The sequence below is a fragment of the Streptomyces sp. CA-179760 genome, assembly GCF_050937045.1.
Taxonomy (GTDB): Bacteria; Actinomycetota; Actinomycetes; order Streptomycetales; family Streptomycetaceae; genus Streptomyces.
In genome coordinates this window covers 2728999-2786669 of the sequence record NZ_JBNJLZ010000001.1, presented here as the reverse complement: position 1 = coordinate 2786669, position 57671 = coordinate 2728999, and the positions used below count along the sequence as shown (strand labels likewise).

The 57671-nt window shown below is 70.7% G+C and carries 41 protein-coding genes and 7 pseudogenes (1 of these 48 running past the window's edge); 20 read left to right on the top strand and 28 right to left on the bottom strand.

The features are described 5' to 3' along the window. Nucleotides 1–2569, top strand: the 3' portion of a protein-coding gene (locus ACQEV8_RS12460; RefSeq protein ID WP_432959707.1) for a BTAD domain-containing putative transcriptional regulator. 707 nt of this gene lie to the left of the window's left edge; 2569 of the gene's 3276 nt are visible here — the last part of the coding sequence; its start codon lies beyond the left edge, outside the window; its stop codon occupies nt 2567–2569. A 20-nt stretch (nt 2570–2589) separates the two neighbouring features. On the opposite strand, the gene ACQEV8_RS12455 is transcribed toward ACQEV8_RS12460, so the two are convergent. The 3 genes from ACQEV8_RS12455 to panB all read right to left on the bottom strand — a co-directional run bounded on the left by ACQEV8_RS12455 (nt 2590) and on the right by panB (nt 5433). Beyond that, the gene (locus tag ACQEV8_RS12455) at nt 2590–3411 is read right to left on the bottom strand and encodes an ABC transporter permease (protein WP_432959706.1); all 822 of its coding nucleotides are present in this window, start codon (nt 3409–3411) and stop codon (nt 2590–2592) included. Continuing rightward, nucleotides 3408–4427, bottom strand: a complete 1020-nt coding sequence (locus tag ACQEV8_RS12450) for an ATP-binding cassette domain-containing protein (RefSeq protein WP_432959705.1) — start codon at nt 4425–4427, stop codon at nt 3408–3410. Before ACQEV8_RS12450 ends, ACQEV8_RS12455 begins: the two co-directional genes overlap by 4 nt. 154 nt (nt 4428–4581) lie before the next feature. After that, complete coding sequence (gene panB, locus ACQEV8_RS12445; RefSeq protein ID WP_432959704.1) at nt 4582–5433, bottom strand: 3-methyl-2-oxobutanoate hydroxymethyltransferase; 852 nt, start codon at nt 5431–5433, stop codon at nt 4582–4584. Between the two features lie 203 nt (nt 5434–5636). On the opposite strand from panB, the gene ACQEV8_RS12440 reads away from it, so the two are divergent. The 4 genes from ACQEV8_RS12440 to ACQEV8_RS12425 all read left to right on the top strand — a co-directional run bounded on the left by ACQEV8_RS12440 (nt 5637) and on the right by ACQEV8_RS12425 (nt 10493). Next, a complete protein-coding gene (locus ACQEV8_RS12440) occupies nt 5637–7238 on the top strand; it encodes an MFS transporter (protein WP_432959703.1) in 1602 nt (533 codons plus the stop codon). Between the two features lie 46 nt (nt 7239–7284). Further along, entirely contained in the window at nt 7285–7947 is a 663-nt protein-coding gene (locus ACQEV8_RS12435) for a TetR/AcrR family transcriptional regulator (RefSeq protein ID WP_432959702.1), read from the top strand. A gap of 269 nt (nt 7948–8216) precedes the next feature. Continuing rightward, on the top strand, nt 8217–9176 hold the full coding sequence (locus ACQEV8_RS12430; RefSeq protein ID WP_432972636.1) for an endonuclease/exonuclease/phosphatase family protein: 960 nt from the start codon (nt 8217–8219) through the stop codon (nt 9174–9176). A gap of 96 nt (nt 9177–9272) precedes the next feature. Then, nucleotides 9273–10493 (top strand): MFS transporter, encoded by a 1221-nt coding sequence (locus ACQEV8_RS12425; protein WP_432959701.1) that lies wholly within the window; start codon nt 9273–9275, stop codon nt 10491–10493. A gap of 71 nt (nt 10494–10564) precedes the next feature. On the opposite strand, the pseudogene ACQEV8_RS12420 reads toward ACQEV8_RS12425, so the two are convergent. Beyond that, nucleotides 10565–10903: pseudogene (locus tag ACQEV8_RS12420) on the bottom strand (transferase); the annotation flags it as partial. Between the two features lie 74 nt (nt 10904–10977). Between ACQEV8_RS12420 and ACQEV8_RS12415 the strand changes: the two are divergent. Continuing rightward, nucleotides 10978–11145 (top strand): CGNR zinc finger domain-containing protein, encoded by a 168-nt coding sequence (locus tag ACQEV8_RS12415; protein ID WP_432959700.1) that lies wholly within the window; start codon nt 10978–10980, stop codon nt 11143–11145. An 86-nt stretch (nt 11146–11231) separates the two neighbouring features. Here ACQEV8_RS12415 and ACQEV8_RS12410 read toward each other — a convergent pair whose 3' ends face one another. From ACQEV8_RS12410 to ACQEV8_RS12395, 4 genes are all read right to left on the bottom strand, one after another. After that, nucleotides 11232–12986 (bottom strand): NAD+ synthase, encoded by a 1755-nt coding sequence (locus ACQEV8_RS12410; protein WP_432959699.1) that lies wholly within the window; start codon nt 12984–12986, stop codon nt 11232–11234. A 78-nt stretch (nt 12987–13064) separates the two neighbouring features. Further along, entirely contained in the window at nt 13065–15008 is a 1944-nt protein-coding gene (locus ACQEV8_RS12405; protein WP_432959698.1) for a S53 family peptidase, read from the bottom strand. Nucleotides 15009–15195: 187 nt separating this feature from the next. Next, nucleotides 15196–15813, bottom strand: a complete 618-nt coding sequence (locus ACQEV8_RS12400) for a DUF305 domain-containing protein (RefSeq protein WP_432959697.1) — start codon at nt 15811–15813, stop codon at nt 15196–15198. After that, nucleotides 15810–16481, bottom strand: a complete 672-nt coding sequence (locus ACQEV8_RS12395; RefSeq protein WP_432959696.1) for a DUF3105 domain-containing protein — start codon at nt 16479–16481, stop codon at nt 15810–15812. The genes ACQEV8_RS12400 and ACQEV8_RS12395 overlap by 4 nt, the downstream gene beginning before the upstream one ends. Nucleotides 16482–16685: 204 nt before the next feature. Between ACQEV8_RS12395 and ACQEV8_RS12390 the strand changes: the two genes are divergently transcribed. Beyond that, nucleotides 16686–17132, top strand: coding sequence for an RrF2 family transcriptional regulator (locus ACQEV8_RS12390; protein WP_432959695.1), 447 nt, complete (start codon nt 16686–16688; stop codon nt 17130–17132). A gap of 63 nt (nt 17133–17195) precedes the next feature. On the opposite strand, the gene ACQEV8_RS12385 is transcribed toward ACQEV8_RS12390, so the two are convergent. Together ACQEV8_RS12385 and ACQEV8_RS12380 are read right to left on the bottom strand one after the other, a co-directional pair. Further along, nucleotides 17196–18536, bottom strand: coding sequence for an RNA-guided endonuclease InsQ/TnpB family protein (locus tag ACQEV8_RS12385; RefSeq protein WP_432959694.1), 1341 nt, complete (start codon nt 18534–18536; stop codon nt 17196–17198). Nucleotides 18537–18760: 224 nt separating this feature from the next. After that, nucleotides 18761–18913 (bottom strand): annotated as a pseudogene (locus tag ACQEV8_RS12380) (hemin transporter); the annotation flags it as partial. Nucleotides 18914–19208: 295 nt separating this feature from the next. Between ACQEV8_RS12380 and glnA the strand changes: the two are divergent. Continuing rightward, on the top strand, nt 19209–20570 hold the full coding sequence (gene glnA, locus ACQEV8_RS12375; RefSeq protein WP_184596240.1) for a type I glutamate--ammonia ligase: 1362 nt from the start codon (nt 19209–19211) through the stop codon (nt 20568–20570). An 88-nt stretch (nt 20571–20658) separates the two neighbouring features. Here the strand turns inward: glnA and ACQEV8_RS12370 are convergent, their stop codons facing one another. After that, nucleotides 20659–21105, bottom strand: a complete 447-nt coding sequence (locus tag ACQEV8_RS12370; protein WP_432959693.1) for a VOC family protein — start codon at nt 21103–21105, stop codon at nt 20659–20661. A gap of 61 nt (nt 21106–21166) precedes the next feature. Next, nucleotides 21167–21678: pseudogene (locus ACQEV8_RS12365) on the bottom strand (pyridoxamine 5'-phosphate oxidase family protein). 169 nt (nt 21679–21847) lie between these two features. On the opposite strand from ACQEV8_RS12365, the pseudogene ACQEV8_RS12360 reads away from it, so the two are divergent. Further along, nucleotides 21848–24855, top strand: a pseudogene (locus ACQEV8_RS12360) (bifunctional [glutamine synthetase] adenylyltransferase/[glutamine synthetase]-adenylyl-L-tyrosine phosphorylase). A 27-nt stretch (nt 24856–24882) separates the two neighbouring features. Here ACQEV8_RS12360 and ACQEV8_RS12355 read toward each other — a convergent pair. Together ACQEV8_RS12355 and ACQEV8_RS12350 are read right to left on the bottom strand one after the other, a co-directional pair. After that, a complete protein-coding gene (locus ACQEV8_RS12355; protein WP_432959692.1) occupies nt 24883–25713 on the bottom strand; it encodes a phosphatase PAP2 family protein in 831 nt (276 codons plus the stop codon). Between the two features lie 96 nt (nt 25714–25809). Continuing rightward, nucleotides 25810–26843 (bottom strand): annotated as a pseudogene (locus ACQEV8_RS12350) (LacI family DNA-binding transcriptional regulator). A 403-nt stretch (nt 26844–27246) separates the two neighbouring features. On the opposite strand from ACQEV8_RS12350, the gene ACQEV8_RS12345 reads away from it, so the two are divergent. The 6 genes from ACQEV8_RS12345 to ACQEV8_RS12320 all read left to right on the top strand — a co-directional run bounded on the left by ACQEV8_RS12345 (nt 27247) and on the right by ACQEV8_RS12320 (nt 35519). After that, nucleotides 27247–28515, top strand: a complete 1269-nt coding sequence (locus tag ACQEV8_RS12345) for an extracellular solute-binding protein (protein ID WP_432959691.1) — start codon at nt 27247–27249, stop codon at nt 28513–28515. 127 nt (nt 28516–28642) lie between these two features. After that, entirely contained in the window at nt 28643–29647 is a 1005-nt protein-coding gene (locus ACQEV8_RS12340; protein ID WP_432959690.1) for a carbohydrate ABC transporter permease, read from the top strand. A 14-nt stretch (nt 29648–29661) separates the two neighbouring features. Next, complete coding sequence (locus tag ACQEV8_RS12335; RefSeq protein WP_432959689.1) at nt 29662–30525, top strand: sugar ABC transporter permease; 864 nt, start codon at nt 29662–29664, stop codon at nt 30523–30525. 218 nt (nt 30526–30743) lie between these two features. Then, the gene (locus ACQEV8_RS12330) at nt 30744–32441 is read left to right on the top strand and encodes a glycoside hydrolase family 13 protein (RefSeq protein ID WP_432959688.1); all 1698 of its coding nucleotides are present in this window, start codon (nt 30744–30746) and stop codon (nt 32439–32441) included. 119 nt (nt 32442–32560) lie between these two features. Continuing rightward, nucleotides 32561–33946 (top strand): alpha-amylase, encoded by a 1386-nt coding sequence (locus tag ACQEV8_RS12325; RefSeq protein WP_432959687.1) that lies wholly within the window; start codon nt 32561–32563, stop codon nt 33944–33946. Nucleotides 33947–34103: 157 nt separating this feature from the next. Then, entirely contained in the window at nt 34104–35519 is a 1416-nt protein-coding gene (locus tag ACQEV8_RS12320) for a glycoside hydrolase family 30 protein (RefSeq protein ID WP_432959686.1), read from the top strand. On the opposite strand, the pseudogene ACQEV8_RS12315 reads toward ACQEV8_RS12320, so the two are convergent. Continuing rightward, a pseudogene (locus ACQEV8_RS12315) lies at nt 35494–36003 on the bottom strand (IS200/IS605 family accessory protein TnpB-related protein); the annotation flags it as partial. The gene ACQEV8_RS12320 and the pseudogene ACQEV8_RS12315 overlap by 26 nt on opposite strands. Between ACQEV8_RS12315 and ACQEV8_RS12310 the strand changes: the two are divergent. The 4 genes and pseudogenes from ACQEV8_RS12310 to ACQEV8_RS12295 all read left to right on the top strand — a co-directional run. Further along, nucleotides 35987–36520, top strand: a pseudogene (locus tag ACQEV8_RS12310) (non-reducing end alpha-L-arabinofuranosidase family hydrolase); the annotation flags it as partial. The pseudogenes ACQEV8_RS12315 and ACQEV8_RS12310 sit on opposite strands and share 17 nt — an antisense overlap. Nucleotides 36521–36626: 106 nt before the next feature. Continuing rightward, nucleotides 36627–42038, top strand: a complete 5412-nt coding sequence (pulA, locus tag ACQEV8_RS12305; RefSeq protein WP_432959685.1) for a pullulanase-type alpha-1,6-glucosidase — start codon at nt 36627–36629, stop codon at nt 42036–42038. 74 nt (nt 42039–42112) lie between these two features. After that, complete coding sequence (locus tag ACQEV8_RS12300; RefSeq protein WP_432959684.1) at nt 42113–43732, top strand: SpoIIE family protein phosphatase; 1620 nt, start codon at nt 42113–42115, stop codon at nt 43730–43732. Between the two features lie 28 nt (nt 43733–43760). After that, nucleotides 43761–44117, top strand: coding sequence for a 5-carboxymethyl-2-hydroxymuconate Delta-isomerase (locus ACQEV8_RS12295; protein ID WP_432959683.1), 357 nt, complete (start codon nt 43761–43763; stop codon nt 44115–44117). 12 nt (nt 44118–44129) lie between these two features. Here ACQEV8_RS12295 and ACQEV8_RS12290 read toward each other — a convergent pair whose 3' ends face one another. From ACQEV8_RS12290 to ACQEV8_RS12280, 3 genes are all read right to left on the bottom strand, one after another. Next, nucleotides 44130–44846, bottom strand: coding sequence for a TetR/AcrR family transcriptional regulator (locus ACQEV8_RS12290; protein ID WP_432959682.1), 717 nt, complete (start codon nt 44844–44846; stop codon nt 44130–44132). Between the two features lie 94 nt (nt 44847–44940). Beyond that, nucleotides 44941–46863: a hypothetical protein gene (locus tag ACQEV8_RS12285; protein ID WP_432959681.1), complete on the bottom strand. Its 1923-nt coding sequence runs from the start codon at nt 46861–46863 to the stop codon at nt 44941–44943. A gap of 48 nt (nt 46864–46911) precedes the next feature. Further along, on the bottom strand, nt 46912–47454 hold the full coding sequence (locus ACQEV8_RS12280; RefSeq protein ID WP_432972633.1) for a tetratricopeptide repeat protein: 543 nt from the start codon (nt 47452–47454) through the stop codon (nt 46912–46914). A 126-nt stretch (nt 47455–47580) separates the two neighbouring features. On the opposite strand from ACQEV8_RS12280, the gene ACQEV8_RS12275 reads away from it, so the two are divergent. Next, the gene (locus ACQEV8_RS12275) at nt 47581–48030 is read left to right on the top strand and encodes a hypothetical protein (protein ID WP_432959680.1); all 450 of its coding nucleotides are present in this window, start codon (nt 47581–47583) and stop codon (nt 48028–48030) included. Nucleotides 48031–48124: 94 nt separating this feature from the next. Here ACQEV8_RS12275 and ACQEV8_RS12270 read toward each other — a convergent pair whose 3' ends face one another. The 10 genes from ACQEV8_RS12270 to ACQEV8_RS12225 form a co-directional block, all read right to left on the bottom strand. After that, entirely contained in the window at nt 48125–49708 is a 1584-nt protein-coding gene (locus ACQEV8_RS12270) for a DUF1996 domain-containing protein (protein WP_432959679.1), read from the bottom strand. A 203-nt stretch (nt 49709–49911) separates the two neighbouring features. Beyond that, a complete protein-coding gene (locus tag ACQEV8_RS12265; protein ID WP_432959678.1) occupies nt 49912–50565 on the bottom strand; it encodes a LuxR C-terminal-related transcriptional regulator in 654 nt (217 codons plus the stop codon). Next, the gene (locus ACQEV8_RS12260) at nt 50550–51815 is read right to left on the bottom strand and encodes a sensor histidine kinase (protein ID WP_432959677.1); all 1266 of its coding nucleotides are present in this window, start codon (nt 51813–51815) and stop codon (nt 50550–50552) included. Before ACQEV8_RS12260 ends, ACQEV8_RS12265 begins: the two co-directional genes overlap by 16 nt. Nucleotides 51816–51912: 97 nt before the next feature. Continuing rightward, a complete protein-coding gene (locus ACQEV8_RS12255) occupies nt 51913–52923 on the bottom strand; it encodes an NAD-dependent epimerase/dehydratase family protein (protein ID WP_432959676.1) in 1011 nt (336 codons plus the stop codon). A gap of 75 nt (nt 52924–52998) precedes the next feature. Further along, nucleotides 52999–53586, bottom strand: coding sequence for a winged helix-turn-helix domain-containing protein (locus ACQEV8_RS12250; protein ID WP_432959675.1), 588 nt, complete (start codon nt 53584–53586; stop codon nt 52999–53001). A 119-nt stretch (nt 53587–53705) separates the two neighbouring features. Next, a complete protein-coding gene (locus ACQEV8_RS12245; RefSeq protein ID WP_432959674.1) occupies nt 53706–53828 on the bottom strand; it encodes a hypothetical protein in 123 nt (40 codons plus the stop codon). An 89-nt stretch (nt 53829–53917) separates the two neighbouring features. Beyond that, nucleotides 53918–54853: a DUF6891 domain-containing protein gene (locus tag ACQEV8_RS12240; RefSeq protein ID WP_432959673.1), complete on the bottom strand. Its 936-nt coding sequence runs from the start codon at nt 54851–54853 to the stop codon at nt 53918–53920. 87 nt (nt 54854–54940) lie between these two features. Beyond that, a complete protein-coding gene (gene glnII / locus ACQEV8_RS12235) occupies nt 54941–55972 on the bottom strand; it encodes a glutamine synthetase (RefSeq protein ID WP_432959672.1) in 1032 nt (343 codons plus the stop codon). A 355-nt stretch (nt 55973–56327) separates the two neighbouring features. Then, on the bottom strand, nt 56328–57056 hold the full coding sequence (locus tag ACQEV8_RS12230) for a hypothetical protein (RefSeq protein WP_432959671.1): 729 nt from the start codon (nt 57054–57056) through the stop codon (nt 56328–56330). Nucleotides 57057–57166: 110 nt separating this feature from the next. Beyond that, the gene (locus ACQEV8_RS12225) at nt 57167–57526 is read right to left on the bottom strand and encodes an arsenate reductase family protein (protein ID WP_432959670.1); all 360 of its coding nucleotides are present in this window, start codon (nt 57524–57526) and stop codon (nt 57167–57169) included. Nucleotides 57527–57671: the final 145 nt, after the last annotated feature.

Below are 57671 nucleotides of genomic sequence, written 5' to 3'. Positions count from 1 at the left end.
CGCCGAGTTGCTGAGCCTCGGGGACAGCCCAGCGTCCGCCGCCGAGCCACGGCCCGTCGGTAATCTGCGGGCCCGCCTCACCTCCTTCATCGGCCGTGAGAGCGACATCGAGACCATCCGCGGCGATCTCACCACCGCCCGGCTGGTCACGCTGCTCGGGCCCGGCGGGGCCGGGAAGACGCGGCTGTCGCAGGAGGCCGCCGAGACCGTACGGCCCGCCATGTCCGGCGGTGTCTGGCTGGCCGAACTCGCCCCGGTCGACGACCCGGCCGCCGTTCCGGAAGCCGTGCTCACCGCCGTAGGAGCTCGGGAGACCGTGCTGTACGGCGCCGGCGCCGAGGGCATGCGGGCCGCCGTCGCCGAGCGGCTCGACGACCCCGTCGAGCGGCTCGCCGAGCACTGCTCCCGCCCCGGCATGCTGCTGATCCTCGACAACTGCGAGCACGTCGCCGACGCCGCCGCCCGGCTCGCCGAGGAACTGCTGGAGCGCTGCCCGGGCCTCACCGTCCTCGCCACCAGTCGTGAGCCCCTGGGCGTGCCGGGGGAGTTGCTGCGGACCGTGGAGCCGCTGCCCGAGCCGGTCGCGCTTCGGCTGCTGGCCGACCGGGGCGCGGTGGCCCGGCCCGGCTTCCGCGTCCAGGACGACCCCGGGGCGTGTGCCGAGATCTGCCGGCGCCTCGACGGCCTGCCCCTGGCCATCGAACTCGCCGCCGCCCGGCTCCGGATGCTCACGCCCCGCCAGATCGCCGACCGGCTCGACGACCGCTTCCGTCTGCTCACCTCCGGCAGCCGCACCGTCCTGCCCCGCCAGCAGACCCTCAGAGCCGTCGTCGACTGGTCCTGGGACCTGCTCGACGAGGACGAACGGGACGTGCTGCGGCGGCTGTCGGTGTTCGCGGGCGGCTGCGACCTGCCCGCCGCCGAGGCGGTGTGCGGGCCGGCCGCCCTGGAGGCGCTCGGCTCGCTCGTCGACCGGTCCCTGGTCGTGGCCGCCCCGCCCGCTGAGTCGGCCGACGGCGAGATGCGCTACCGGCTGCTGGAGACCGTCGCCGAGTACGCCGCCGAGCGGCTGGACGAGGCCGGACAGCGCGCCCAGGCCGAGCGCGCCCATCTGACGTACTTCCGCGAACTCGCCCGCGCCACCGACCCGTTGCTGCACGGCCCCGGCCAGCTCGCCGCCATCCACCGGCTGGAGCGGGAGTACGAGAATCTGCGCACCGCCCTGCGCCATGCCGTCGCCCTGCGCGACGAGCAGGAGGCGCTCTGCCTGGCGCTGTCCCTCGTCTGGTACTGGCAGATGCGCGACCTGCGCATCGAGGCCCGGACCTGGTGCCGCGAGGTCATGGCCCTCGGCCCCGACCCCTTCACCGAGCCCGTCCGCCGCGCCGCCCCGGTCTGGCGGCGCTGCACCGACGCCCCGCCCCCGATGACCGGCGAGGTCCTCCAGGAGGCCCGGCGCGGGATCCACCTGGCCCATCTCGCCTGCATGGACACCGAACTGGACGCCTGGCAGACCCCGCGGGCCCAGCGGAAGCTGCAGATCATCGCCGAGACCTACGAGCCCGGCCTCCCGCAGACCTGCCGGCTGCCCGGCCTGCTCTGGCTCTTCGCCGTGATGCTGACCGGCGACATGGACCGGCTGGGCGTCGTCATGGAAGCGTCCATCCGCACCTGCCGGGAGACCCCCGGCTTCGAGTGGGAGCTGGCCTCCGGTCTCCAGATGCGGGCCAACTTCCTCGCCAACCACATCGACTGGGCGGGCGACGCCGCCCGGGACGCCGACGAGTCGCTGGAGATCTACCGGCGCCTCGGCGACGCCTGGGGCACCGCGGAGGCCCTCTCCGCCCGCGCCGAGACCCACGAACGCAGGGGCGCCTACGCCCTGGCCGCCGCCGACTACGAGGCAGCCATCGCGCACGCGGAACACCTCGGCGCCCACGGACAGACGGCGGTGCTCACCGCCCGGCTCGGCAACGCGCTGATCGAGGACGGCGAGGAGGAGCGAGGCGAGCGGCTGCTGCGCGAGGTGATCGCCGAGCGCGGGGACTCGGCCAGCGAGGCCATGCCCGCCGCACGCCTCTACCTGGCCATCCGGCTGGGCTTGACGAACCGTGTCCCCGAGGCTCGCGAGCAACTGCGGCGGCTGCGGCAGGACTTCCGTATCGCCCACTTCATCGTCTTCGACGCGTTCATCCTCGGCGCCGAGGCCTGGCTGGACGCCCTGGAGGGGCGGCACGCGGAGTGCCTGGAGCTCATCCGCAAGGCGCTGGAGCGCGCCGCCGACCCGCGCTCGCAGGTCATCGCCCCCCATATGCGGGCGGTGTATCTGACCATCGGGGCCGGAGCCCTGGCCGCCCGCGACGGTGGGCACCGCGCCCGCGACGCGGCCCGCTGCCTCGGCGCCGCCGACGGCCTCCGGCCACCCGGCCATGTCGCCCCGCGGCAGGAGCGCGAGATCCGCGAGCGGGCGGAACGGCGGGCCCGGGCCGTGCTCGGCGACCGGGCGTACGAGAGCGCGTACGCGGAAGGCGGCGGCCTCTCCGCCGAGGAGGCCACCGCCCTGGTCTGAGGCGAAGGCGCCCCTTCCCGTCAGCTCTTGGTGCGGAACTTGTGGATCGCGATGGGCGCCATCACCGCCGTGATCGCCACCGACCAGCCGAGCGTCACCCACAGATCGTGCGCGACCGGCCCGCCGACCATGAGACCGCGCGCGGCGTCCGCCAGCGTGGACAGCGGGTTGTAGTCGGTGAAGGCCTGCAGCCAGCCCGGCATCGAGGTCGTCGGCGCGAAGATCGACGAGCCGAACTGGAGCGGGAACAGCACCAGGAAGCCCATCGCCTGCACGGACTGCGCGTTCTTCAGGATCACGCCCAGGGTGAGGAACACCCACATGATCGACGAGGCGAACGCGGTGGACAGGGCCACGGTCGCGAGAAGACCGAGCCAGTTGGTGATCTCGAACCCGACCGCGACGGCGACGATCATCAGCACGGCGGTCGCGAACAGCATCCGCAGCAGCTCCACGGAGATCTTCGCGAAGAGTACCGAGCCGCGGCCGATCGGCAGGGACCGGAAGCGGTCCATGACACCGGAGTTGAAGTCCTGGCTGAAGCCGGTGCCGACGCCCTGGGACAGCGTCATGCTCATCATCGCGATCATGCCGGGGATCACGTACTGCACGTACTGGTCCTGCCCGCCGCCCAGCGCCTGCCCGATCGAGCCGCCGAACACGAACACGAACAGCAGCGTGAAGATGACCGGCATCAGCAGCGCGTCGGCCATCGACTCCGGGTCCTTGCGGATCCACAGCAGATTGCGGCGTATCAGCGCCCCGGTGTGGCGCAGATGGGCGCGCGGCGAGATACGGGCGTCCGCCTCGCCCTCGTGGATGGCTGCGGTGGCGGCGCTCATACGGCGACCTCCTGACGGTCGTCGGCGGGCACGGTGTCCTGCGGGGCACTGGCGCGGTGTCCGGTGAGGGACAGGAACACCTCGTCCAGGCTGGGCAGTTCGGTGGTGATGGAGGAGAGCGTGATGCCGCGCGCGGTGACCGCGCCGACCACGGCGGTCAGCTGCTCGTCGCTGAGGATCGGCACGAGGACGTCACCCCGGTCGGCGTCCACGGTCGTGGTGGCGAGCCCGGTGATCCCCAGCTCGTCCAGCGCGGCGGCGAGGGGCCGCAGTCGCACCGGGTCGGCCGGGCGTATCCGCAGCGCACGGCCGCCGACCTTGGCCTTCAGCTCCTCGATGGCACCGCCCGCGATGACCTGCCCGCGGTCGACGACCGTCAGCTCGGTGGCGAGCTGCTCGGCCTCCTCCATGTACTGGGTGGTGAGCAGCACGGTGACGCCGTCGCCGACCATGCGCTTGACCTCGTCCCACACCTCGTTGCGGGTGCGCGGGTCGAGCCCGGTGGTCGGCTCGTCCAGGAAGAGCACGGCCGGCCGGCCGATCATCGACGCGGCCAGGTCCAGCCGCCGCCGCATGCCTCCGGAGTACGTCGCCGCGGGCCGCTTGGCGGCCTCGGTGAGCGAGAAACGCTCCAGCAGTTCGTCGGCCCGGCCCCGGGCGCTCTTGCGGGGCAGATCGAGCAGCCGCCCGATCATGTACAGGTTCTCCCAGCCCGAGAGCTTCTCGTCCACGGAGGCGTACTGCCCGGTGAGCCCGATCACCCGGCGCAGCTGCCGGGGCTGCCGTACGACGTCGTAGCCCACGACGGTCGCCCGGCCCGAGTCGGGGGCGAGCAGCGTGGACAGGATGCGCACCAGGGTCGTCTTCCCGGCCCCGTTCGGCCCGAGCACCCCCATGACGGTGCCCTCCCGCACGTCCAGGTCGACCCCGTCCAGTGCCTTGGTCTCGCCGTAGTGCTTCACCAGCCCCCGCACGGTGACCGCGGCGCCGCCGGCGTGTGTGTCGATTCGCGTCATGAGACAGACGGTCTCAGGGCCCACCGACAAACCACCGACAAGCGACCGACAAGCGTCCGACAAGCCACCGGCAGCTCCGTGTCGGGGCCCCGGCACGGGGACGGCCCGCCGACTGGGGGAGGGCCGGCGGGCCGTCGGTGGTACCGCTGTGGCTCTAGTGGACGGAGTGCTCCTCCTGCGGGAACGTTCCGCCGACGACGTCCTCGGCGAACGCCTTCGCCGCACCGCTCATGACCTCACGCAGGTCGGCGTACTGCTTCACGAACTTGGGGACGCGCCCACCGGTCAGACCCAGCATGTCGGTCCACACCAGCACCTGCGCGTCGGTCTCGGGGCCCGCCCCGATGCCCACCGTCGGAATCTGCAGCACCCGCGTCACCTCGGCCGCGAGCTCCGCCGGGACCAGCTCCAGCACCACGGCGAACGCGCCCGCGTCCTGCACGGCCTTCGCGTCCCGCAGCAGCTGCTGGGCCGCCTCCTCGCCCCGCCCCTGCACGCGGTAGCCCATCGCGTTGACGGACTGCGGGGTCAGGCCGATGTGCGCCATGACGGGGATGCCGGAGTCGACGAGCAGCCGGATCTGCTCGTGCGACCGCTCGCCCCCTTCCAGCTTCACGGCCTGCACGCCCGCCTCCTTGACCAGCCGGGTCGCCGAGCGCAGCGCCTGCACGGGGCCCTCCTGGTAGGAGCCGAAGGGCAGGTCGCCGACGATCAGGGCGCGCGAGGTGCCCCGTACGACGGCCGCCGACAGCATGGTCATCTCGTCGAGGGTGACGGGCACGGTCGATTCGTACCCCAGGTGGCAGTTGCCCGCCGAGTCGCCGACGAGCATGACCGGGATGCCGGCCTCGTCGAAGACGGACGCGGTCATCGCGTCGTAGGCGGTGAGCATGGGCCACTTCTCGCCCCGCTCCTTGGCGGCGGCGATGTCGCGCACGGTGATACGGCGGGTGCCCTTGCCCCCGTACAGCGTCTTGGCGCTCTGGGCAGCCGAAAGCTGCGTCATTGCACGGCTCCTCACACGTCATCTCGAGGCGCCCTGACGGCGTCCCCGGACCACGTCCATGGTGGCACCTCGTGCCAAGCAGGGCTAGGGGAGGCCCTGTGAGTTCCACCCCGGTGCCCCGAAGCGGCCCCGCGAGTAAGAGCTCGGTAAGGGTATTCCAATACGAGACGGTCTCGTATCGAAATGGTTCTAGGCTCGACGGCATGACTACTCCTGCCGACCGCGCCGCCCCCACCGGCCCCCGGATACCGGAAGCGGTGCACCGGCGCCGCTGGGCGATCCTCGGTGCGCTGATGCTGAGCCTGCTGATCGTCGTCCTCGACAACTCGATCCTGAACGTCGCCATCAAGACGATCTCCACCCCGGCCCCGACCGGCCTGGGTGCCACGCAGAGCGAGCTGGAGTGGGCGATCAACGCCTACACCCTCGTCTTCGCGGGCCTGCTGTTCACCGCCGGGCTGCTCGGCGACCGGCTGGGCCGCAAGAAGGTGCTGCTCGGCGGCCTCGCCGTCTTCGGCATCGGCTCCGCGCTCGCCGCCTTCTCCGGCTCGCCGGGGGAGCTGATCACCTTCCGGGCCGTGATGGGCCTGGGTGCCGCGTTCGTCATGCCCGCCACCCTCGCCGTCCTCATGAATGTCTTCGAGCGCGAGGAGCAGCCGAAGGCCATCGGTATCTGGGCGGGCGGCGTCGGCCTGGCCATCGCCATCGGCCCGATCACCGGCGGTGTCCTGCTGGACCACTTCTGGTGGGGCTCGGTCTTCCTCATCAACGTGCCGATCGTGCTGCTCGCCCTCGCGTTGATGCTGTGGCTGGTGCCCGACTCCCGCGACCCGAGCCCGGGCCGCATCGACCCCGTCGGCGTCGTACTCTCCGTCGTCGGCCTTGTCCTGCTCGTCTACGGCATCATCAAGGGCGGCCAGCTCGCCGACTTCACCGACACCACCGTGCTGTGCACGATCGGCGCCGGTCTCGCCGTCCTCGTCGCCTTCGTGGTGTTCGAGAAGCGCAGCGACCATCCGTCCATCGACGTCACGTACTTCAAGAACAGTGTCTTCTCGGCCGCCATCGCCGCCATCGCGCTGGTGTTCTTCGCGTTGATGGGTGTGACCTTCTTCTCGGTCTTCTACACGCAGAGCGTGCGCGGCTACTCGCCGCTGCAGACCGGCCTGCTGATGCTGCCGCTGGCCGCCGCCCAGCTGATCTTCGCGCCGCGGGCCCGGCTGCTGGTCGACCGCTTCGGCAACAAGGCCACCACGACCGCCGGAATGCTGCTCATCGCCGCGATGCTGGCCGCCTTCGCCACCCTGGACGCCGACACGCCCATCTGGATCCTGGAAGTCATCTTCTTCTTCATGGGCACCGGCATGGCGCACATCATGACCCCGGTCAGCGTCGTCATCATGCAGGCCCTGCCCCGCGAGAAGGCCGGCTCGGCCTCCGCGCTCAGCAACACCTTCCGGCAGGTCGGCGGCGCCCTCGGCATCGCCGTCCTCGGCTCGGTGCTGTCCACGGCGTACCGCACGGGCATCGAGGACAAGCTCGGCGCGCTGCCTCCGGCCCTGCGCCACACCGCGGGCGAGTCCATCGAGGCCACGCTCGGCGTCGCGGCGAAGCTCGGCCCCGAGGGCAAGGCGCTCGTCACCCCCGCCTACGACGCGTTCCTGCACGCGATGCACATCACCGCCCTGTGGGGCGCGGGCGTCGCCCTCATCGGCACGGTCGTCGTGGCGCTGTTCCTGCCCGGCAAGCCCCCGGCGCCCCAGCAGGGCGAGGAGGAGAAGGAGTTGTCGGACACGCGGTCGTGACCCTGCGCGACAATGCATCTGACCAGCCAGCAAAGGACGGAGCGACGTGAGCCTCGCCGAACGGCACCCCACGAACGACGGCCCCCCGAGGGGCCGCCCCAGAAGCGAGGCCGTCGAACGCGCCATCATCGAGGGCGTGATGAGGCTCCTGGAGGAGGGCGTGCCCCTCGCCGAGCTGTCCATCGAGCGCGTCGCCCGCACCGCCGGCGTCGGCAAGGCCACCATCTACCGCCGCTGGAGCGGCAAGGAGGAACTCTTCGTCGACGTCGTGCGCGCCGCCGAACCCCCCGACCCGCCGCTCCCCGGTACGTCCATGCGCGACGACCTCGTGGTCCTGCTGGAGCAGGTGCGGCGGCGCGGCCTGGCCAACCGCTCGTCGGCGCTCCTGCACAGCGTGCACGCCCAGATGAAGAGCAGCCCGAAGATCTGGGCGGCGTACCACGCCACCGTCATCGAGCCCCGCCGCCGGCTCGGCCTGGAGGTGATGCGCCGCGGCCAGGAGAACGGCGAACTGCGCGCGGATGTCGACCTCGACCTGCTCAACGACCTGTTCGTCGGCCCCCTGCTGCTGCGCGCCGTCCTGCACCCGGACGCCGACCTGCCGGAGGGCCTCGCCGAACAGGTCGTCGACACGCTGCTCGAAGGGCTGCGTCCCGGCGTGCGTCCCGACGGGTCACCCTCCGTCAGTTCGGTCCCGCGACCGTCCTAGTGTGCGCGTTTCGTCACAGAGCGCGCTTTCACGGGCGGTGACCGGAACTCCCCGTGCGGACTCGTTCGTCCTCGCCCCCGTACGGCCGTCGGCGGACGGCGGGAACGGAACGGATCATCCCCTAGGGTCGTAAGGACACGGGGGGCGATGGTGTGCACGGCAGGCAGTGAGGCGACGGTATGGCGCAGCAGGCGTACATGACGGAGACGGACAACGGCGGCTCGGGGCCCGAGCGCCGGGGGAACCGGCTTCGGCGCCTGTTCGACCGGATGGCGGGCGGCCGACGGGGCGACCCGAGGATGTGGCGGCGCGGTCTGTTCGTCGCCGGCTGCGCGGTGCTGCTGGCGGTGGTCATGCTGGTGCACTCGCACATCCCCAACACCATCGGCAACCTGGGCAGCCTCATCGAGACGTTCCTGCCCTGGCTGGGGCTCCTCGTCCCGGTGCTGCTCGTGCTCGCCGTGGTCCGCAAGTCGGCGACGGCGCTGATCGCGCTCCTGCTGCCGTCGCTGGTCTGGCTGAACCTCTTCGGCGGCCAGCTCAGCGACAAGACCGCCACCGGCGGCGACCTCACCGTGGCCACGCACAACGTCAACGCCGAGAACCCGGACCCGTCCGGAACCGCCCGTGACGTGGCCGCCTCCGGTGCGGACGTGCTGGCCCTGGAGGAACTCACGGCGTCCGCGGTCCCGACGTACGAGAAGGCGCTGGCGTCGACCTACCGCTACCACGCGGTGCAGGGCACGGTCGGGGTGTGGAGCAAGTACCCGCTGACCGGTGTACGGGACGTCGACATCGACCTGGGCTGGACGCGGGCGATGCGTGCGACGGTGACCGCCCCGTCCGGGCAGGTCGCGGTCTACGTCGCCCACCTGCCGTCGGTACGCGTGAAGATGGAGGCCGGCTTCACGGCCCGGCAGCGTGACCGGAGCGCGGAGTTCCTGGGCGAGGCCATCGCCCACGAGCCACTGAAGAACGTCGTGCTGCTCGGCGACCTGAACGGCACCATGAACGACCGGGCGCTCAACGCCGTCACCTCCCAGATGCGCTCCACGCAGGGCGCGGCCGGCAACGGCTTCGGGTTCAGCTGGCCGGCGTCGTTCCCCATGGCGCGCATCGACCAGATCATGGTCAGGGGCCTGAAGCCGGAGAGCTCCTGGACCCTCCCGGAGACGGGCAGTGACCATCTGCCGATCGCCGCCCGTGTGAAGGTCGCCACAGACGGCTGAGTGCGGCATTAGGCGGAATAGCAGGCCTGAGAGACTTTGTTCCGTACTTGAACATACGAAAGTACGGATCCCCAGCAAGACTCGAAAGGCTTCCTCATGCCCCTGGCCCTGCTCGCCCTCGCCGTGGGCGCCTTCGGCATCGGTACCACCGAGTTCGTGATGATGGGGCTGCTGCCCGATGTCGCGGACGACCTGCACATCTCGATACCCAGCGCCGGCCACCTGGTGTCGGCGTACGCGCTGGGCGTCGTCATCGGCGCTCCCCTGCTGGCCGCGGTCACGGCCCGGATGTCCCGCCGCACGGTCCTCATCAGCCTGATGGGACTGTTCGTCGCGGGCAACGCCCTGTCGGCCCTCGCGCCCGACAACGGCTGGCTGCTGGCGGCCCGCTTCCTGAGCGGCCTGCCGCACGGCGCCTTCTTCGGCGTGGGCGCCGTCGTTGCGACCAACATGGTCGCCCCCGAGCGCAAGGCGCGCTCGGTCTCCCTGATGTTCCTCGGCCTGACGGTCGCGAACGTCGCGGGCGTGCCCGTGGCGACCCTCATGGGCCAGAACCTCGGCTGGAGGGCGACCTTCCTCGGCGTCAGCGCCATCGGCCTGGCGGCGATCGCCGCGCTCGCCTTCCTGATCCCGCACGACCACGAGCACACCACCGCACAGGGCCTGCGCGGCGAACTCGCCGCCCTGCGCTCCCTCCCGGTCTGGCTGTCGCTCGGCACCACGGTCGCCGGCTTCGGCGCCCTCTTCTCGGCGTACAGCTACATCACGCCGATGCTCACGGACGCCGCCGGCTACGCCGGTGCCAGCGTGACCCTGCTGCTGGCGCTGTTCGGCGTCGGCGCGACCGCGGGCAACCTGCTGGGCGGCCGGCTGGCCGACCACTCCCTGCGGGGCACGCTCTTCGGCGGCCTGACCTCCCTCGTGGTCGTCCTGGCGCTCTTCCCGCTGCTGATGCGCACCGAGCTGACCGCGGCCGTCGGCGTGATCCTGCTCGGCATGGCCGCCTTCGCCACCGGCTCCCCGCTCCAGCTGATGGTCATGGAGAAGGCCTCCTCGGCCCCGTCCCTGGCCTCCTCCGCCAACCAGGCCGCCTTCAACCTGGCCAACGCCGGCGGTGCCTGGATCGGCGGCCTCGCCCTGGCCGCGGGCTTCGGCGTCACGTCCCCGGCCCTGGCCGGCGCGGCCCTGGCCGTCCTCGGCCTGGCGGTGGCGTCCCTGGCGTACACGGTGGACCGGCGCCGGGCACCGGTCGCCGGTGGTCGCGAGCGGATCGTGGCGAGCCATGTTCCGCAGGAGACGGAAGCGGTGCACCACTGACAGGTGCCGGTACGCCGGCGCGATGACTCGGGCGGCGGTCCGTGGGCAGGTCCCACGGGCTGCCGCTCTGTTCACCGGGGGGTCTGGCGCCGCGCCGCGACGACCGCCGAACTGGTGGGCGTGGTGAGGACTTCGGTGGCGTCGAGGTCCGGATGCGTGAGGTAGAACAGCCGCAGCTCGTCCACCTGACCCTCGAACCTGGGTGGCCAGTCGGCGGACGGGGTGAAGTCGTCCAGGACGAGCATTCCACCGGGAGCGAGCAACTCGACGACCCGCCCGGGATCGTCCCGCTTGCCCCCGCCGTCGCAGAAGAAGACGTCGAACGGCGCGTGCTCCTCGAGCAGCCGCCAGTCCCCGGTCAGCACCCTCACACGGCCGTCGTCCGCGAAGACACCGGCCGCTCGCCGGGCTCAGCGACGCGGGCCTGCACACCTCGGGGGACCTCCCTGCGGCACTGTCCCAACTGGCCCGGAGCGGTATCACCTTGCTGGCCGACCCCCATGCCCGCCTCAAGGAGTGCGGCCGCCCCGGCTGCACCCGCGTCTACCTGGACCGCTCACGGGGAGGGCGGCGCGCTTGGTGCGGGATGGAGGAGTGCGGCAATCGCGTCAAGGCGGCGGCCTATCGGGCGCGGAGACGGGGCGCTGCCTGACCGGCGGCAGGCGATTTCAGTGCTGAACCACGGGAGCCCGCGCCATGCGACCGGACTCCCACAGGGTGTTCAGCGCGGCGGACGCCTCAGACCGACTCCCGCCACCCGTTCGTGATCGGTAGCCGCCGGTCCTTCCCGAAGCCCTTCGCCGAGATCTTCGTGCCCGGCGGGTACTGCCGCCGCTTGTACTCCGCCGTGTCGACCATGCGCAGCGTCTTCGTGACCAGCTCCCGGTCGAAGCCGGCCGCCACGATCTCGTCCGCGCCCTTGTCGTGGTCGACGTACAGGTCGAGGATCGCGTCCAGCACCGGGTAGTCGGGCAGCGAGTCCGTGTCGACCTGGCCCGGGCGGAGTTCCGCGCTCGGGGGCTTGGTGATGGAGTTCTCGGGGATCGGCGGGGTCTGGCCGCGCTCCCGGGCGGCCCTGTTGCGCCACTCGGCCAGACGGAAGACCGACGTCTTGTACACGTCCTTGATGGGGCCGTACGCCCCGACGGAGTCGCCGTAGAGCGTCGAGTAGCCGACCGCCAGTTCCGACTTGTTGCCGGGGGCCAGGACGATGTGGCCCTCCTGGTTGGAGAGGGCCATGAGGAGCGTGCCGCGCAGGCGCGACTGGAGGTTCTCCTCCGCGAGGCCCGTCAGGCCCAGCGAACCCATGTACGCGTCGAACATCGGCTCGATGGCCACGGTCCGGAAGTTCAGGCCCGTGCGGTGGGCCATCTCCGCCGCGTCGTCCTTGGAGTGGTCCGAGGAGTACTTCGACGGCATCGACACGCCGTACACGTTCTGCGCGCCCACCGCGTCGCACGCGATCGCCGCGACCAGCGCCGAGTCGATGCCGCCCGACATGCCGATCAGGACCGACTTGAAGCCGTTCTTCGCGACGTACGCACGCAGGCCCACGACCAGCGCCGAGTAGACCTCCTCGTCGTCGTCCAGGCGGTCCGCGTAACCGCCGGAGAGCTCTCGCTCGTACGGGGCGAGCGGCTTCTCCGAGACGACCACGCGGTCGATGCGCAGGCCGTCGTCCACCACGCCGGTGGGCGCGTCCGCCGACGCCTCCGGCAGGTCCAGGTCCAGGACCACACAGCCCTCGGAGAACTGCGGCGCCCGCGCCACGACCTCGCCGTCCTTGTCCACGACGATCGAGTCACCGTCGAACACCAGCTCGTCCTGGCCGCCGATCATGGCCAGGTACGCGGTCGTGCAGCCGGCCTCCTGGGCCCGCTTGCGGACCAGGTCCAGGCGCGTGTCGTCCTTGTTGCGCTCGTAGGGGGAGGCGTTGATCGAGACCAGCAGGCCGGCCCGCGCCGAGCGCGCCGCAGGGACCCGGCCGCCGTCCTGCCAGAGGTCCTCGCAGATGGCCAGGGCCACATCCACGCCGTGCACGCGCAGCACCGGCATGCTGTCGCCGGGCACGAAGTAGCGGAACTCGTCGAAGACGCCGTAGTTCGGCAGGTGGTGCTTGGCGTAGTTCAGGACCACCTCGCCGCCGTACAGCACCGCCCCCGCGTTCTGCGGCGCTCCGGCCGGCTGGCCGTACTTCGGCTGGGCGGTCGCACTGCGGTCGAGATAGCCGACGATCACCGGCAGCTCCCCGAAGCCCTCGTCGGCCAGCCGGCCGGCGAGGGCGCGCAGCGCCGCCCGGGAGGCCTCCACGAAGGACGACCTGAGGGCCAGGTCCTCGACGGGATACCCGGTCAGCACCATCTCGGGGAACGCCACGAGATGCGCTCCCTGCTCGGCGGAGTGCCGGGTCCAGCGGACGATCGACTCGGTGTTCCCGGCGAGGTCGCCGACGCTCGAATCGATCTGGTTCAGGGCGAGACGTAGTTGAGGCACGCCGACCAGTGTAATCGTCAGTGCGACACAATGGGGTGGTGTGGGTCACCCCACACCACCCCGGTCCACTCTCGGAGATCAGCGACGCCGGTACGACTCCACGTAGCCGCTCGCGGGCGAGCCCACGCCGGTGACGTCGTCGTAGCCCTTCACGGCCGCGAGCGAGCTGTCCTTGCCCAGGCTGCGCACGGACGTGGCCAGACCGTCCGTGGCGTCGTAGCCGTTCACGAAGTCGACGCGGGCCAGGGCGAGGCCGGAGCCCGTCGGGTTGTCGGTGACGTCGCGGTAGGCCTTCGAGCCGGCCTTCGCGTAGATCGCCGGGTTGGCGAAGCCGATCGCCTTCCCGCCGCGGGCCTCCTGAGCCAGGGCCTGGATGGCCGCGATCGTCGGCGCGGCGAGCGAGGTGCCGCCGATGCGGTACTCGCTGTACGCCTGCGTCTTCCCGTCCGGCTGGGTCTGCGTCTGCCCGACCAGGAACCCGGTGTTCGGGTCGGCGATCGCCGCGATGTCGGGGACGACCCGGTTGCCGGCCGCGTTGTTGGCCTTGGCCAGCGCGTCCGGCACGACACCCTGCTGGTAGGTCGGCTCCGCCACCGTCTTGCTGGTGCCGCCGCCCGCGCCGGAGGTGAAGGCGCCGGGGAAGCCCGTCCAGCTCTTGCCGTCGGCCGACAGGTCGGCCTTCTCGGTGCCCCAGCCGGTCTCCCAGAGGTACTTGTCGTCCTTGCCGACGGCCAGCGAGGTGCCGCCGACGGCGGTGACCCACGCCGAGTTGGCCGGGGAGTCGACCTGCTTCGTCCCGGAGCTCGCGACCTCGTCGCCGTCGTCGCCGGAGGAGAAGTAGAAGCCGATTCCCTCGACCGCGCCCAGCTGGAAGACCTGGTCGTAGGCCGCCGCGAGGTCGGGCGTCTGCGCGGCCTCCACCTCGCCCCAGGAGTTGGACACGATGTCGGCCAGGTGCTTGTCGACGACCTTGCCGAGCGCGTCGAGCAGGTCGGCGTCGGTGCAGGACGCGGCGCCCACATAGGTGACGTCCGAGGCCGGCGCGACCGCGTGCACGGCCTCGACGTCCAGGGTCTCCTCGCCGTACCAGCCGGAGGCCGAGCAGTCCTTGGTGTTCGTGTACTTCTTGGGCAGCACCTGGTGCAGCCGGCCGGTCTTCCACGCCGCGTCGCCGTTGCGCTTGGCGTAGGTGGCGGCGTCATAGGCGATGGTCGGCGAGGCGTACGCGTCCGTGATGGCGACCCGGACGCCCTTGCCGGTGCGCGTGCCCGCGCCGTAGGCGGCCCGCAGCTGCTTGCCCGTGTAACCCTTGATCGCGTACGGGATCTTCGTGCCGTAGGCGTCCGGCAGCGTGCTCGCCGTCTTCGAGCCGTAGTACGAGGAGAACGGCCCGGCGTTGCGGAACACGGTGTCCGGCGGCGGCAGCTGGTCGTCGTGCGTGACCATGTGGGGCGCGTCGTCCAGGCCGGTGACGGTCAGCACGGCGCCGGACAGGCTCTCCGGGACGGAGGCGGTGCTCGCCGGAGCCCGGTACGTCTTCGCGTCCTTGGCGAAGTTGTGCAGCTGGGCGCCGAAGGCCTTCTCTGCGGCGGCCACGTCACCGGTCACGGAGACGTAGTGCCGCGTGACCCCGGTGACCTTCAGGCCCGCGGCCGTCAGCCAGGACGTCACCGCCGTCACCTGGGCCTTGGTCGCGCCGAAGCGGGCCTGCGCCTTCTCGGCGGTCAGATACTTGCCGTACGAGGCGGACGCCGGGTCGGACACGGCCTTCGCGTAGGCGGCGAGACCGGCGGCGTCGCGGCCTCGGAGATACACCCGGGCCGACATCCGGGCGCCGTCCGAGGCGGCGCCCTTGTCTGCCTTGGCCGTGGCCCACGCTGGCCGGGTCCCGGCCAGCAGGTCGCGGAGCGGGTGGTCGGCGGCGTGCGCCGCGGGTATGCCGAGCGCCAGCGCACCGGCGAGCATCGGCAGTGTCGCCGCGATGCTCACTCCAGTGCGCGCCTTGGCGCGGTTGGATCTCATGGAACCCCCTGTGCGGTTCGTCGCGAGTGGATCACTCGACCGTCGCCACTCTCGCGACGAACCGTTCATGTCAGGGGAATGCGAAACCCAAGAAGCACCCTGCGCAGGCCAAGAAGTGCCCAAGACGCCGTAAGGCGGGGCGATTTGAGGCTTACGCCCCCTGGAGGTGGCGCCGGCGAGTCCCGCGCTAGGAGCGCGGCGCGGCGCCCCGCTCCTTCAGCAGGTCCGCCATGAGGCCGATCTCCGACTGCTGCGCCTCCACCATGCCCTGGGCGAGCCGCTTCTCGACGCCGACCGTGCACCTCTCCACACAGCCCTCGGCCATGTGGACGCCGCCCTTGTGATGGTCCGTCATCAGCTGGAGGTAGAAGACCTCCGCCTGCTTGCCGTTCAGCGTGCCGAGCTTCCTCAGCTCGGTATTGGTGGCCATGCCCGGCATCAGCGCGCCGTCCTTGCCGGAGGCCATGCCGCCCATGTCCATCCAGGCCATCGGCTCGGAGGACACCTTGGGCAGCCCCCACAGGTCGAGCCAGCCGATCATCATGCCGCGCTGGTTGGCCTGCGTCTGCGCGATGTCGTACGCGAGGCGCCGCACGTCCTCGTCCTTCGTGCGGTCGCGCACGATGTACGACATCTCCACGGCCTGCTGGTGGTGCACCGCCATGTCCCGCGCGAACCCGGCGTCCGCGGACTCGGCGGAGGGGGTCCGGCTGCTGCCCTCGTCCCCGGCGACGGCGTAGGTGATCGCACCGGCCGCGACGAGCGCCGTCGCCGCCGCCCCGGCGATCAGACCGGCATGCCTCACTGCGACAGCCCGTTCGTGCAGGCGGCACCCGGCTCGGGCGTCTGCTCGCCCTGCACGAACTTCTCGAAGAACTTGTCGACGTCCGGGTCGCTCGCGCCCTTCACCGTGCGCTGGTGACCCCACGCCGAGAGCATGATCGGGTCCTTCTGGTCGTCCATCGGGCTCATCAGCGTGTACGGCGTCTTCTTCACCTTCGCCGCGAGCGCGTCGATGTCGGCCTTCTTCGCGTCGGCGTTGTACGTCACCCACACCGCGCCGTGCTCCAGCGAGTGCACGGCGTTGGTGTTGTCGAGCGCCTTGGTGTAGACGTCCCCGTTGCAGTTCATCCAGACCTGGTTGTGGTCGCCACCGACCGGCGGCTCGGAGGCGTACTTCACGGCCTTGGCGACGTGGTTGCGGGCCAGCTTTCCTTCCCAGGTCTTCACGCCGTCCTCGCCCGTGACGAACTTCCCCTTGCCCGAGGTGTCACTCGCGGCGGCGGTGTCACTGCCGCCGTCGCCGGACTGGGACCGCACGAGCACGACACCGCCGCCGACGAGACCGCACACGACCACCACGCTGGCCGCGATGACGAGGATCCGGTTGCGGCGCTCACGGGACTGCTCGGCGCGCCGCATCTCCTCTATCCGCGCCTTGCGTGCCGTGCTGCTCTTGTTGGCGGAGCCCATGAGGTGTCCTTCGTGGGAAAGGTGGGACGGTCGGGTGGGCTGATCGTAATGGGGGAGACGGGGCGCCTCGTAGAGCGGCCGCAGGAATGGGCTGAATCGATACGGGACCGACAGGCGCCCGACAGCTTCGGAAGCGTCGGAGGCTTTGGAGACTCGGAGCCCGGATAATTTGAACCGCAGATTCCCATTACTTACGCTGCGGGTATGCGGCTGCTGCGTTCCACCGACCTCGCACTGCGGGTCCTCATGCGGCTCGCCGTCGCGGGCGAGTCGAGTCCGACGACCCGGGAGGTCGCGGACGGCATGGACGTGCCGTACACACACCTGGCGAAGGTCGTCGCCGAGCTCCAGCACATGGGGCTGCTCGAGGCCCGCCGCGGCCGCGGCGGCGGGCTCACCCTGACGGAGCAGGGCCGCGCGGCGTCGGTGGGCACTGTGGTGCGCGCCTTCGAGGGGGACGGCGACGTCGTCGACTGCGAGGGCGCCACCCCCTGCCCCCTGAACTCCGCCTGCCGGCTGCGCGGCGCCCTGCGCCGGGCCCAGGAAGCGTTCTTCGCCTCGCTGGACCCGGTCACGGTCCGGGACATCGTGGCGGAGCCGACGGGGGCGCTGCTGCTGGGGATCTCACGGGGGAACCTGCACTCCGCTTGAGCGCCGGCGCCGGTGCGGGTCGGGCGGGGGCCCGAACACCTCGTATTGACATCCTCCCCCTCTTCAAGAGAGCAGGATTCCAGCCCATGTGGGCTGAGGTTCACGGGCGCTCGAACGGCTTGTGGCCGTTGTCGCCCCTCCGGCACCGGCTGTTCGCCGGGGGCGGGGGATCCCGCCCTGTCCTGCCGCGACGTTGATACTGGCGTTGGTGTCCGCGTTGCAGGTGAAGCCGCAGGAGGAGCAGACGAACTCGGCCTGGCTCTTGCGCGAGTTCTTGTCGATCCATCCGCAGGCACTGCACCGCAGGGACGTGTAGGGGGCGGGGACGTCTTCGACGCGTCCGGGGGCTTTGTGTCCGGTGCGCTGGCGCAGCAGGCCCCAGCCCTGGGCGAGGATGCCCCGGTTCAGCCCGGCCTTGGCCGCCCGGCCATTCTTGAGGTACTGGCCGGGCTGGTCGGGGTCGGGCTTCGCCTTGGCCGTGGCGGTCATCGTCTTGATGTTCAGCGTCTCGAACCGCACCAGGTCATAGGAGCGGGCGAGCATGGTCGAGGTCTTCTCGCACCAGTCCTTACGCCGGTTCGCCTCCTTGGCCTTGAGCCTGGCCACCTTCGCGTACTCGGCCGTCTTGCGCTCGCTGCCCTTCTCCGCGCGGGCGGCCCGCCGCTGGTGCTTGCGGATCCGTGCCCGTTCCCGGGCGGTGAGGTGCGGGCAGTTCAGCTTCCGCCCGTCGGAGAGCGCGGCGGTGACGGTCACGCCACGGTCGATGCCGATGGCCTCGCCCGTGCCCGGCTTGTCGATCGGGTCGGGGATGACGGCGAAAGCGGCATGCCACTGGCCGTTCTTGAGGGTGACGCGGAACGTCTTCGCCGCGGGGAGCCGGGCACCCTTGCAGCTGAGACGGAAGCGGACCCATCCACAGCCCGGCACCTTCACCTGCGCCCACCGCCGGTTGAGTTTCTGCACAGTGACGGCGCGGCTCATGACCTGCTTGCCGGTCTTGGGGTTGATCAGCGGCCGGCCGTCCGGCACGTACTCGGGTACGCGGTCGTCGCCGATGACACGGAAGCCCTCGTGCACATGCTTCCTGCGCCAGGTCGGCTCACCGAACCCGGACGTGAAACGCGCGGCCTTGGCCTTGGCGAAGTCCTTGAGTGCCTGCGCCTGGACGGTCTGGTTCCCGGCGCGCAGCCATTCGCTGGCAGCGCGGGCTTCTGTGAGTTGACGGCACTGCTCGGCGAACGAGGGGGCTCCAGTGCGCTTGCCGTCGGGCCGATGGTGCGCCTTGTCCCGCCGCCAGTGCGCGTGCTGCTCCACGGCAAGGTTCCAGACATACCTGGCGTGCGCGCAGTGCAGCAGCATCTGCTGCTCCTGCTCGCTCGTCGGGTACATCCGAAACCGTGCCACGCCGCGAACCTAGACCGCACGTTCCCCAGCCGCGCACACCATCGATCACACTCACCCGCACGAGTGACCACACCACGCCGGCACCAGCCACCGGCCCGTGACCAGCCTTAGCAGCATGGACGACAGCGCCGCATTGCCTTGACGGCCCGGCATCCCCTGCCCCACTCCGCGAGAACGGCCATTCACCCCGGCCCTGAAGGACCAGGCACCCTGCCCGAAGCAAGGGCGGCCTGGTTGCCCCGGTTGAACAGGTCCCGCAGCAGCTCGGGGCGGGCCGCGAACAGGCCGGCGTAGAAGCGCTCGGTGATCGCGCCGAGGGCCCCGCCGACGGCGGGGAGTGTGGCGCGGACGGTGGCGGCGGACTGCTCGGACAGCATCGGGGCTCCTCGGTGCTCGACTGCGAGCACGGTATTTAAAGTTGCATCCGAGATGCAAATTAAGCGGGTGGAGCAGCGAAGCGGACCGGCCGTTACGGATGTCGCCGTCAGCAGGCACTATGGGCGGAAGAGCAGTTCACCTGCCGTACGTGAGGCGTTCGGCCCCGGGCCGGCCGGGCGATCATGGTGCGCAACGCGTACGAAATGGTGGTGTGGTGGGATGCTCAGGTGCCCGACCGCCTCCCGTGGTACGGAAGAGAAGGCGGCCTGACCAGCAAGGATGGGGAAGCGGAAGATGGACAAGCAGCAGGAGTTCGTGCTCCGGACCTTGGAGGAGCGCGACATCCGGTTCGTACGCCTGTGGTTCACGGACGTGCTGGGCTTCCTCAAGTCCGTCGCCGTGGCCCCGGCCGAGCTGGAACAGGCCTTCGACGAGGGCATCGGCTTCGACGGCTCCGCGATCGAGGGCTTCGCCCGGGTCTACGAGTCCGACATGATCGCCAAGCCGGACCCGTCGACCTTCCAGATCCTGCCCTGGCGCGCGGAGGCCCCGGGCACGGCCCGCATGTTCTGCGACATCCTCATGCCGGACGGCTCCCCGTCCTTCGCCGACCCGCGCTACGTCCTCAAGCGCGCCCTGGCCCGCACCTCCGACCTGGGCTTCACGTTCTACACCCACCCGGAGATCGAGTTCTTCCTGCTGAAGGACCGGCCGCTGGACGGCAGCCGTCCCACCCCGGCCGACAACTCCGGCTACTTCGACCACACCCCGACCAACGTCGGCATGGACTTCCGCCGCCAGGCGATCACCATGCTGGAGTCGATGGGCATCTCGGTCGAGTTCTCCCACCACGAGGGCGCCCCGGGCCAGCAGGAGATCGACCTGCGGTACGCCGACGCGCTCTCCACGGCCGACAACATCATGACGTTCCGCCTGGTCATGAAGCAGGTGGCGCTGGAGCAGGGCGTCCAGGCGACGTTCATGCCCAAGCCCTTCTCCGAGCACCCGGGCAGCGGCATGCACACGCACCTCTCGCTCTTCGAGGGCGACCGCAACGCCTTCTACGAGTCGGGCTCGGAGTACCAGCTCTCCAAGGTGGGCCGCTCCTTCATCGCGGGCCTGCTGCGGCACGCGGCGGAGATCTCCGCGGTCACCAACCAGTGGGTCAACTCCTACAAGCGCATCTGGGGCGGCGCGGAGCGCACGGCGGGCGCGGGCGGCGAGGCCCCGTCGTACATCTGCTGGGGTCACAACAACCGCTCGGCGCTGGTCCGCGTCCCGATGTACAAGCCCGGCAAGACCGGCTCGGCCCGGGTGGAGGTCCGCTCCCTGGACTCCGGCGCGAACCCCTACCTGGCCTACGCGCTCCTCCTCGCCGCCGGCCTCAAGGGCATCGAGGAGGGCTACGAGCTCCCGCCGGGCGCCGAGGACGACGTCTGGGCCCTCTCCGACGCCGAACGCCGCGCGATGGGCATCGAACCCCTCCCGCAGAACCTCGGCGAGGCCCTGACCCTCATGGAACGCAGCGACCTGGTCGCCGAGACCCTCGGCGAGCACGTCTTCGACTTCTTCCTGCGCAACAAGCGCCAGGAGTGGGAGGAGTACCGCAGCGAGGTCACGGCGTTCGAGCTGCGGAAGAACCTTCCGGCGCTGTAAGGCCGGTCAGCGGTCCTTCACGGAGACAGGGGAGGGGGCCGACGGTCCGACCGTCGGCCCCTCGTCCGCTCCTGCGGCGTCCGGCGGGTCAAGCCCCCTGTCGCTTGAGGTCCGCCAGCAGCTGATGCAGCGGCTCCGTCGCCCGCCGCCGGTACTCCTGGATCGCCCAGCCATTGCCGTCCGGGTCCGTGAAGTGCATGAACGTGGCGCCGTCGTCCGGCGCGTACTGGACCGGCTCCGAGACGTCGAGGCCGCGTTCCACGAGCTCCGCGTGGGCCGCCTTGATGTCGGCTACGCACAGTTGCAGGCCCTGGTACGAGCCGGGGGCCGGGGTGGGGCCCGGTGTCATCTCCCAGATGGACTCGCCGAGGGCGATCGAACAGCCGGAGCCGGGAGGCGTCAGCTGGACGATCCGCATCCCGGGCATGACCTCCTGGTCGATGTCGACGTGGAAGCCGACCTTGTCCCGGTAGAAGTCCCGGGCGCGGTCGATGTCGGTGACGGGCAGCGGGATCACTTCGAGAGTGAAGTCCATGGCGTGACTCCTTCGTCAGGCTTCCGTTTCGTCCGGCATCCGTCCGGCATCGGATCACGGCTCAGGCGAACCGCCACCTCGTCTGGCTGAACGGCTCCCCCTTACCGAAGCCGAAAACCGTGCGGGGCGCCACCGCGTAGACGGCCGCGTGCCCCGCGCCGTGGTGGAAATAGCCCTCCCGTACCTCGAAGTGCCAGAACCTGCCGTACTTCGTCTCCCACCCGGCGGCCAGTTCGCGTAGCCGGGCGTCGTCGGTCACGCGCCTCGCCTCGCCCTCCACCACCAGGTCGTAACCCTGGTCCCACGTGGGCGTGCCGGTGGTGAGCACGACCTGCGGGTTCTCCGCGAGGTTCCTCGCCTTGCGTTCTCCGGGCCCGTGCAGAAGTGCAGGGCGCCGTCCGACCAGATCGCGGGCAGGGGGGTGACATGCGGGCGCCCGTCCGGTCGTACCGTCGTGATCCAGAACAGCTCCGCCGCCGTGAGCCGCGCTTCGGCCTCCTGCCAGTCGGTCGCGGTGGCCTTCTCGTCGCTGTAGCGCGGATCCAGCCTGGTCTCGGGTCGCGTGGTGGTCATCAGACATCCTCCTGAGCTCTCGCCTGACAGAACCCCCGACAGAGCAGACCCCGTCCGCCTGCCGAACTCATCGGAGCCTGACCGGGAGTCTGCGACTAGGCTCGAGCCCGTACGACCTTGATCCGAAGAAGACCGAAGAAGTCCGAGGCGATTCCGAGGGAGGCCCGGGATGACGGCGGCGCCGGGGCGCAGGAGCAGTACCTTCACACGGCTGCTGCGGCACGGTTTCACCGACGCCTCCGCCGCCGAACGGCTCCTGGACAGCGCCGAGCTGGTCCCCCTGCGCGACGACCCGGTGCTGCTGGAGGCGCTGGGCGGGACCGCCGACCCCGATCTCGCGCTGCTCGGGCTCGTCCGGCTGCTGGAGGCCCAGCCGAACCCCGGCGCCCGCCGGGAGCTGCTCGACACGCTGATCGCGGCCAAGCCGCTGCGCGACCGGCTGCTCGGCGTGCTCGGCGCCTCCACCGCCCTCGCCGACCACCTCACCCGGCACCCGGGGGACTGGCAGGCGCTCGTCATGTACGAGGCGTACGACCTGCACCCCGGGGTGGAGGAGTTCGAGGCGGGCCTCGCGGAGGCCACCGACCCGGTCTCCCTGCGCGTCGCCTACCGGCGCTGCCTGCTGTCCATCGCCGCCCGGGACGTGTGCGGCACCACCGGCGTCGCCGAGTCCGCCGCCGAGCTGGCCGACCTCGCCACCGCCACCCTGCGCGCCGCCCTCGGTCTCGCCGAGGCCGCAGCCCCCGAGGACGCCGCCCTGTGCCGGCTCGCCGTCGTCGCGATGGGCAAGTGCGGCGGCCACGAGCTGAACTACGTCTCCGACGTGGACGTCATCTTCGTGGGGGAGGCCACCGAGGGGGCCGACGAGACCAAGGCCGTGCGGGCCGCGACCCGCCTCGCCTCGCACATGATGCGGATCTGCTCGGAGACCACGGTCGAGGGCTCCATCTGGCCTGTGGACGCCAACCTCCGGCCCGAGGGCAGAAACGGTCCGCTCGTGCGGACCCTCTCCAGCCACCTCGCCTACTACCAGCGCTGGGCCAAGACCTGGGAGTTCCAGGCGCTGCTCAAGGCCCGCCCGGTGGCCGGCGACCTCGACCTCGGCGAGGAGTACGTCGCCGCAGTCCAGCCCCTGGTATGGAAGGCCGCCGAGCGCGAGAACTTCGTCCCCGACGTGCAGAAGATGCGCCGCCGGGTCGTGGAGAACATCCCCCTCGCCGAGGTCGACCGGCAGCTGAAGCTGGGCCCGGGCGGCCTCAGGGACGTCGAGTTCGCCGTGCAGATGCTCCAGCTGGTGCACGGCCGGACCGACACCTCGCTGCGCAGCGGCACCACCCTCGACGCGCTCAAGGCCCTCGCCGCCGGCGGCTACGTCGGCCGCGCCGATGCCGCCCAGCTCGACGAGGCCTACCGCTTCCTGCGCTCCATGGAGCACCGGATCCAGCTGTTCCGGCTGCGGCGGACCCACCTCGTCCCCGAGAACGAGGCCGAGCTGCGCCGGATCGGCCGCTCCCTCGGTCTGCGCGCCGACCCGGTCGCCGACCTGCACCGCGAGTGGCGGCGGCACGCCACCGTCGTACGCAGGCTGCACGAGAAGCTGTTCTACCGGCCGCTGCTCGACGCGGTCGCCCAGCTCGCTCCCGGAGAGGCCCGGCTCAGGCCCGAGGCGGCCCGGGAGCGCATGGTCGCCCTCGGCTACGCCGACCCGGCCTCCGCCCTGCGCCACCTGGAGGCGCTGGCCTCCGGCGTCACCCGCAAGGCCGCCATCCAGCGCACCCTGCTGCCCGTCCTGCTGGGCTGGTTCGCCGACTCCGCCGACCCGGACGCGGGCCTGCTCAACTTCCGCAAGGTGTCGGACGCTCTTGGCAAGACGCCCTGGTACCTGCGGCTGCTGCGGGACGAGGGCGCCGCCGCGCAGAACCTCGCCCGCGTACTGTCCGCCGGGCGGCTCGCGCCCGACCTGCTGATGCGTGCCCCGGAGGCGGTGGCGCTGCTCGGCGACGGGGACGGCGGCGGCCTGGCACCGCGCTCCCTGGCCCATCTGGAGCAGGAGATACTCGCCGCCGTGAAACGGGCCGACGGGGCAGCGCAGGCGGTCACCGCCGCACGCGGGGTGCGCCGCCGCGAGCTGTTCCGTACGGCCGCCGTCGACATCGTCGGCTCCTACGGCACCGAGGAGCAGCCCGCCGAGGCCGATCAGGGCGCGCTGGTGGACCGGATCGGCGGCGCGGTGTCGGACCTGACGGCCGCGACGCTCGCCGGGACGCTGCGGGCCGTGGTGCGGGAGGGCTGGGGCGACAGCCTGCCCACCCGGTTCGCGATCATCGGCATGGGCCGTTTCGGCGGCCACGAGCTGGGCTACGGCTCCGACGCGGACGTGCTGTTCGTGCACGAGCCGCGGGACGGCGTCGACGAGCACGAGGCCGGGCAGGCCGCCGGCAAGGTCGTCTCGGAGATGCGCCGCCTGCTCCAGATCCCCAGCGCCGACCCGCCCCTGCTCATCGACGCCGACCTGCGCCCCGAGGGCAAGTCCGGGCCGCTCGTACGGACCCTCAAGTCGTACGCGGCGTACTACCGCCGGTGGTCCCTGACCTGGGAGTCGCACGCGCTGCTGCGGGCCGTGCCCGTCGCCGGGGACGAGGATCTGGGCCGCCGGTTCATCGAGCTGATCGACCCGCTGCGCTACCGGGCGGACGGGCTCGACGACGAGGCCGTACGCGAGATCCGGCGGCTCAAGGCCCGGATGGAGTCCGAGCGGCTGCCGCGCGGCGCCGACCCCAAGCTGCACGCCAAGCTGGGCCCGGGGGCCTCTCCGACGTGGAGTGGACCGTGCAGCTGCTGCAACTGCGGCACGGCTCGGCGGAGCCGGGTCTGCGCACCACCCGCACCCGGGAGGCCCTGGCCGCCGCGCGCACGGCCGGGCTGATCACTGAGGAGGACGCCGCGACCCTGGACGAGGCCTGGGTCCTCGCGACCCGCGTCCGCAACGCGGTGATGCTGGTGCGCGGCCGGGCCGGCGACACGTTCCCCACCGAGCCCCGCGAACTCGCGGCCGTCGGCCGCTACCTGGGATACGGCCCCGGCCACGCGGGCGACATGCTCGACGCGTACCGCCGCACGGCGCGCAGGGCACGGGGAGTGGTGGAGGAGCTCTTCTACGGGGTGGCGGAGCGGTAGCCCGGCCGGACAGGGGAGTGCGAGGCGTCAGGGTCTCGCCGGTACCAGACGCGGCAGCGCGTACGGCTGGGTGCCGTACCAGAGCCTCGCCACCGCGAAGCCGAAGGCCAGGCAGAGCAGGCCGCCCACCGCGTCCAGCCAGAAGTGGTTCGCGGTGGCGACGATGACCACCAGGGTCAGCATCGGGTACAGCAGGCCCAGCACCCGCACCCAGGGGATCGACGCCAGGGCGAAGATCGTCAGGCCGCACCACAGGGACCAGCCGATGTGCATCGACGGCATCGCGGCGTACTGGTTGGACATGTGCTTCAGGTCGCCGGAGGCCATCGATCCCCAGGTCTGGTGGACCATGACGGTGTCGATGAAGTCGCTGCCGTTCATCAGGCGCGGGGGCGCCAGGGGATACAGGTAGTAGCCGACCAGGGCGACGGCGGTCGTCGCGAACAGCACCAGCCGGGTCGCCGCGTACCGGCCGGGATGCCAACGGAACAGCCACACGAGCACACCCAGCGTCACCACGAAGTGGAGCGTCGCGTAGTAGTAGTTCATGCCGATGATCAGCCAAGTCACCGTGTTCACGGCGTGATTGACCGACTCCTCCACGGCGATGCCCAGCTGGTGCTCGGCCTTCCAGATCCAGTCGGCGTTGCGCAGCGCCTCGGCCTTCTGCTCGGGCACGGCGTTACGGATCAGCGAGTACGTCCAGTAACTCACCGCGATCAGCAGGATCTCGAACCAGAACCGGGGCCGGCGCGGGGCGCGCAACCGGCGAGGGCGACCCGGGCCGCTCTCGGCCGTAACGGTCTGCGGAAGGGCCGATTCCCGGCCTTCCGGCTTCGTCACGGTCGTATCACCCATAGGCGCAAAGTCTGCCAGAAAAGGACTTCCCCACCGATCATCCCCCGGCCGGGCCCGGGTCGCATGTTCTGCCTGCGGCGAGATCAGGCCATCGCGTCAGGAACGGCCGCGATCTCCGGGTGCGGACGCGGTCGAACCGCGCACCACTAGCTCCGGCATGAACACGAACTCGCTGTGGGGGCCGGGGTCCCGCCGATCTCCTCCAGCAGCGTGCGGACGGCTGCCTGGCCCATCGCCGGGACCGGCTTGCGGATCGTGGTCAGCGGCGGATCGGTGAAGGCGATCAGCGGGGAGTCGTCGAAGCCGACCACCGAGATGTCCTTCGGCACGTCCAGGCCCAGCTGCCGCGCCGCCCTGATGGCACCCAGCGCCATCATGTCGCTCGCGCACACCACGGCCGTGCAGTTCCGCTCGATCAACGCCGCGGTCGCGGCCTGCCCGCCCTCCAGCGTGTACAGGGAGTGCTGGACCAGCTCCGACTCCACGGCCTCGGCGCCCAGCCCCAACTGGTCCTGCATCGTGCGCACGAACCCCTCGATCTTGCGCTGCACCGGCACGAACCGCTTCGGCCCCAGGGCCAGCCCGATCCGCTGGTGCCCCAGGGACACCAGGTGCGTGACCGCCAGGCTCATCGCGGCGCGGTCGTCGGGGGAGATGAACGGCGCCTGCACCTTCGGCGAGAAGCCGTCGACCAGCACGTACGGCACGCCCTGCGCACGCAGCCGGTCGTAGCGCTGCATGTCGGCGGTGGTGTCCGCGTGCAGCCCGGAGACGTAGATGATGCCGGCGACGCCGCGGTCGACGAGCATCTCCGTGAGCTCGTCCTCCGTGGAGCCGCCCGGGGTCTGGGTGGCGAGGACGGGCGTGTAGCCCTGCCTCGTCAGTGCCTGGCCGATGACCTGGGCCAGGGCCGGGAAGATCGGGTTCTCCAGCTCGGGGGTGATCAGGCCGACCAGGCCCTCGCTGCGCTGGCGCAGGCGCACCGGGCGTTCGTAGCCCAGCACGTCGAGGGCGGCCAGCACGGACTGGCGGGTGGTGGCGGCGACGCCAGGCTTCCCGTTGAGGACGCGGCTGACCGTCGCTTCGCTCACCCCCGCCTGGGCGGCGATGTCGGCAAGCCGTGTGGTCACAGCACCGGACTGTAGCGGCCGGGGTCCACCTTGCGCACCGACGGGACGCCTGGTGCGCGCCGTCCCACGGCCGGCTGCGGGTTGCTGGGTCATCGCGGTCCCCAAAGAGTCGAGAAGAGGTCGTGGCCGGCGTCCGATCCGCAACGGATGATTCCCCCGACGGAAGCGGATGGCAAGTGCTTGCAGAGTCTTGCACAGCTGTCCGACTCCCCGCCGAACAGCCGGAAATCCGGGTTCCGCGGGGGCCGAGGCGAGGTCACGGCGGGGTAACCATCCGCACCGCTTGCAACTTTTTGCTGCAAGGTCTTTCGCAAGTCCGTGAAGCGCGGCTAATCTCACCGACGCCCGGCGGCCAACGGCGCAGTCGGCAGCACGAACGGGCTTTCACCCTCAAGGAGAACTCATGCGGCGTGGCATAGCGGCCACCGCGCTGGTGGCGTCCCTCGCCCTGGCGGCGACGGCGTGCGGCGGAAGCGACAGCGGCGACGAGGCCGGCGGCCCGGTCACCATCACCTGGTGGGACACCTCCAACGCCACCAACGAGGCGCCGACGTACAAGGCCCTGGTCAAGGAGTTCGAGGCGGCCCACAAGGACGTCAAGGTCAACTACGTCAACGTCCCCTTCGACCAGGCGCAGAACAAGTTCGACACCGCCGCCGGTTCCAAGGGCGCCCCCGACGTGCTGCGTTCCGAGGTCGGCTGGACCCCGGCCTTCGCCAAGAAGGGCTTCTTCGCGCCGCTCGACGGCACCGAGGCCCTCGCCGAGCAGGACAAGTTCCAGCCCAGCCTGATCGAGCAGGCCAAGTACGAGGGCAAGACCTACGGCGTCCCCTTCACCACGGACACCCTCGCCCTCGTCTACAACAAGGCGCTGTTCGAGAAGGCCGGCGTCGAGGCTCCCAAGACCTGGGACGACCTGAAGAAGGCCGCCGCCACGATCAAGGACAAGACCGGCGTCGACGGCTACTGGGGCTCCACCCAGGCCTACTACGCGCAGAGCTTCCTCTACGGCGAGGGCGCCGACACCGTCGACGTCGACGCCAAGAAGATCACCGTGACCTCGCCCGCGGCCAAGAAGGCCTATGGCACCTGGCAGGGCCTCTTCAAGGGCAAGGGCCTGCACAAGGCCGACACCACCGCGGACGCCTACGCCCACATTCAGGAGGCGTTCGTCAGCGGCAAGGTCGCCTCGATCGTCCAGGGCCCGTGGGAGATCACCAACTTCTACAAGGGCTCCGCCTTCAAGGACAAGAACGACCTCGGCATCGCCACCGTCCCGGCCGGCTCCACCGGCAAGGCGGGCGCCCCGACCGGCGGCCACAACCTCTCCGTGTACGCGGGCTCGGACAAGGCCCACCAGGAGGCCTCGCTGAAGTTCGTGAAGTTCATGACCTCGGCGAAGGCCCAGGAGACCATCGCGCTGAAGAACTCCACGCTCCCCACCCGCGAGGACGCCTACACCGCCGAGGTCAAGGCCGACCCCGGCATCGCCGGCTACCAGGGCGTGCTGTCCTCCGCCCAGCCGCGCCCGGCGCTGCCCGAGTACAGCTCCCTGTGGGGCCCGCTGGACGACGAGCTGATCGAGATCGCCGGCGGCAAGGAGTCCCTGGACAAGGGCCTCGGCGATGCCGAGACCGCCATCACCAAGCTGGTGCCCGACTTCTCCAAGTGACCGCCGCGTGGCCGCCGGATCCTCCTGGCGCGGGGGAGGGGATCCGGCGGCCACCGGTCCGCGTCCGTGCCTGCCGGGCCTGGGCGGCTCCCCCTGAACTCCTTGAACCTCCAGAAGGTGTCGAACCATGACAGTCGTCATCGACCGAGCGACCGGCAAGCGGAGCGGTGAGCGGGAACCGCGCCCCGGGCCGGGCCGGCGGCTGAAGAACGGCTTCCACAGGCACTGGTACGCCTACGCGATGGTCGCCCCGGTGGCGATCGTCCTCGGGGTCCTCGTGCTGTACCCGCTGGCGTACGGCCTGTACCTCACGCTCACCGACGCCACCAGCCTCAACACCGCCCGCACGATCGGCGTCAACGAGATCGACGCCACCTACAAGTTCATCGGCCTGGACAACTACGCCGACATCCTGTGGGGCCCGACGGCGTACGACCGCTTCTGGTCGCACTTCCTGTGGACGGGCTTCTGGACGGCGGCCTGTGTCGCCCTGCACTACGGCATCGGCCTCGGGCTCGCGCTGCTGCTCAACCAGAAGCTGCGCGGCCGCACCCTCTACCGGATGGTCCTGGTGCTGCCCTGGGCGGTCCCGACCTTCGTCACCGTCTTCGGCTGGCGGTTCATGCTCGCCGACGGCGGCGTCATCAACTCCGGCCTGGAGCTGCTGCACCTGCCGACGCCGCTGTGGCTGGAGGACACCTTCTGGCAGCGGTTCGCCGCGATCATGGTCAACACCTGGTGCGGTGTGCCGTTCATGATGGTCTCGCTGCTCGGAGGCCTGCAGTCGATCGACGCGAGCCTGTACGAGGCCTCCGAGATGGACGGCGCCAATGCCTGGCAGCGGTTCCGCTACGTCACTCTGCCCGGCCTCAGGTCCGTCAGCACGACGGTCGTACTCCTCGGAGTCATCTGGACCTTCAACCAGTTCGCCATCATCTTCCTGTTGTTCGGCAACACCGCACCCGACGCCCAGATCCTCGTGACCTGGGCCTGGCAACTGGGCTTCGGACAGCAGCCGCGCGACTACGCCCAGTCCGCCGCCTACGGAATCCTGCTCCTGTCCATGCTGATCGTCTTCACCTCCTTCTACCGCCGCTGGCTGAACCGCAACGAGCAGCAGCTCGCGATCTGAGGCAGGAGCCCGAAATGAGCACGACGAGTACCACCGCGGTCCGCCGGCGCGGCGAGAACAGCCGCGCGGCCTCCCTCGCCTCGCACGCCGTGCTGATCGGCGCGAGCCTGACCGCGCTCTTCCCGATCGCCTGGCTGGTCTTCCTGTCCCTCGGCCCGGACAAGGACGACTACCTCCACCCCGGACGCATCTGGGGCAAGATGGCGCTCGACAACTACGCGTTCGTCCTCCAGGACACCGGCTTCTTCGACTGGCTGAAGAGCACGCTGATCGTGGGGCTGGGCACGACGCTCATCGGCGTCGTCGTCGCGGCGTCCACCGGCTACGCGGTCTCCCGCATGCGCTTCCCCGGCTACCGGAAGCTGATGTGGGTGCTGCTGGTCACCCAGATGTTCCCCATCGCGGTACTGATCGTGCCGATGTACCAGATCCTCTCGGATCTCCAGCTCATCGACAGCTACCTTGGTCTCATCCTTGTCAACTGCACCACGATCGTGCCGTACTGCGCCTGGCTGATGAAGGGCTATTTCGACACCATCCCGTTCGAGATCGACGAGGCCGGGCGCGTCGACGGGCTGACCCCCTTCGGCACGTTCGCGCGGCTGATCCTGCCGCTCGCGAAGCCCGGCCTCGCGGTCGCGGCGTTCTACAGCTTCCTCACGGCCTTCGGTGAGGTCGCGTTCGCCTCGACGTTCATGCTGAGCGACGACAAGTACACCTTTGCCGTCGGTCTGCAGACCTTTGTGAGCGAGCACGACGCGCAGCGGAACCTGATGGCCGCGACGGCTGTGCTGATCGCGATACCGGCTGCCGTCTTCTTCTACCTCGTGCAGAAGAACCTGGTGACGGGCCTCACTGCCGGTGGCACGAAGGGGTGACGCACGCTCCGCTGGTGGAGCCGGGGCAGGTCGTCGCTCGGCCGCGGCGCCGCCGTGGTTGCTCGCACAGTTCCCCGCGCCCCTGGGGGCACTGCCGAACCGCACTCCAGAAGCCCGAGGTGGCCGCGGTGCCCATCCGACCCCGCTGTACCGCGGCCACCTCGTCATCCCACCCCACGTCTCACCTGACCACCCCCCTGTTACGCATCAAGGACGACATGAGCCAGCAGCACTCAGCCGCCCCGACCCCGACTTCCGCGACGGCCGTCGCCAAGCGCCGTGACTGGTGGCGGGACGCGGTGATCTACCAGGTGTACCCGCGCAGCTTCGCCGACAGCAACGGCGACGGCATGGGCGACCTGGAAGGTGTCCGCACCCGTCTGCCGTATCTGCGCGACCTCGGCGTGGACGCCGTGTGGCTCAGCCCCTTCTACGCCTCGCCGCAGGCCGACGCCGGCTACGACGTCGCCGACTACCGGGCCGTCGATCCCATGTTCGGCAACCTCCTGGACGCCGACGCGCTGATCCGCGACGCCCACGCACTGGGCCTGCGGATCATCGTCGACCTGGTCCCGAACCACTCCTCCGACCAGCACGAGTGGTTCAAGCGGGCCGTCGCCGAGGGCCCGGGCTCCCCGCTCCGGGAGCGCTACCACTTCCGTCCCGGCAAGGGGGCCGACGGCGAGCTGCCGCCCAACGACTGGGAGTCGATCTTCGGCGGCCCCGCATGGACCCGGGTCACCGAACCCGACGGCACGCCCGGAGAGTGGTACCTGCACCTCTTCGCCCCCGAGCAGCCCGACTTCGACTGGGAGCACCCGGCGGTCGGCGACGAGTTCCGCTCCATCCTGCGCTTCTGGCTGGACATGGGCGTCGACGGCTTCCGCGTCGACGTCGCCCACGGTCTGGTGAAGGCGGAGGGGCTGCCCGACCTTGGATCCCACGACCAGGTGAAGCTGCTGGGCAACGATGTCATGCCGTTCTTCGACCAGGAGGGCGTGCACGAGATCTACCGGCAGTGGCGGCTCATCCTCGACGAGTACGCGGGGGAGAGGATCTTCGTCGCCGAGGCCTGGACACCGACCATCGAGCGCACCGCCCACTACGTCCGCCCGGACGAGCTGCACCAGGCCTTCAACTTCCAGTACCTCAGCACCCACTGGGACGCCGAGGAGATGCGCGAGGTCATCGACCGCACCCTGGACGCCATGCGCCCGGTCGGAGCCCCCGCCACCTGGGTGCTGTCCAACCACGACGTGACCCGGCACGCCACCCGGTTCGCCAACCCGGCAGGGCTCGGCACCCAGATCCGGCTGGCCGGCGACCGGGAACTGGGGCTGCGCAGGGCCCGGGCCGCGAGCCTGCTCATGCTGGCGCTGCCCGGCTCGGCCTACGTCTACCAGGGTGAGGAGCTCGGGCTGCCCGACGTCGTCGACCTGCCGGACGAGGTGCGTCAGGACCCGGCGTACTTCCGGGGCGCCGGCCAGGACGGCTTCCGCGACGGGTGCCGGGTGCCGATCCCGTGGACCCGGGCCGGGTCGTCGTACGGCTTCGGTGACGGCGGCAGCTGGCTGCCGCAGCCGGACGGGTGGGGCGAGCTGAGCGTCGAGGCGCAGACCGGGGAGCCGGGCTCGACCCTGGAGCTGTACCGGGCCGCGCTCGCCGTGCGCCGCGAGCAGCCCGACCTCGGCGCCGGTACGTCCGTGGAGTGGCTGCGGGCGCCCGAGGGGGTGCTCGCCTTCCGGCGCGGGGAGTTCGTGTGCGTCGCGAACACCACCGGGGAGTCGGTGGCGCTGCCTGCGTACGGCCGGGTGCTGCTCGCGAGCGGCGAGGTCGTCCTGGTCGACGACGAGGCGAAGGTGCCGGCCGACAGCACGGTGTGGTGGACCACCGCGACCGTGGGGGCCCGCGCCTGATTTTCCTTTGAATTTCGTACGGCCCGCTGCCCTTTCGGGTGGCGGGCCTCTACCATCTGCGTCACCGCAAGGTTTCTGAACCTTGCAGCAAGAACCTTCAACGAAGAAGGAAACCCCACATGGCACGCAGATACCCCTCCGGACATCTCTCCGCCGCCGTCGCGCTCGCCGCGGCTGTGGTTGTCATGAACCCGACTAGTGTGCAGGCCTCCCCACCTGGCACCAAGGACGTCACCGCCGTCCTCTTCGAGTGGAACTTCGCCTCCGTCGCCCGCGAGTGCACCAACACGCTCGGGCCCGCCGGATACGGCTACGTCCAGGTCTCCCCGCCCGCCGAGCACATACAGGGCTCCCAGTGGTGGACGTCGTACCAGCCGGTCAGCTACAAGATCGCCGGCCGGCTCGGCGACCGCACGGCCTTCCGGGACATGGTGAACACCTGCCACGCGGCCGGTGTGAAGGTCGTCGCCGACACCGTCATCAACCACATGTCGGCGGGCAGCGGCACCGGCACCGGCGGCTCCTCGTACAGCAAGTACAACTACCCCGGCCTGTACTCCGCGCCGGACTTCGACGACTGTACGAGCCAGATCGGCAACTACCAGGACCGCTGGAACGTCCAGCACTGCGAGCTGGTGAACCTCGCAGACCTCGACACCGGCGAGAACTACGTGCGCGGCGCGATCGCCGGGTACATGAACGACCTCCTCTCCCTCGGCGTGGACGGCTTCCGCGTCGACGCGGTCAAGCACATGGACACGGCCGACCTGGCGAACATCAAGTCCCGCCTGAGCAACCCGTCGGTGTACTGGAAGCAGGAGGTGATCTACGGCTCCGGCGAGGCCGTCCAGCCCACTGAATACACGAGTAACGGCGACGTCCAGGAGTTCCGCTACGCCTACGACCTCAAGCGGGTCTTCAACAACGAGAACCTCGCCTATCTGAAGAACTACGGCGAGGGCTGGGGCTACATGAACAGCGGCGTCTCCGGCGTCTTCGTCGACAACCACGACACCGAGCGCAACGGCTCGACCCTCAGCTACAAGGACAACGCCGACTACACCCTCGCCAACGTCTTCATGCTGGCCTGGCCCTACGGCGCCCCGGACATCAACTCCGGCTACGAGTTCAGCGACCACGACGCCGGTCCGCCGAACGGCGGTCAGGTGAACGCCTGCTGGCAGGACGGCTGGAAGTGCCAGCACAACTGGCCGGAGATCAAGTCGATGGTCGCCTTCCGCAACGCCACGCGGGGCGAGGCCGTCACCGACTGGTGGGACAACGGAGGCGACGCCATCGCGTTCGGGCGGGGGAGCAAGGGCTTCGTGGCCATCAACCACGAGTCGGGCTCGCTGAGCCGGACCTACCAGACCTCGCTGCCGGCGGGGACGTACTGCAACGTGCAGAACAACACGGCCGTGACCGTGAACTCCGCCGGCCAGTTCACCGCCACCCTCGGCGCGAACACCGCACTCGCCCTCCACGCTGGCCGGTCGAGCTGCTGAGCGCGAGCGCCCCGGTGCGGTGCGTGAGGGATTGACGCTTCCGGAACGCTGCCCTACGTTCCCCCCACAGTGGCAACTCCCTGAACATTGTTCAGCATCTCGAACACTCCGCCCCCGGAAACCCGGGGGGCGACCTCATACCACTGGGAGCGCTCCCATGACGGGACGGATCATGCTGCGCGGACTCAGAACGTGGACGATCACCGCCCTCGCGGTGCTGCTCGCGACCGCGGGAGTAACCGCTGAAGCGGCACCCACCCGGGCGGACGCCTCCGCGACCATCGACGGGGCTACCCGGCACCAGCCCATCGACGGCTTCGGCATCTCCGAGCACTTCGGCCGGGCCGAGATCATGCGCGGCTCGCAGGGCCTGCCCGCGCAGCGCCAGCGAGAGATCCTCGACCTGCTGTTCAGCCGGAGCACCGGCGTCGGGCTGAGCATCCTGCGCCTCGGCATCGACTCGGGCATCCAGCCGACCGACCCCGGCGGACCGAACGCGACCCCCAAGTACGTGTGGGACCGCAACGACAAGGGCCAGGTCTGGCTCGCCCAGCAGGCCAAGGCCTACGGCGTGAACCGCTTCTACGCCGATGCCTGGACCGCGCCCGGCTATATGAAGACCAACGGGACGGATGCCAACGGCGGCACCCTGTGCGGCCTCGCCGGTGCCTCCTGCGCGAGCGGCGACTGGCGCAAGGCGTACGCGAACTACCTGGTCCAGTACGCCAAGTTCTACGCCCAGGAAGGCATCCGGATCAACGACCTCGGGTTCACCAACGAGCCCGACTGGACGGCCACCTACGACTCCATGCGGCTCACGCCCGCCCAGGCGGTCGAGTTCACCAAGGTCTTCGGCCCGGTGGCGAGGGCCGGCGGCTACAAGGTCGTCTGCTGCGACTCCTTCGGCTGGAACCAGCAGAAGAACTACACCAGCGCCATCGAGGCCGACGCGACGGCCCGCGGCTTCGTCGACACCCATGCCGGCCACACGTACGCCAGCAAGATCGACGGGCCGCTGCCGACCGGCAAGCGCACCTGGATGTCGGAGTGGTCGCCCGACGGCACCACCTGGAACGAGGCGTGGGACGACGGCAGCGGCTACGACGGCTTCACGGTCGCGGGTGCCGTGCACGACGCCCTGACCAAGGGCAACACCAGCGGCTACGTGTACTGGTACGGCGCCTCGACCGGCGCCACCCGTGGGCTGATCCAGATGGACGGCGCGAACTACCACGTCTCCAAGCGCCTGTGGGCCCTGGCGAACTACAGCCGCTTCATCCGGCCCGGCGCGACCCGCATCGGCGCCACCACGTCCGACGGCAACCTCAGGCTCTCGGCGTTCCGCAACGCCGACGGCACCTTGACGGTCGTGGCGCTCAACGCGGCGTCCAGTGCCACCCCGGTGTCCTTCAGTCTCCAGAACATCGGGTTCACCGCCAAAACGGCGACCCCGTACCTGACCAACGGCTCCCGGAGCACCGCCCGGCAGTCGGCCGTGCCGGTCACCGGCGGGTCACTGAAGGCCACGGTTCCGGCCCGCTCGCTCGTCACCTACACCGTTCCTGTTCAGTGAGCAGGAGTGAGTCCTGGACCCGTTCCTGGTCACTGCGGACATCCCGAACGGTGGTGGATGTCCTGGTCGCCCGCGTACGGCCCGCGTCCGGCGGCACGGATCGTGTCCGTGGTCCGGGAATGCGGGGGCGGGGTCCCTCACGCCCGGGGGTGTCCGGTCGGGCCTGGACGGTCCGATGCCCGTGCACATCGCTCTGGTGTGCACGGGGCGGTGTCGGCCGTCGCCGGATCGGATGCCCTTGGGCGCGCCTGCCGATCGCGATGCTCGCGGCATCGTGCCGGGTGGTCTTGCGGGTGGGGGTGGACAGTGGCTGCTGCCAGTGCTGGGCGCCCCACTTGCTGGTGTAGGCGGGGTCGACGGCGATGATGCTGATGCCGCTCTGGTCGGCCATCGAGGTCAGCCGGGCCCGCAGCCTGCCGGTGGGCATGCCCGAGATCAGCTGCCGGAAGCGGCGTCGGCGGCCGTGCTTCTGGGTCGACTTCTGGAACATCTGCGACAGCGCCAAGTGCTACCTGTTCTCCTCCGACGACAACGGCCACCTGTACCGCTCGGAGACCAGCCTGGCCGCCTTCCCGAACGGCTTCACCAACACCGTCATCGCGCTCCAGGACTCCGACAAGTACCGCCTCTGGGAGGCCGCCGACGTCTACAAGCTCAAGGACTCCAACACCTATCTGCTGCTCAACGAGGCGATCGGCGGCAACGGCAAGCGGTACTTCCGCTCCTGGACGTCGAACAGCATCGCCGGCGGCTGGACCCCGCTGGCCGACACCGAGACCAACCCCTTCGCGCGCTCGAACAACGTCACCTTCAGCGGCACCCCCTGGAGCCAGGACATCAGCCACGGCGAGATGGTCCGCCACACCAACGACCAGACGCTCACGGTCAATCCGTGCCGGCTCCAGTACCTCTACCAGGGGCTGAACCCCTCGGCGAGCGGCCCCTACAACACGCTCCCGTGGCGGCTGGGCCTGTTGACGCAGACCAACTCCACGTGTTGAAAGTTCTTTCCGATGGTTTCAGGACTCTTGCTGTAAGTGTTTCGGCGGCGATACGGTCGCGCGGGGTCGGACCCGTGAGAGCCGCAATCGCAAGGAGTCCACGTCAGTGATACCGAGATGGCGTGCGCCCTCAAGGCGCCAAACCTCCCGTGCCGGACGGGTCGCCGCGGTCACCGCCACCGCGCTGGCCGCAGCACTCGTCCAGCCTCTCGCCGCCGGAGCCGCCACCCCGCCGGCTCCTCCGTCCGACGCGAAGCTCGCCGCCGAGCCCGCCCGGCACGACGCCACCCGTGAGCAGTTCTACTTCGTCCTCCCGGACCGTTTCGCGGGCGGCGACCCACGCAACGACAAGGGCGGTCTGACCGGCTCCCGGCTGTCCACCGGCTACGACCCCACCGACAAGGGCTTCTACCAGGGCGGCGACCTCAAGGGCCTGACCCAGCGGCTCGACTACATCAAGGGCCTCGGCACCACCGCCCTGTGGATGGCCCCGATCTTCAAGAACCAGCCGGTGCAGGGGACGGGGGCCAACGCCTCGGCCGGCTACCACGGCTACTGGATCACCGACTTCACCCAGGTCGACCCGCACTTCGGCACCAACAAGGACCTCGAGACCCTCATCGACAAGGCCCACGCCAAGGGCATGAAGGTCTTCTTCGACGTCATCACCAACCACACGGCCGACGTCGTCGACTACGAGGAGAAGTCGTACGACTACCTCTCCAAGGGCGCCTTCCCGTACCTGACCAAGGACGGCAAGCCCTTCGACGACACCGACCACGCGGACGGCACGAGGAAGTTCCCGCCGGTCGACGCCGGTTCCTTCCCGCGCACGCCGACCGTTCCGGCCGCCAAGAAGAACGCCAAGGTCCCGTCGTGGCTCAACGACCCGACGATGTACCACAACCGCGGCGACTCCACCTTCGCCGGTGAGAGCTCCGAGCACGGCGACTTCGGCGGCCTCGACGACCTGTGGACCGAGCGGCCCGAGGTCGTCGAGGGCATGGAGAGGATCTACCAGCGCTGGGTGCGGGACTTCGACGTCGACGGCTTCCGGATCGACACCGTGAAGCACGTCGACATGGAGTTCTGGACGCAGTGGGCCACCGCCCTCGACGCCTACGCGGCACGGCAGGGGCGCGACGACTTCTTCATGTTCGGCGAGGTGTACTCGGCCGACACCGCCGTCACTTCCCCGTACGTCACCCAGGGCCGGCTCGACGCCACGCTGGACTTCCCCTTCCAGGAGGCGGCCCGCCAGTACGCCTCGCAGGGCGGCAGCGCGCGGAAGCTCGCGGGCGTCTTCGGCGACGACTACAAGTACACGACCGGCAAGGCCAACGCGTACGAGCAGGTCACCTTCCTCGGCAACCACGACATGGGCCGGATCGGGACCTTCCTGAAGCAGGACAACCCCAAGGCCACCGACGACCGGATCCTCGCCAAGGACCGGCTCGCCAACGAGCTGATGTTCCTCAGCCGCGGCAACCCCGTCGTCTACTACGGCGACGAGCAGGGCTTCACGGGCGCGGGCGGCGACAAGGACGCCCGGCAGAGCATGTTCGCCTCCCGCACCGCCGACTACCTCGACGACGACCGGATCGGCACCGACCGCACCCACGCCGAGGACGCCTACGACACAAGAGCACCGCTCTACCGCCAGATCAGTGCTCTCGCGAAGCTCCGCGAGGCCAACCCGGCCCTCACCGACGGCGTCCAGCAGGAGCGGTACGCGGCCGACGGCCCAGGGGTGTACGCCTTCTCCCGTACGGACGCGCGCACCGGCACCGAGTACGTCGTCGCCTTCAACAACGCCGCCGGCAAGAAGACCGCGACCTTCGCCACCGGCTCGGCCGGCATGGCCTTCAAGGGGGTCTACGGCACCGACGCCTCCCTGAAGAGCGACGGCGACAAGAAGCTCACCGTCACCGTCCCGGCCGGCTCGGCGATCGTCCTCAAGGCGGCCGGCAAGCTCGCCAAGCCCGCCACGAAGCCGACGATCACCCTCAAGGCCCCGGCAGCAGGCGCCACCGGCACCGTGGAGCTGACCGCCGACGTCGACGGGGGCCGGCTCAACCGGGTCGTCTTCGCGGCCCAGACCGGCAACGGGAAGTGGCAGACCCTCGGCTCCGCCGACCACGCCCCCTACAAGGTCACGCACACCGTCGCCGAGGACGTACCGCCCGGCACCGCCCTGCGCTACAAGGCGGTCGTCGTCGACTCGGCCGGCCGCACCGCGAGCGCCCTGGCCGCCTCCACCACCGGCACCCCGCCCGTCGAGGAGCCGCCCAGCGCCACCTCCCGCGACCACGCGATCGTCCACTACAAGCGCCCCGATGGGAACTACGCCGACTGGGGCCTGTACGCCTGGGGCGACCTCGCCGACGGCGAGGCCACACCATGGCCCGACAGCCACCCCTTCACCGGCCGGGACGCCTACGGTGCCTTCGCCTACGTCAAGCTCAAGCCCGGCGCCTCGAACGTCAGCTTCCTCGTCATCGACAAGGACGGCGACAAGGACGTCTCCGCCGACCGCACCATCGACGTCACCAGGACCGGCGAGGTCTGGATCGAGCAGGGCGAGGAGACCGTCCGCACGGAGAAGCCGGCCGCCGACTACCCGGCCCCGGACAAGACCAAGGCCGTCCTGCACTACCACCGCGCCGACGGCGACCACGACGGCTGGGGCCTGCACGTCTGGACCGGCGCCGCGCACCCCACCGACTGGTCGAACCCCCTCAAGCCGGTCAAGACTGATACCTATGGTGCGGTCTTCGAGGTACCGCTCACCGACGGTGCCACCAGCCTCAGCTACATCCTCCACAAGGGTGACGAGAAGGACCTGCCGTCCGATCAGTCGCTCGACCTCAAGGCGAACGGTCACGAGGTGTGGCTGTTGAGCGGCCAGGAGAAGTACCTGCTCCCGCAGCCGGCCGGTGCCGCGGCCGCGCTCGACCTGACCACGTCCAAGGCGGTCTGGATCGACCGGAACACCCTCGCCTGGAACGGCTCCGACGCGGCCGCCTCCACCCAGCTGCTCTACGCCCGCGACGGCTCGATCGAGGTGAAGGACGGCGCCCTCACCGGTGACGCCAAGTGGCTGCGCCTGTCGAAGACCGAGCTCACGGACGCCCAGAAGGCCGGGTTCCCGCACCTGAAGGCGTACGACGCCTGGACCGTCGACCCGCGCGACCGCGACCGGGTCCGTGAGGCCCTGCGCGGCCAGGTCGTCGCCACGCGGCACGCCGCGAACGGTGCCGTCCTCGCGGCGACCGGCGTCCAGATCGCCGGCGTCCTCGACGACCTGTACTCCGGCGCGGCCAAGGCAGACCTGGGGCCGACGTTCTCCCGGGGCCGCCCCACGCTGTCCGTATGGGCGCCGACGGCCCAGCGGGTGGCACTGGAGATCGGCGACTCCACCGTCCCGATGCGACGCGACGCCACCACCGGCGTCTGGTCCGTCACCGGCCCGAAGTCCTGGCAGGGCAAGCCCTACCGCTACGTGGTGAAGGTCTGGGCCCCCAGCGTCCGCGAGGTCGTCACCAACAAGGTCACCGACCCCTACTCCCTGGCACTCACCGCCGACTCGGAGCGCAGCCTCGTCGTCGACCTGGACGACAAGGCCCTCGCACCGAGCGGCTGGAGCGCCCTGAGGAAGCCCGAGGCCGTACCGCTGCGGGACGCCCAGATCCAGGAGCTGCACATCCGGGACTTCTCCGTCGAGGACCGCACGGCGAAGCACCCCGGCGGCTACCTCGCCTTCACCGACAAGGACAGCGATGGCTCCAGGCACCTGCGCGACCTGGCGAAGGCGGGCACCTCGTACGTCCATCTCCTGCCCGCCTTCGACATCGCCACCATCCCGGAGCGCAAGGCCGACCAGGCGGGCGTCGACTGCGACCTCGCCTCCTACCCGGCCGACTCCGACAAGCAGCAGGAGTGCGTCGGGAAGATCGCCGCGAAGGACGCCTACAACTGGGGCTACGACCCGTACCACTACACGGTCCCCGAGGGCTCCTACGCCACCGACCCGGACGGCACGGCCCGCACGGTCCAGTTCCGCGAGATGGTGAAGGCGCTGAACGACGACGGACTGCGGGTCGTCATGGACGTCGTCTACAACCACACCGCGGCGAGCGGCCAGGAGCGGACGAGCGTCCTCGACCGGATCGTGCCCGGCTACTACCAGCGGCTCCTCGCCGACGGCTCGGTCGCGAACAGCACGTGCTGTGCCAACACGGCCACCGAGAACGCCATGATGGGCAAGCTCGTCGTCGACTCGATCGTCACCTGGGCCAAGCAGTACAAGGTCGACGGCTTTCGCTTCGACCTCATGGGCCACCACCCGAAGGCCAACATCCTCGCGGTCCGCAAGGCCCTCGACGCGCTCACCATGGAGAAGGACGGCGTCGACGGCAAGAAGATCATCCTCTACGGCGAGGGCTGGAACTTCGGCGAGATCGCCGACGACGCCCGGTTCACGCAGGCCACGCAGAAGAACATGGCCGGAACCGGCATCGCCACCTTCTCCGACCGCGCCCGCGACGCCGTGCGCGGCGGCGGCCCCTTCGACGAGGACCCCGGCGTCCAGGGCTTCGCGTCCGGCCTGTACACCGACCCCAACTCCTCGCAGCACAACGGCACTCCGGCCGAACAGAAGACCCGCCTGCTGCACTACCAGGACCTCATCAAGGTCGGCCTCTCCGGCAACCTCGCCGGCTACCGGTTCACCGGCACCGACGGCAAGGAGGTCACCGGTGCCGAGGTCGACTACAACGGCCAGCCCGCCGGTTACGCCGACGCCCCCGGAGAGGCCCTCGCCTACGCCGACGCGCACGACAACGAGTCGCTCTTCGACGCCCTCGCCTTCAAACTGCCCGCCACGACCAGCGCGTCCGACCGCGCCCGGATGCAGGTCCTCGCGATGGCGACGGCCACCCTCTCCCAGGGCCCGGCCCTCTCCCAGGCGGGCACGGACCTGCTGCGCTCCAAGTCCCTGGACCGCAACTCCTACGACAGCGGCGACTGGTTCAACGCCGTCCACTGGAACTGCGCCGACGGCAACGGCTTCGGCCGTGGCCTGCCCATGGAGGCCGACAACAAGGACAAGTGGCCCTACGGCAAGCCCCTGTTGAGCACGGTCGAGGTCGGCTGCGAGCAGATCGAGGGCACCTCGGCCGCGTACCGGGATCTGCTGAGGATCCGTTCCGCGGAGCCGGCGTTCTCCCTCTCCACCACCGGCCAGGTGCAGTCGACGCTCTCCTTCCCGCTGTCCGGCAAGGACGAGACCCCCGGCGTGATCACCATGCGGCTCGGTGATCTCGTCGTCGTCTTCAACGCCACACCCGAGCGGCGGGAACAGCGGGTCACCGCGGTCGCCGGAACCGGCTACCGGCTGCACCCGGTCCAGGCGGCGGGGGCGGACCCTACCGTCAAGTCGTCCTCCTACGCGGCTGAATCGGGCACGTTCGCCGTTCCGGGGCGTACGGTCGCCGTCTTCACCCGGGCCGCCGAATAGCGCACTAGGTTGGATGGGGCGGGCCGCGACCGACGGTCCGCCCCCTCCACGTAGGCCCCGAGGTGCTCCTCGAGATGGACGGCAACGGCACACAGCACACGCCCGGCACCACCGTGCTGGTCGTGGACGACGTCGCGGCCAGCCGGTACGCCATGGGCGCGGTGCTCAGCCGGGCCGGCCACCAGGTCGTGCCCGTCGCCAGCGGCGGCGAGGCGCTCGTCGAACTCGACGTCCGGCTGCGCGACGGCACCCTGCCCGACGTGGCCCTCGTCGACGTGGGCCTGCCGGACATGAGCGGCTTCGAAGTGTGCCGCAGGCTCCGGGCCCGGCCACCCATGGCCGCGCTGCCCGTCGTGCACTTCTCCGCCGCCCGGACCGCGCCCGGGGACCGGTGCCGTGGGCTGGACGCGGGCGGCGACGCCTATCTGACCGTGCCCGCCGAGCCGCAGGAGATCCAGGCCGTCGTCCGGGCCGCCGTACGCGGAGCGCGCCGCACCACGGGCGCCGAGACCGTAGTCCACCGGCTGACCCTGCTGTCCGAGGCCATCATCACGGTGCAGACGGCGCGCTGCCCGCGGGAGCTCGCCACCGCGGCCGCCGACGGCGTCGCCCGCCTCACCGGCTCGCCCGCCGTGGTGTTCGTGATCGCCCCGGACGGCGAGCCCTACCAGGGCGCGGCCCGAAGCCGCCCCGCACCGACGGACAGCGGCGCGCACCAGGCGGCGGCACGGCTGGCCGGCCGGCTCGCGGAGGGCCGTACGGGCGTGCACAGCACCGTCGTCCCCGCGCCGCTGTGGCCGGCTGGGATCTTCCGGCCGGGTGTCGAGGAGGACGCCCTGCTGACCGTGGCGACGGCCCAGGACGGCCGTACGGCCGTGTGCCTGGCCACGCCCGTACGGCGTACGGCGATCAGCGACCCGGCGGACGACGGGCTGCTCGCCCGGCTCGCCCAGGCGGCCGCGCTCGCCGCCGAACCGTTGCTGCTGTATCAGGTGGAGCGGCACGTCGCCCTCACCCTCCAGCACAGCTTCCTGCCCCGGCCGCACAAGCTGCCCCATCTGCCCGGCGTCGACATCGAGGTCCGCTATGTGCCCGCCTCCCGGCAGACCGAGATCGGCGGCGACTTCTACGCCGCCCTGCGCACCGCCGACGGGGTGCTCACCGCGGTCGGGGACGTCGTCGGGCACTCGCTGGACGCGGCCACCGTCATGGTCGAGATACGGCACGCGCTACGGGCCTACTGCGTGGACGAGAGCGACCCGGTCGTGCTGGCCGGGCGGCTCGACCGGATGCTCCAGCGGTACCACCCCGACATCACGGCCACCGTGTGCCTGGCTCTGATCGACCCCGGCAGCGGCCGGGTGCGGATCGCCAACGCCGGTCACATCCCGCCGCTGATCCTGCGCGACGGGGGCGGCGCGCAGTACGTCGACGCGTGCGGTCCGCTGCTCGGCCTGGGCCTGGAACGCCCCCAGGCGACCGAGCACCACCTGACCCCCGCCGACCGCCTGCTCATGGTCACCGACGGCCTCATCGAAACCCGCGGCATCCCCCTGGACACCTCCCTGGAGCAACTCCGCACAGCCGCCGCCGACGCCCCCACCGGCCTGGACACCCTCTGCGACGTGCTCCTTGGCTGCTTCGGCCACGACCGGGAGGACGACATCGCCCTGCTGGCCCTGCGGTTAGGGTGACCGTGTTGGCCGCCCAGAAGGAGTACTGATGCCGCAGATCACCGTCGACTATTCCGCCGACCTCGCGGACGGCTTCGACCGGACCGGATTCGCCAAGGCGCTGCACGAGGCGACCGTCGACATCGCGGCCGCCAAGCCGCCGGCGTGCAAGAGCCGGTTCCGCCCCACCGAGGACATCGTGGTCGGACCCGACACCGAGGGGCACGCCCATGTGCACGTCCACATCGCGCTGCTCGCCGGCCGTACCGACGACACCAAGGCCCGGCTCACGGAAGCCGCGCTGGAGCTGCTGCGCAGGTATCTGAAGACCGCCGACGGGGTCGTGCTGCACGCCTCCGCCGAGGTGCGCGACCTGGACGCCTCCTACCGGAAATTCGAAGGCTGAGGCTGAGCGGACTCAGGTGGCCAGCGTCAGAAGGCGGCCGGCCAGGTCGGCGAACGGGCCGTCGGCCGGCTCCTCCTTGAAGATGCGGCGCAACAGGGCGCCCATCTCCGTGTCGTAGGCGGCGCTCACGGAGGCCAGCGCGGCGAAGTCATGCACGAGCTGGATTTCCAGTTCCTCCCGCGGGATGCGCCGGCCGTCCAGCCAGATCAGCGCCGTCGACTCGGCGAGCGAGATCCAGGAACGGACGACCAGTTCCAGCCGCGCGGGCGGATCGGTCACGCCCAGGTGCGAAAGAATCTGGACATACGCGGCCTGCCGTACGGAGTCGACGAGCGCGTTGGTCGTCGAGATGGTGCTCATCGAGCAGGCTCCGCCTGCGGGCACCGCGGGTCCGCCGCGCATGAGGGCGGAGAAACCCGGCCCGTGCTCGTCCACGAAGTCGAAGTAGCGGCCCATGACACGCAGCAGCCGCGCCCCCAGCGGACCCTCGTGCGGCTCCACGAAACGAGCCGCGAGATCGTCCGCCGCCCTCTGCAACGCTGCCTCGTACAGGCTGAGTTTGCCGGGAAAGTAGTGATAGACCAACGGGCGCGAAATGCCCGCGGCCGACGCTATCTCGTCGATGGAGACCTCGTCGGGCGAGCGGCGGCTGAACAGTTCGAGGGCGACGCCGATCAACTGCTGCCGCCGCTCCTCGACTCCCAATCTGCGGCGAACCCCGGTAGTCATACGAACACCTTACCGATCGATTCCAGCCTCGAACGGACCGGATCGATCGCGGACGTTCCCCCGGGTGCACCGGGCGGTCACGAGAACGGCCCGGTCAGCGCAGCCCGCCCAGCGAACGCCCGTCCCGCAGTGTCCCCTTCAACTCGGCCCGCGCCCCCTGCTCGCCCGGCACGGTCAGCAGACTGCCCCGGGCCGACCCGCTGATCCCGCCCGTAGCCCGGATCGACGCGGTCCGACGGCTGCCCGCTGCCAGCAGATACCAGGTGCCCGCCTCCGACTTCCACAGCACCCCGGCCAGCACATGCGGGTCACGCGCCCCGCACGCCGGGACGTTCTCGGCCTTCGCCGCCACCGCCCCGTACCGCCCGCCGGGCGTGTGGAACTGCGCCAGCACCCGCGCCCCGCCGCCCCGCCAGGTCTCGGCCCGCGTGCACACCCACGCCGCCGACCCGCTCGCGTCCGGCAGCGGCTGCTCGTTGAACGCCCAGGCGTTGACACTCCGCACACCCGCCGAGCGCACCGAGCCCAGCGAACAGGCGTACGGCTGCCAGGTGCGCAGCGCCGCCGCGCCGGAGGCTTCTCCCGGCGAGCCGGGCCGGCCGCTGGTGAGCCGGGCCGGCACCAGTTCGCCGAGGTCGCTCAGCAGCCCGGTGCGCTTGCCGTCGGCCAGTTGCAGCACGTTCCACGACGTGCACGGACCGGACCTGAGGGCCGGGCTGGCCAGCGGCGCGGTCACCCCGTCGGTGAGGGCGAGCTCCATCGCCCCGGAGCCCGGCTTCAGCAGATCCCGCTCACCCGCCTTCGACACCCAGGGGGCCGTCAGATAGCGGACGTTGCCGTCGGTCCGGCCCAGTACCACCGCGCTCGCCTCGGCCCGGCCGGCGCCGTCGACCCGGGCGAAGTCGAGGGCGGCCCCCTGTGTCCCGTCCTTCGGCTCGGCGTACCGGGCGATGCGCAGACCGTCGTACAGGATCACCACGCGCGCGGCGTCGACCGTCCCCGCGTACAGCAGCTGGGGCGGTCCGGCCGGGCCGCCGGACAGGGTGCCGGGCGTCGCCGACACCTGGACCGCCTCGCCGGGGCGGGCCCAGACGGCCAGGGCGCGGCGCAGCAGGGCCGAGTCGCCGGTGAGGTCGCCGCGGGCCGGCCACACCGAGAAGTCGGTGCGCGCCGAGCTCTGCCACGCGGCAGGGGGGACCCGGGTCAGCTTCGCCGGGTCGAGGGCGGCCTGGGCGGCCGGGTTCCGCGCATACGGGGGTGCGGCGGCGCCGTCGGGGCCCCAGCCCTCGCCGGGCAGACCGAGCAGCGCCCCGCACACCAGCAGCGCCGCCCCCGCGGCCAGCGCGGCCTTCAGATGCTGGCGGCGCCGCATCAGGTCGGTGGGACGGGCCTGGAGCGAGCAGGGGTCGAACTCGGGGGAGTCGAGCAGTCCGTACTGCGCGGGAACCCCGCCGGCCTCCAGCAGCGCGCCGTCCGCGTCGGTGACACCCGCCGCGGTGAGCACCTCGCGCACCCCGTCGTCCGAGAGCCGCTCCAGGCCGCGCAGCGCGTAGGCGGCCCGGGCCGGTCCCGACAGGGTGGACAGCCGCTGGTCCAGGGCGAGTTCGTCGGCGCCGCCGGAGCGCGGGAACAGCTTCAGGCCCCACACCTGCGGAAGCAGCGGCGGCAGCTGGGACCGCTTGGGCCATGCCCTGCGCCGCAGCGGCAGCCCCGCCTCCAGCGCCGTACGCAGCACCTGGAGGCGGACCAGGGCGTAGCCCGGGTCACCGTCACGGCCGGTCGACTGAGCCGGGATGACCGGTGCCGGAGTGCGGTTGCGGGGGAGTGCGCGCTGGGTGAGGGCGTGTGCGGTCACGACGCGCCTGCTGCGGCCCAGGCCCGGTGGCAGCACCAGATAGGCGAGCCGCACGAGCCGCGGGTAGTGCTCGACGAGCGCGGCCTCGGCCTGCTCGACGTCGACGACCGGGCCGGCGGGGGAGGAGGGTGCGGGGCGCTGGGCGACATCCTGTGACTGCACGTTCAGCAGAACGAGCGAATGGTCGGATGGTCACCTGACCGCGGAGCGTCACCCCCGCGGCTGCTCCTGCTCCACGAGCAGCCGGGCGTAGTTCGCCATCGACCGCTGGTAGCTGGGCAGGTGCGGGGCCAGGGTGCCGAGCGTCAGCGACAACGCCTCGCGGTCCCGTCCCAGGCTGGACAGGCACAGGGCGAGGAAGGCGCGCACCGGGTCGTCCAGTTCGTCGGACGGGGCGAGGAGCTCGGGCGTCAGCAGCGCGACGCCCTCCTCCGCCCGGCCGATGTTCCGCAGCGAGCTGGCCAGCTGGATCTTCGTCTGGCGGGCCTTGTAGGGGCTGACGTCGGAGAGTCCGCGCCGCAGCGCCTCCTGGTACAGGGGCACCGCCAGGTCCGAGCGGCCCGTGGCGTCCCAGGCGCAGGCCTGCTCGAACGGGCCGAGCGGGCTGCCCTCCGGCAGCTCGGCGACGAGGGCGTCGACCTCGGCACGGAAGCGCGCCTCGGCCGCTTCGTCCTCGGCGTAGTCGTCGAAGCGGGCCCACAGAGCGGCTGTGCGATCTTCCCAGTCCTGGTTCACCGTGCCACCCTCGCACACGCGTGCCACGGAGGCAGCGGAATCTGAGCACTACGGGCTCCGCAGCCGTATCTGAGGCGAGAGCCCTTGCCGGGGCTCCGTGCGGCATGCGTCCGGACCGTGCCGTGACAAGGACCGGAGGAACAGATGAGGGTGACCCGATCGATGCTCGCGCTGAGCGGCGCGGTGGCGATACTGGCGCTGGCCGGCTGCGGATCCGGCGGCAAGGACGAGGCAGCCGTTCCCAAGGAGGTGAGCGGCAGTCTGGAGCACATCGCGGCCGAGGCCAAGTGCAAGCCGAACATGCAGACCGACGCCGACACGATCCGCCAGGCCCTCTGCAAGAAGGGCAAGGAGAAGTACGTCCTCGCCACCTTCTCCACCGACCGCGGCCAGCGCGAGTGGCTGAACGGCGCGAAGGACTACGGCGGCTACTACCTCGTCGGCCGCAAGTGGGTCGCCGTGGGCCAGCAGAAGACGGTCACGGCGCTGCAGAGCACTCTCGGCGGGACCATGGAGGAAGGGTCCGAGCACATGAATCCCGGCGGCAGCCACAACAAGGGCGGTCACGGCGGTGGCAGCAGCCACCACGGCTGACCAACGCGGGGCCGGACGGACGAGAAAGACAGACAGAACAGACGAGAAAGCCGGCGGTGGGAATTCCCACCGCCGGCTTTCCGCTGGGCGAGGACTACTGGCAGTTCTCACCGTTGTTGATGCACTGGACCATCTCGTTCATCGTGTTCTCGTCGAAGAAGTTGATGAAGTCGTTGTGGTCCGTGATCGGCTTGTGCAGCTGCTCCGGGAAGGCGTCCAGCGCGAACGCGCCCTGTACCTGCCCGTTGTTGATCTGCGGCGCCGGGATGTTGTCGTAGACCAGCTTGACCTGGAGCTGGGGGATGGCCTGGAAGCCGTTCGAGCAGCTGCCGTCCGCCTCCACGAAGTCCACGTGGGTGCGGTGGTTGGCGCTGTCGGTGTTCTGGCCGTCCCAGCAGCTCTGGAAGTTGGACGTCCGGACGATGCTGCTGCCCTCGGGGCAGATCGGGTACTTGTCCGTGGCCTGCCTGTCCTCGAAGCCGGTGCAGCTCCAGGAGGTGTTGGCGTTGTTCAGGCCGTTGGTGAGGGACTTGGCGTCACCGGTGATGATGCGCAGCGCCGTCGGCATCGCGACGACGTCGCTCGTCCGGTTGCCGACGAACTTCAGCTCCGCCTGGCTCGGCGCGACGATCTTGCCGACGTTGCCGTCCTGACCGCCACCGGGCTGACCCTGGTCGGCTTCCTGCGTGCCGTCCTGGATCCGGAGGACCGGCCAGAAGTAGGTCGACTTGTCGCCCTGGTTCTGGCAGCTCGTCTGGCCGTTGGCCAGGTCGTCATCGCTCGCGAAAGCGTTGTTGTTCTGGTTGCCGACGTAGTCGTGCATGTGCTGCGCGCCGTTGGAGACGCCGGGCGCCGCGATCACGTTGTCCGAGTTGCGGTTGCCGTTCTCGTTGGTACCGCAGTTCGTGGTGAACGTGCCCGTGGAACCGCCGTCGCCGTTCGAGGCGAGACCGTTCGGCAGGTTGCGCGAGTTGGGCTGGACGTCCTCGATGTTGACGAAGTCGTTCGCCGCCGGGCCGTTGCCGCCCTGACCGCCGTTGCCACCCTGGCCCTGGTCCTGACCCTGGCCGTTGTCCTGACCACCCTGGTCCTGGCCCTGGCCCTGGCCGTTGTCCTGGCCGCCGTTGTTCTGGCCCTGGTCCTGACCGTTGTTGTTCTGACCGCCGTTGTTGTTCTGGCCGCCCCCGGCCTGGCCGTCGTTGGTGTTGGCGTCGGCGTTCATGCCCTGGCACTCGGCCATCTGGGCGAGGTTGTCCGGCGCCTGGCCACCGACCCGCTTGATGTTGATGCCGATGCGGTCGATGGCCGCGGTCCGCTTCGACTTCAGCGGGCCGAGGATGGCGTTGTTGACGAAGCCGGAGTCACCGGCCTGGGCCTGACGCGTGGAGGCGAGCCGGGTGTAGGCCTCGCTGATCTGCTTGTCGAGGTTCGCAAGCTCCTTGTCCACGCCCTTGCGCGCGCCGTCCGGCACATCGGTCAGGCTCTGCCCTACGTCCGGACACTGGATTGTGGCGACCTGCGCACCCGCGGACTTCGTCTGGTTCGCCGAGTTCTCCTCATGCGCCGAGGCATAGAAGTTTGCCCAGATCAGCCCGCCCCCACCGAGCGCTAGGGCCGCCGATGCGGCTATGGCCTTGGTGGCCATCGGCGTCCGGCGTTTTCTTGTGTTGCGTCCCATGGAACTCCTCTGACTTCCTTTTTCGGGGGCATCGAGGCGCCCGACAGGAGTGAAGCGGCTCCCTTCCATACGCAGGTGGTCCCACGGGTGTTCAGATGTCTCTGAGATTGATGCGAGATTCGTGAGGGCTCTGTGTTCTCAACAGCCCATTTCATACCAGGAGTTGCTGATCCCGCACGGTCGGTGAACCGACGGGTCCGGTTTCACCGGCCGTGGTCGAGGTACGCCAGAACCGCCAGCACGCGGCGGTTGTCGTCGTCCGAGACCTCAAGTCCCAGTTTGGCGAAGATGTTCGCGGTGTGCTTGGCGATGGCCCGTTCCGTCACCACCAGCCGGCCGGCGATCGCCGCGTTGGTCCGGCCCTGCGCCATCAGTTCCAGTACTTCCCGCTCCCGGGGTGTCAGCCGCGCCAGCGGCCCGTCGTCGCTCGATTGCCGGGCCAGCAGCTGCTGGATGACCTGGGGATCCATCGCCGTACCCCCGGCGGCGACCCGCTGTACGGCGTCCACGAACTGCTCGGCGTCGAACACCCGGTCCTTCAGCAGGTACCCGACCCCGCCGCTGCCGTCCGCGAGCAGCTCACGCGCGTACAGCTGCTCCACGTGCTGGGAGAGCACCAGCACCGGCAGGCCGGGCCGCTTGCGGCGGGCGTCGAGCGCGCACTGCAGCCCCTCGTCGGTGTGTGTGGGCGGCAGGCGTACGTCGACCACGGCGACGTCCGGTGCCAGCTCGGCCAGCGCGGCGGCCAGTTCGGGACCGGACTCGACGGCCGCCGCGATCTCGAAGTCGTGCGCCTCGAGCAGCCGGACGAGCCCGTCGCGCAGCAGGAAGAGGTCTTCGGCTAGGACAACGCGCAAGGGATCTCCATGGTGACCATGGTGGGACCGCCCGCGGGGCTGCTGACGGCCAGGACGCCGTCGAATGTACCGAGCCGCCGCTCGACTCCGGAGAGTCCGGAACCGGCTTCGATCACCGCACCTCCCTTGCCGTTGTCGGTGACGGACACCCGCAGCATCCCGTCGGCGTGGTGCAGGTCGGCCCAGATCCGGTCGGCCCCGGAGTGCTTCACCGCGTTGGTGAGCACCTCGCTGACGGCGAAGTAGGCGGCGGACTCCACGGGCGCCTCCGCCCGCCCGGACAGGTCCACGCTCACCTCGGTGGTCACCGGCAGCCGCAGCGCCAGCGCCCGTACGGCGTCGCCGAGACCGCGCTCGGCGAGGACCGGCGGATGGATGCCGCGCACCAGCTCGCGCAGTTCGGCCAGGGCCTCGACCGACGACGTACGGGCCTGCGCGATCAGCTCCTTGGCCCTGGCCGGGTCCTTGTCGAGGAGCACCTCGATGGTGCCCAGGTCCATGCCCACCGCGACCAGCCGGGCCTGGGCCCCGTCGTGCAGGTCCCGCTCGATGCGCCGCAGCTCGGCGGCCGAGGTGTCGACGGCGTCGCGCCGCGTCTCCGTCAGGACCCGCACCCGCTCGGCCAGTTCGCCCTGGCCGGAGCCCAGGACGGCCTGGGTGAGCCGGAAGTGGACGTCCAGCAGCCGCGTGGTGAGGAAGTGCGCGAGGAAGAGGATGACCAGGCCGAGGACGGCGGCACCGAGTGCGGACAACTGCCCGGTGACCTTGACGAACCCGTACCAGTACCCGTCGGGGAAGACCCGCCACAGCCCGGCCCCGAGGGCGAAGCCCTCCAGCGGGTACAGCCACAGCACGGCCGGCAGCAGCGCGGTGAGGAACCCGGCCGTCATGTCGACCGGCAGCCACATCAGGTCCCGCCAGGTCGCCGGGTCGCGCAGCATCCCGAACGTGACCGCCCACAGGTTGGCGTCCTTCGGCAGCGGCCGGTACGCCGGGGGGATCCGCACCCCGCCCCACTCCGCCGCGAGCACCCGGCGCCAGTTCGCGAATCCCCGCACCCCCTTCAGTACGTACGGCGTCGTGACGAGCCCGATCCCGATCGGGATGAGCGCCATGGACACCAGGGAGAGGGTGAAGCACAGCACCGCCCCCGGCAGCGAGACGAGCGCCACCCCCAGCCCCCGTAGCGCGGCGAGCGCGACGCCCCGCCCCTTCGCTGCCCCGTAGCCGCTCTTCGTGTCGATGGTCATGGAGTCAGTCTCGCCGAGCGGGGGAGCGGGGTCACTGGGCCGGGACACCCGGTCAGGGGGTGTTGTTACGTACACCCCAGGAGGCGGGGGCGGTTGTTCACACCCCTGCGCCGTTCGCGAGCACCTTCGCCTCCACCTCCGGGTCGAGGCCCGAGCGCGGCCGGTCCGGCCGCTGGGGCACCACACCGCCGATGTCCTGGAGCCACTGCCAGGTGTCCGCCACGGTCTCCTCCACGGGACGGCAGGCCAGACCGTCCTCCACCGCCCGGGAGACGTCCGCGCTGTGCAGGGCGTCGTGCAGGTCGCTGCCCGGCGGCACCCACACCGGCAGCTCGGTCCACGGCTGGACCCCGGCGTCCAGGATCACCTCGGGCGCGGTCCAGCGGAGCGCGGCGCCACCGCCGGTGACCCGGACGCAGGTGTCCAGCAACTCGCCCATGGTGGTGTGACCCTGCGGACTGGTCACGTTGTACGGCCCGCTCAGCTCCCGCTCCGCCGCCAGCAGGATCCACCCGGCCAGGTCGCGGACGTCCACGTACTGCAGGGGCAGCTCGCGAGGGCCCGGGGCCAGCACCGGGCCGCCGCGTGCCGTCCGGCCCAGCCACCAGGGCAGCCGGCCGATGTTCTCGTACGGGCCGAGTATCAGCCCGGCCCGTACGAGCACCGACCGGTCCTCCCCGAAGGCGTCCAGCACGGCCAGTTCGCCGCCGCGCTTGTCCCGCGCGTAGTCGGTCTGCTCCGCGTCGGCCGAGGCGCCCTCCACCACGGGCGCGTCCTCGCCGTACCCGGCGGGCGGGGCCCACGCGTACACCGAGCGGCTCGACACGTACACGTACCGGCGGGCGCGGCCCCGCAGCAGCCGCGCCGCGTCCCGCACCGCGCGGGGTGCCGCCGACCAGGTGTCGACGACGACGTCCCACTCGCCCGGGTCGTCGGCGAGGGGGGCGAGACCGCCGGGCGCGGTGCGGTCGCCGAGCAGCGACCGCGCGCCCGGCGGCGCCTCGTGCCGCCCCCGGTGGAAGACGGTCACGTCCCAGCCCCGCCCCAGCGCCTCCTCGACGACCGCCCGGCCCACGAACTCCGTACCACCCAGCATCAAAAGCCTCATGCCCCTGACTCTGCCCGGTGGGGCGGCGGATCGGAACGGGAATCTGCCGTCAGCAGACGGGCCGGGGCCGACGGCTCAGTGACCCACGGGAGGCACGTACTTGTACCCGACCCGGCGTACCGTCCGGATCGTGTCGCGGTGCTCCGCGCCCAGCTTGCGGCGCAGCCGGGCGACGTGGACGTCGACCGTGCGGCCGTCCCCCACGTGTCCGTAGCCCCACACCGTGCCGACCAGCTGGTCACGGGTGTGCACCCGGCCCGGGTGCGCCACCAGGTGGGCGAGCAGCTCGAACTCCAGATACGTGAGGTCGAGCGGCCGGCCGGCCACCTGGGCGGTGCGCTGCACGGTGTCGACACGGATCAGCTGCTCGCCGCCCGGCTCGGGACCGGCCTCGGGGGCGACGGGCTCCGGGCGGTCCGGCACCGCCACCGGGAACGGCGGCTGCTGGTCGGCCGGCACGAGCACCAGATAGCCGATCATCGGCGGCCGGCCCGGCAGCGTGGGCAGCGTGTGCTGCGGTGCCGGCAGCCAGGTGGCACCCGGCGGCAGCAGATCCGCGACGGTCACCGCCTCGTCCCGGTCGACGGCACGCAGCCGGTGCCGGGCGCTGTTCACGTGAGGGGTGTCGAGGGCGGCGGTGGACAGAGAACGAGTGGTCGCCATGAGAGGTCAGCTCTTTCGCGCGAGGAGTTCGTCGGAGAGTTCGACGGCCGCGGGTTCGTGGTCGGGGTCGCCGAGGGACGTACGCGGTTCGCGCTGGCCGAAGGCCGGGGTGTACGGCTTTAGAGGGCCGGCGCGTTCGTCGCGCGGCAACACACCCGGTCGAAGTCGTAGTCCTGACGGGACGGCCAGAAGGGCTCGAGGTCGTGACGACCCGTCGCGGTGTACTTCTGGTGGCTGGCCATGGCCCCATTGAAGCAGAGAGCCCCCCGCGCCGGGACCCTCCTCTCACACCTTGGACACGCGCCGGACATCCGGCCGCCCCGCCGAAACCTCACCCCACCAGCCGCTTCCGCCACTCCAGGGGCCTGACATCGATCGCCTTGCCCGGATCGCCGTCCCACTCCGTGGACAGCCCGGCCACGGCCAGCGCCGCCACGACCTCGTGCCCGACGGCCTTCGTGGTCTCCTCGGACCCGTCGAATCCGCCGTAGTACAGCGACAGGCCGTGTCCCCGCGCCGCTCCGCGGGTGCACTGGTGGTGAAAGAACACGAACCCCCGCGCGCCGGGTTCGCCGTCCGCCTCCGCGCCGATCTCGGCCATGCCGCAGCCCCGGCAGCAGGTGAAGTCCTCGCGGGCGACGATGCCGGCGCGGTCCAGGGCCGCGAAAGCACGCTTCAGCCGGTCCGGGTCGGTCGGTTCGCTCCACGACTGCTGCTCGTCGACGCGCTCCAGCCACAGCCGCTCGACGATCTCGCGGGCCTGCGCCGGGGAGACGGGCGAGGAGTCCTCCTCGCCCCGCATCAGGTACACCGTCTCGCGGACCATCGTCTCGATGTCCAGGTAGCCGTCCCGGAGCATCTCGTGGACGCACTCCTCGGTCCGCGCCGACACCTCGGGGGCGAGCGGGGGCGGAGGGGCCGGCAGCCCGAACTCCTCGCGCTCCCAGGTCACTCCGGTGTCCCAGCCGTCCTCCTGTCGCGCCCAGCGGACCATCACCTCGGCGACGAGGCCCGGATCGGTCACCCGGGTCACCCACATGTGCGGAACGGGCCCCGTGCGGTGCTGGAGGTCGTAGGCCCCGTCCCCGTCGCGTGCCGTCTGGATGAAGACCATCGGCCGGTCCGGTATCCGCTGCACGATGAGGAAGTGGCCGTCGTCCCCGCCGATCCGCTCCACCAGCTCCCGTAGCTCCCGCGCCGCGATCCGCGCGTACGCCCGCCCGCTCTCCGTCTTCACCTTGACCGCGAGGCCCCCGTCGATCTCCATGCCCTCACCCTGACACGCCCCACCGACAACGCGAGGGGGCGCCCACCGCGAACGGTGAGCGCCCCCTCGGGAGCCGGGTGGTGCCGGTCAGACCTGGCCGGCCTTCTCCAGTGCCGAGCAGCAGGTGTCGACGAGCAGGCGGGTCACCACGTACGGGTCGACGTTGGCGTTCGGGCGGCGGTCCTCGATGTAGCCCTTGCCGTCCTTCTCGACCTGCCACGGGATACGGACCGAGGCACCGCGGTTGGAGACGCCGTAGGAGTACTCGTTCCACGGGGCGGTCTCGTGCAGACCCGTCAGGCGGTCGTCGATGCCGGCGCCGTAGTTCTTGACGTGGTCGAGCGGCTTGGAGCCCTCGCCGAGCGACTCGGCCGCGGTGATGATCGCGTCGTAGGTCTCGCGCATCGCCTTGGTGGAGAAGTTGGTGTGCGCGCCGGCGCCGTTCCAGTCGCCCTTGACCGGCTTGGGGTCGAGGGTCGCGGAGACATCGAAGTCCTCGGCGGTGCGGTAGAGCAGCCAGCGGGCCACCCACAGGTGGTCGGAGACCTCCAGCGGGGCGACCGGGCCGACCTGGAACTCCCACTGGCCGGGCATGACCTCGGCGTTGATGCCGGAGATGGCCAGGCCCGCCTGGAGGCAGTTGTCCAGGTGCGCCTCGACGACGTCACGGCCGAAGATCTCGTCCGAGCCGACACCGCAGTAGTAGCCGCCCTGCGGGGCCGGGAAGCCGCCCTTGGGGAAGCCGAGCGGGTAGCCGTCCTGGAAGAACGTGTACTCCTGCTCGATGCCGAAGATCGGCTCCTGGGCGGCGAACCTCTCGGAGACCTCGGCCAGCGCGGCACGGGTGTTGCTGGCGTGCGGGGTGAGGTCGATGTTCAGGACCTCGCACAGCACCAGGATGTCGTCGCCGCCGCGGATCGGGTCCGGGCAGGTGAAGACCGGCTTGAGGACACAGTCCGAGGCGTGGCCCTCGGCCTGGTTGGTGGACGACCCGTCGAAGCCCCAGATCGGCAGCGCGTCGAGACCGGCGGGCGAGCCCGTGATGATCTTGGTCTTGGAACGCAGTTTGGCCGTCGGCTCGGTGCCGTCGATCCAGATGTACTCAGCCTTGAAGGTCACGGGCCACATCCTTCGGGGTGTGTCTGGGCGCGTATCGCGGGTGCTGCGGCGCTGCGGCACCGGTGCGCCGCGTCAACCGTCCGGCAGCCTGTCAACAGGCGATTTCCCGGCCATTGCTCGAATGTGAACCCCGTGTTACCTGGTGTGCCTGTGTCCTGCTTCACGCCGAGAGGGCGTTCCGTCCCGGCGAGGGGCCGGTCACCGGCTTCCCTCCGTCAAGCCGGTGACCGGCGCCCGTGCGACCCGGACGTGCCGGTCCTGCTGCTCCTGGCCGGGAACAGCAGGACCGGTGACACGTACGAGGGACGGCCGAGGGGTTGGCCGCCGCCTCAGTGACTCACTCGGCCGTCCGGCGTCACCCCACCTTCTCGATCACGGCCCGGCGGATCAGGAACTTGCCGGGCTCACGGACCTGTTCGAAGGCCGCGTTGTTGAGCAGCGCACAGCTGCCGGAGACCGAAGTGACCTCCACCGTCGTGGACTTGTCGTTGTCCAGGTTGGTGACCTTCAGCTGCGTGCCGACCGGGAACTGGTTGCTGGACGCGGCAGGGGCACCGCCCTCGCCGGAGAGTGTGACGGTGGAGCCGTTGCACACCTGCTGTCCGGAGGCCGCGGCGCCACCACCGGCGTCTTCCGCCGGGGCGGACTCCGCGGGCTGCGAGGCCTCGGCACCCCCGGCCGCGTCCTGACCGCCGCCGGCCTGCTCACCGCCGGCCTGCTCACCGCCCTGCGCGGGCTGCGACGGCTGCGCGGCCTGGGAGTCCTGAGCCGACTCCCCAACCGTGCACCCCGACGCTTCCTGCTTCCGCTCGATCTCCTCGATGACCGCCTCGCGGTTGGCGATCCGAGCCTCCGACTGCGCGTCGGGGTTGGCCTTCTGGTCCGCGATGAACTTCTCGTTGTTGCCGAGCGCGGTGGCGAGTCCCAGACAGGCCGTCGACTCCGCCGCCGACTTGGTGTTCGTGGCCGGCGGCGTGGCGTTCGACGTGCTCGCCATGACGAAGGCCCCGCCTCCTGCCACGGTCACCGCGCTCACCAGCAGTGCGATCTTCTTCTTCGGACCGAGAGTTCTCCTACGCGACATGCGCGCCTCCTGAAGAGGTAGGGGAGCGTACGGCCCTATGTACGAGATACCGAACGAAGTTACTCAGCGGTTACAGGAGTCAGCGAAGTGACCTGTGTCACGGGGTGGTTCTAGCGCGACAGGGCGTCCCGCACGGCCTCGTCCGTCCGGCCCACCACGGCCGTGCCGTCGTCTGCGGTGATGATCGGGCGCTGGATCAGCTTCGGGTGCTCGGCGAGCGCCGTGACCCACCGGTCACGCGAACCGGCGTCCCGCGGCCACTCCTTGAGCCCGAGCTCCTTGGCCTCGGCCTCCTGGGTGCGGGTGATGTCCCAGGGCTCCAGGCCGAGGCGCTCGAGAACGCCCCGGATCTCGTCCTCGCTCGGCACGTCCTCCAGGTAGCGGCGGACGGTGTAGTCGGCCCCCTCGGCGTCGAGCAGTGACACGGCGCTACGGCACTTCGAACAGGCCGGATTGATCCAGATCTCCATGTGCCCACGGTACGCGCCGCAGCAGCTGTTCGATTTTCGGCCGACCTCAGGCGCCCCTCGCGGACCTGCCGTGACGTGGCGCCAATTTCCTTGTTCACCTGGGCTTTTGCCGTGCTTGGCGGACTCCCCGTTGTCAGTGCCCGGC

Excerpts from the sequence above, each read along its gene's own strand:
- ACQEV8_RS12245 (WP_432959674.1), bottom strand. The coding sequence starts at position 53,828 with ATGGCCAGCCACCAGAAGTACACCGCGACGGGTCGTCACGACCTCGAG.
- glnA (WP_184596240.1), top strand. The coding sequence starts at position 19,209 with ATGGACAAGCAGCAGGAGTTCGTGCTCCGGACCTTGGAGGAGCGCGAC.
- ACQEV8_RS12270 (WP_432959679.1), bottom strand. The coding sequence starts at position 49,708 with ATGGGACGCAACACAAGAAAACGCCGGACGCCGATGGCCACCAAGGCC.
- ACQEV8_RS12430 (WP_432972636.1), top strand. The coding sequence starts at position 8,217 with ATGGCGGGCGGCCGACGGGGCGACCCGAGGATGTGGCGGCGCGGTCTG.
- ACQEV8_RS12250 (WP_432959675.1), bottom strand. The coding sequence starts at position 53,586 with ATGGCGACCACTCGTTCTCTGTCCACCGCCGCCCTCGACACCCCTCAC.
- ACQEV8_RS12300 (WP_432959684.1), top strand. The coding sequence starts at position 42,113 with ATGGACGGCAACGGCACACAGCACACGCCCGGCACCACCGTGCTGGTC.
- ACQEV8_RS12450 (WP_432959705.1), bottom strand. The coding sequence starts at position 4,427 with ATGACGCGAATCGACACACACGCCGGCGGCGCCGCGGTCACCGTGCGG.
- panB (WP_432959704.1), bottom strand. The coding sequence starts at position 5,433 with ATGACGCAGCTTTCGGCTGCCCAGAGCGCCAAGACGCTGTACGGGGGC.
- ACQEV8_RS12345 (WP_432959691.1), top strand. The coding sequence starts at position 27,247 with ATGCGGCGTGGCATAGCGGCCACCGCGCTGGTGGCGTCCCTCGCCCTG.
- ACQEV8_RS12370 (WP_432959693.1), bottom strand. The coding sequence starts at position 21,105 with ATGGACTTCACTCTCGAAGTGATCCCGCTGCCCGTCACCGACATCGAC.
- ACQEV8_RS12355 (WP_432959692.1), bottom strand. The coding sequence starts at position 25,713 with ATGGGTGATACGACCGTGACGAAGCCGGAAGGCCGGGAATCGGCCCTT.
- ACQEV8_RS12395 (WP_432959696.1), bottom strand. The coding sequence starts at position 16,481 with ATGGGCTCCGCCAACAAGAGCAGCACGGCACGCAAGGCGCGGATAGAG.
- ACQEV8_RS12320 (WP_432959686.1), top strand. The coding sequence starts at position 34,104 with ATGACGGGACGGATCATGCTGCGCGGACTCAGAACGTGGACGATCACC.
- ACQEV8_RS12240 (WP_432959673.1), bottom strand. The coding sequence starts at position 54,853 with ATGGAGATCGACGGGGGCCTCGCGGTCAAGGTGAAGACGGAGAGCGGG.
- ACQEV8_RS12295 (WP_432959683.1), top strand. The coding sequence starts at position 43,761 with ATGCCGCAGATCACCGTCGACTATTCCGCCGACCTCGCGGACGGCTTC.
- ACQEV8_RS12340 (WP_432959690.1), top strand. The coding sequence starts at position 28,643 with ATGACAGTCGTCATCGACCGAGCGACCGGCAAGCGGAGCGGTGAGCGG.
- ACQEV8_RS12405 (WP_432959698.1), bottom strand. The coding sequence starts at position 15,008 with ATGAGATCCAACCGCGCCAAGGCGCGCACTGGAGTGAGCATCGCGGCG.
- ACQEV8_RS12275 (WP_432959680.1), top strand. The coding sequence starts at position 47,581 with ATGAGGGTGACCCGATCGATGCTCGCGCTGAGCGGCGCGGTGGCGATA.
- ACQEV8_RS12290 (WP_432959682.1), bottom strand. The coding sequence starts at position 44,846 with ATGACTACCGGGGTTCGCCGCAGATTGGGAGTCGAGGAGCGGCGGCAG.
- ACQEV8_RS12335 (WP_432959689.1), top strand. The coding sequence starts at position 29,662 with ATGAGCACGACGAGTACCACCGCGGTCCGCCGGCGCGGCGAGAACAGC.
- ACQEV8_RS12260 (WP_432959677.1), bottom strand. The coding sequence starts at position 51,815 with ATGACCATCGACACGAAGAGCGGCTACGGGGCAGCGAAGGGGCGGGGC.
- ACQEV8_RS12390 (WP_432959695.1), top strand. The coding sequence starts at position 16,686 with ATGCGGCTGCTGCGTTCCACCGACCTCGCACTGCGGGTCCTCATGCGG.
- ACQEV8_RS12440 (WP_432959703.1), top strand. The coding sequence starts at position 5,637 with ATGACTACTCCTGCCGACCGCGCCGCCCCCACCGGCCCCCGGATACCG.
- ACQEV8_RS12455 (WP_432959706.1), bottom strand. The coding sequence starts at position 3,411 with ATGAGCGCCGCCACCGCAGCCATCCACGAGGGCGAGGCGGACGCCCGT.
- ACQEV8_RS12225 (WP_432959670.1), bottom strand. The coding sequence starts at position 57,526 with ATGGAGATCTGGATCAATCCGGCCTGTTCGAAGTGCCGTAGCGCCGTG.
- ACQEV8_RS12325 (WP_432959687.1), top strand. The coding sequence starts at position 32,561 with ATGGCACGCAGATACCCCTCCGGACATCTCTCCGCCGCCGTCGCGCTC.
- ACQEV8_RS12330 (WP_432959688.1), top strand. The coding sequence starts at position 30,744 with ATGAGCCAGCAGCACTCAGCCGCCCCGACCCCGACTTCCGCGACGGCC.
- ACQEV8_RS12425 (WP_432959701.1), top strand. The coding sequence starts at position 9,273 with ATGCCCCTGGCCCTGCTCGCCCTCGCCGTGGGCGCCTTCGGCATCGGT.
- ACQEV8_RS12230 (WP_432959671.1), bottom strand. The coding sequence starts at position 57,056 with ATGTCGCGTAGGAGAACTCTCGGTCCGAAGAAGAAGATCGCACTGCTG.
- ACQEV8_RS12255 (WP_432959676.1), bottom strand. The coding sequence starts at position 52,923 with ATGAGGCTTTTGATGCTGGGTGGTACGGAGTTCGTGGGCCGGGCGGTC.